Genomic DNA, 57,526 nt, shown 5'->3' on the forward strand with positions numbered 1-57,526 from the left:
GCGGCACCTGATCCGGCGGCTGCGGCCCCAGCTCGAGGAGCTCGGCGACTACGTGGAGGTGTCGGCCCTCGCCGAGACGCTGCTCGCCCGCGGCAACTCCGCCGACCGGCAGCGGGCCGCCTTCGCCGAGCGGGGCGACATCGACGAGGTCGTCAAGCTCGTGGTCGACGAGACGCACGGCCCGGCCGGAGGAATCCCGCCCGCCGTGCCCGCCCTGCGCACGTATCGCACCCGCGCGGGCGACGAGGCGGTGGGCCCCGGGTCGCGCCCGCGCCCGGCCTACGAGCAGCTGATCGCGTACTTCGAGGGCCTGAGCCCCGAGCGGGTGGGGGCGGCCCGTTCCGCGGCACGCACCTGGACGAGCGAGCACGGCCTCACCTTCACGGTCGACGGCGAGGAGCGCCCCTTCGAGGTCGACCTGGTGCCCCGCGTGATCAACGCGCACGAATGGTCGCAGATCACCGCCGGGCTGACGCAGCGCGCCCGGGCGATCGAGGCGTTCCTCCGCGACGTCTACGGCGAGCAGCGCATCGTCGACGACGGCGTCATCCCCCGCGCGGTGATCGAGAGCAGCCCGGGCTGGATGCCGTCGGCCCGCGCCCTGCCGGCCGACGTCACCCGGTCGGCCGTCTTCGGCTTCGACCTCGTGCGCAACGAGTTCGGCGGCTGGCGTGTGCTTGAGGACAACGTGCGCAACCCGAGCGGCGCCGCCTACGCGGTCGCCATCCGCCGCCTGATGGACGAGGTCGCCGACGGCGCTCCCCGCCCGGCCGCGATGCTCGACCCCGAGCGCGTCTTCGGCTCGTTGCGCCGCACCCTGCTGGCCGGCGGGCGGGTGGCCGGCGGCCTGGCCCCCGACGCCGACCGGGCACCCCGCGCCGCGCTCGTGTCGAGCGGCCCGGGCAGCGGCGCCTGGTTCGAGCACCGGATGCTCGCCCAGAGCGCAGGCCTCACCCTCCTCGAGCTGTCCGAGCTCGCCGTGCACGACGGCCTGGTGGTGGTGGCGGCCGACGACACCGAGCTGGATGCGCTCTACCTGCGACTCGACGGCGAGCTGCCCGACGCGGTGGTCGACGGCGAACCGATCGGGGCGCGCATCCTGGAGGTGGCCGCCGCCGGGCGGGTCTTCCTCGCCAACGCCCCCGGCAACGGCATCGCCGACGACAAGGCGATGTACTGCCACGTGCCCGCGCTGATCGCCTACTACCTCGACGAGCGGCCGCTGCTCGAGCAGGTGCCGACCTACCGCACGAGCGACGAGTCGGAGCGCCGCACCGTGCTCGAACGGGTCGGCGAGCTCGTCACCAAGCCCGTGGACGGTCACGGCGGCGAGGGGGTGCTGATCGGCCCGGCCTCCGGCGCCGCCGCGGTGGCCGAGCGCCGGGCGGCGATCGCCGCCGACCCCGAGGTGTGGGTGGCGCAGGAGGTCGTGCCGCTGTCGTCGCACCCGACCTTCGCCGACGCCGCCCCGGCGGCGCCCGGAGCGGAGGCCGCCGGGGTGCCGGTGGCGGCACTCGAGCCGAGACACGTCGACCTGCGGGTCTTCGTCTACGCCACCGGGGAGGGCGAGCACGGATTCGAGGTCGCGGACCTCGCACTCACCCGGGTGGCTCCCGCGGGCAGCATGGTCGTCAACTCCTCCCGCGGGGGCGGGTCGAAGGACACCTGGATCACGGCGGAACCCGGGAGGGCCTGAGATGTGCGGCCTCGCGGGTGAGCTGCGCTTCGACGGGCGGAGCGCCGACCTCGGCGTGGTCGATCGCATGACGGCCTGCCAGGTGCACCGCGGCCCCGACGGCAGCGGACTGTGGTCGAACGGCCGGGTCGCCCTCGGCCACCGGCGGCTGTCGATCATCGACCTCTCGGCCGCCGGCGGCCAGCCCATGGTCGACGCCCCGCTCGGGCTGACCGTGGTGTTCAACGGGTGCATCTACAACCACCGGCAGCTGCGCGCCGAGCTCGAGGGCAAGGGCCACCGCTTCTTCTCCACCTCCGACACCGAGGTGATCGGCAAAGCGTATGCCGAATGGGGCATGGATTGCGTCGACCACCTGCTCGGCATGTTCGCCTTCGTGATCGTCGAGCACGCGTCGGGCCGCGCGATGCTCGCCCGCGACCGCCTCGGCATCAAACCGCTCTACCTCGACGAGCGGCCCGGGCGGCTGCGCTTCGCCTCCACGCTGCCGGCGCTGCTCGAGTCGGGCGACGTGGACACCTCCATCGACCGCACCGCGCTCGAGCAGTACCTCAGCTTCCACTCGGTGGTGCCCGCGCCCCGCACCATCCTCGCCGGGGTCACCAAGCTGCCGCCGGCGACGGTGCGGATGATCGAGCCCGACGGCCGCGCATCCGAGCATCGCTACTGGGAGCCCGCCTTCGAGCGCGACCCGGCCAAGGCCGGCTGGAGCGACGAGGACTGGCAGGAGGCGCTGATCGGCGGTCTCCGCACCGCGGTGGAGCGGCGCATGGTCGCCGACGTGCCGGTCGGCGTGCTGCTGTCGGGCGGGATCGATTCCAGCCTCGTGGTCGCCCTGCTCGCCGAGGCCGGCCAGAGCGACCTGGCCACCTTCAGCATCGGCTTCGACTCCGCGGGTGGCGAGTCGGGAGACGAGTTCGAGTACTCCACGCTGGTCGCCCGGCACTTCGGCACCGATCACCACCGCATCTCGATCGACTCCTCGCGCCTGCTGCCGGGCATCGACGGAACGGTCGCGGCGATGAGCGAGCCGATGGTCAGCCATGACTGCGTCGCGTTCTACCTGCTCTCCGAGGACGTCTCGGCGTCGGTGAAGGTCGTGCAGTCGGGCCAGGGCGCCGACGAGGTGCTCGGCGGCTACGACTGGTACCCGCCGCTCGCCGGTGTGCCGCGCGACGAAGCCGTCGAGGCCTACTCGCGGGTCTTCCTCGACCGGCGGTGGCCCGAGCTGCAGCTGCTGCTCGGTCCGGCCTGGCGGGATGCGACCCGGCCCGACAGCGCGACCGCGTTCCTCGCCGAGCAGTTCTGCCGGCCCGGGGCCGAGACCTCCGTCGACGCGGCGCTCCGCAACGACACCACCGTCATGCTGGTCGACGACCCGGTGAAGCGGGTGGACAACATGACCATGGCCTGGGGCCTGGAGGCCCGGGTGCCCTTCCTCGACCACGAGTTCGTCGAGCTGGTGGCGCAGATCCCGCCCGAGCTGAAGCTCTCCGACGGCGGCAAGGGGGTGCTCAAGCGGGCGGCCCGCGGACTCGTGCCCGACGCCGTGATCGACCGCACGAAGGGCTACTTCCCGGTTCCGGCCATCCGTCAGCTCGAGGGGCCCTACCTCGAGCGCGTGCGTGCAGCCCTGCTCGACCCGGCGGCGCGGGAACGCGGGCTGTTCGATCCGGCTAGTGTCGAACGGATGCTCGCCGATCCCAACTCCGTCCGCACGACCCTCGGCTCCAACGCCCTGTGGCAGCTCGCGCTGCTCGAGATGTGGCTGCAGGAGCACGGCGTCCGATGAGGGCGGCCGCGACTGCCGCCGACGGCCGGCCGGGTGGCTCGGGCGACGCCTCCGGGCTCGCCGCGGCCCTCGTGGGCGCGTGGGGCAGCTGGGGGCCCTCCATGACGCCCGACGCCGCCCGGGTGGCGTTCATCAGCGATCGCGGTGGGGCCCCCGAGGTGTGGGTGCAGGACGTGGTGCTCGACGGCCCGCGGGGGCCGGCCACGCGCATCCGCTTCACCGACGACCCGGTGATCTCGGTCAGCTGGTCGGCCGACAGCGCGTGGCTCGCCTGCGCGGTCGCCACCGACGGAGGGGTGCGCACGCAGGTCTGGGTGGTGCGCCCCGACGGCAGCGACGCCCGGCGCATCTCGGGGTCGCCCGAGCGGCACGTCGAGCTGGGCCCCTGGACGAGGAGCGGCCACCGGGTCGTGCTCACCGTGCCCTCCACCGAGGTGGGCGAGCCGACACGCGCCTGGCTCGCCGACCCCGCGACCGGGGAGCTCGACCTGCTGGCCGTGGGCGAGCTCATCCATGTGCTCGACCTGTCGACGTTCGAGCGGATGCTCGTGCTGCGCGACGGGCAGCGGGGCCACGAGTTCTGCGTGGTCGTCGACCGCGAGACCGACACCGACCATGCCGTTCTGCCGCACCCGGCCCGGGGCGCGACCGACCGGGCGTTCATCCGCCCCTCGCCTCCCGGAGCGGCGGCACCCGCCGTGGTCTACGCCGCCACCGAGGTGGGGCTGCCCCGGTTGCAGCTCGTCGCCGCGCCGGTCGACCCCGACGACTGGAGCCGCCCCACCCGGGTGCTGGCCGCGCGCGACGACGCCGAGCTCGAGGGGCTCGACGGCGACGACGAGGGGCGACTGCTGCTGCTGGTGTGGAACGTCGCGGGCCGGAGCGAGCTGGAGCTGTTCGACACGCACACCGAGACCTCGGTTCCGGTGCCCGGGCTGCCCGGGGCCGTGGCGACGAGCCCGGTGCTCAGCCGGGACGGTTCGAGCGTGCTGCTCGCCGTCGAGGGCCCGCTGCGGCCGCGGGAGCTCTGGCACCTCGACACGGCGACGCTGGCCTGGACCAGGGTCTCCGACGTGCCGGCGCTGCCCGCCGTGCCGCTGGTGCAGCCGAGTCTCGAGCGGTTCCGCTCGCTCGACGGGCTGGAGATCACGGGCTGGCTGTACCGGGCGCCGGGAAGCGGGGCCGAGGGCCCGGCCATGCTGCACCTGCACGGCGGCCCGGAGTCGCAGGAGCGGCCGACGTTCAGCCCGCAGCATCAGGTGATGGCGGCGGCGGGCATCATCGTGTTCGCGCCGAACGTGCGCGGCTCGTCGGGCTTCGGGCGCGAGTTCGTGCACGCCGACGACGTGCACAGGCGCCAGGGCGCCTTCGACGACGTGACGGCGGCGGCGCAGCACCTGATCGGCATCCAGGCGGCCTCGGCCGGCCGGATCGCGGTCACGGGCCGCTCCTACGGCGGGTACCTGACGCTCGCCGCGCTGGCGTTCACCCCCGGGGTCTTCGCCGCGGGTGTCGACGTGTGCGGTATGTCGCACCTGCTCACCTTCTACGCCGAGACCGAGCCGTGGATCGCCGCGGCCGCCGTGACGAAGTACGGGCATCCCGACCACGACAAGAAGTTCCTCCGGTCGATCTCACCGCTGGCGAAGGCCGAGCGGATCGACGTGCCGCTGCTCGTGGTGCACGGCGAGCTCGACACGAACGTGCCGATCGGGGAGGCGCACCGGATCGTGGCCGCGCTGCGGGAGCTCGAGCGGCCCGTGGAGTACCTCGAGCTGGCGGGTGAGGGGCACGAGTACCGGCGGGCGTCGTCGCGGCTCGCGCTGATCGAGCGGATGCGCGGCTTCCTGCTGCGCGTGCTCTGAGGCGTCGGGCGCCCGGCTGCGCTCGGGGCCGCTCGGTGCGGCTCCGCGGCCCGGCTGGGCGGCCGGGCTCGGCTCAGGCGACGGATGCCCGTCGGGGCATACGCAGCGCGAACAGTGCCGCCGCCCCCATCAGGATCGCGGCCGAGGCGAAGGCCGCCTCGTAGCCGAAGGCGTCGACGAGCAGCCCGGCGGCGAGCGGTCCGACGATGGCACCGGCATCCGCCACCGCCTGGAACACGGCGACCGGTTGCCCGCCCCGGGCCCCGGCCGCGTCGCCCACCGCGGCGGCGGGTGCCGTGCCCATGAACGCCGCCGCCACCCCGTAGACCGACAGCAGCGCGATCAGCAGCCAGATCGACGACACGAGCGGGATGGCGATCATGACCAGCGCGCCCACCGCGAAGGCGCCGATGATCGCGGGCTTGCGCCCCACCGTGTCGACGAAGCGACCGGCCGGAGCGAGCGCCAGCGTCTGGGCGACCGCAGCCACGGCGAAGGCGACACCCGTGACGGCGGGCTTCTCGTGCAGCACCTCGACGACGAGCACCGGGACGAGGGCGCTGCGCACGCCCATCGCCGACCAGCCCTGCGCCAGGCTCGCGAGCAGCGCCGACTGGTAGCCGCGGTCGCGGAGCACCTGCCGGAAGGGCCGTGGCGGCTCGGGAACGGCGTCGGGATCGCGGGTGCGGCGCTTCAACAGCGCGAAGCCGACCGCGCCCGCCACCACGAGGGTCGCGGCGTAGAAGAAGAACGGCGCGTGCAGCGAGATGCCCGACAGCAGGCCGCCGACGGCCGGACCGGCCATGCCGCCGATCAGGAAGCCGCCCTGGTAGAAGCCGACCGCGCGGCCGCGCAGCGCCGGGTCGGTGGTGGCGAGCAGCAGCGTCATCGCGGCGACCGAGAACATGGCCGAGCCGATGCCGCCGGCCCCGCGCAGCAGCAGCACGGCGGGGTAGTTGTCGGCGAGCCCCACCAGGGCGCTCGACAGGGCGACGATGCCGATGCCGACCGCCAGCACGACACGTTCGCCGAGCAGGTCGATCAGCCGGCCCACGAAGGGGTTCGCCACGAGGCGCATCACGGCGAAGGCCGAGACGACGGCGCCGACCTCGAGATAGCCGACGCCGAAGCTGCGCACGTAGACGGGCAGCACGGGCACGACCACGCCGAAGCCGAGCATCACGAAGAAGGCGATCACCCCGAGCACCAGCACGTCCCGCGGCAGTCGGGCGAGACGGGGACGATCGGTGGTGCGGGTCACCTGAGAAGCGTAATCGCCATTCGCGGTGGGCCGGCCGGGGAAGGGGAGGTGGTGCGAGCGGCGGCATCGGGTCTGCCAGGGTAAAAGCCGTTCGCACCACCTCGTCGGCACCGGGGGATGCCGGGGACGGCGCCTCGGGTGAGGAGGCGGCACGTCCGGTTGGGGGGTGATGAGCACGTTACCGACCCCCCGACGCGATGTCCACAGCGCCCGACGGGGCCTCCCCGGGCATCCGGCCGGCAGTGGCTCGCTCGGCATTCGTTAGTGCTGATCTGGCATTTTCCTGCGACGCCCGGACCGCCGCGACCCCGATTCCTTGGGCGGTCCTGCGCTGTTCTTGAGCGAAAACTGATGCACTCCTCACGGTCGCGGGCGACCCCGGCCGAGGGGGCCTAGGGTTCGATCATGAGCTACGTTCAGCCCGGGGAGTTCACCCGCGACACCGCCTACATCGAGGACCGCATCACCCGGGACGGCCGAGACGGCTGGCCCGTGGAGTCCGGCCGCTACCGCCTCGTCGCCGCGCGGGCCTGCCCCTGGGCCAACCGCACGGTGATCGTGCGCCGCCTGCTCGGCCTCGAGTCGGCCATCTCGCTCGGTCTGCCCGGCCCGACCCACGACGAGCGCAGCTGGACCTTCGACCTCGACCCCGACGGGCGCGACCCGGTGCTCGGCATCGAGCGCTTGCAGGAGGCCTACTTCGCCCGCTTCCCCGACTACCCGAAAGGCATCACCGTGCCCGCGATCGTCGAGGTCTCCAGCGGGATGGTCGTGACGAACGACTACCCGCAGATCACGCTCGACTTCTCCACCGAATGGACCGAGTTCCACCGCCCCGGCGCCCCCGAGCTCTACCCCGAGCGCCTCCGCGACGAGATCGACGCCCTGAACGCGGAGATCTTCCGCGACGTCAACAACGGGGTCTACCGCGCGGGCTTCGCCGGGTCGCAGAAAGCCTACGAGCGGGCCTACGACGCCCTGTTCGAGCGCCTCGACGTGCTGAGCGAGCGACTCGGCCGCCAGCGCTACCTCGTCGGCAGCACCATCACCGAGGCCGACGTGCGCCTGTTCACCACTCTCGCCCGGTTCGACGCCGTCTACCACGGGCACTTCAAGTGCAACCGACAGAAGCTCAGCGAGCTGCCGGTGCTCTGGGCCTACGCCCGCGACCTCTTCCAGACTCCCGGCTTCGGCGACACCATCGACTTCGCGCAGATCAAGGCGCACTACTACGTGGTGCACCGCGACATCAACCCGACCGGCGTCATCCCGAAGGGGCCGGATGCGCGGGGATGGCTGACTCCGCACCACCGCGAGGAGCTCGGCGGCCGCCCCTTCGGCGACGGCACGGCCCCGGCCGACCCGCCCCCCGGCGAGCGGGTGCCCGCCCTGGGTTGATCGGACAGCTCGCCAGACGACCGACACCGCCAGAACACCGACACACAGCTGTCGCCGAGGGCGCGCATCCTGGATCGCATGACACTCAGGAACGACGCCTTCCCCACCGACAGCCCCACCGCCACCGCCCCCACCGACACTGCCCGTGACGCTCTCGATCGGTGGCTCGTCATGTGGAACTCCGACGGCGAGCTCGCACGGCAGCTCTGCGCCGACGACTTCCGCATCCGCTTCGCGGTGACCGAGACCGACGGGTCGACGCCGGCCGACGACATCCGCACCGCCGAGGAGTTCGTGCGGTACCTCGCCTGGTGGCACCGGGAGCACCCGGGTGTGGTGTTCACGCGGCTGTCCTCCGCCCTCGACGGCGAGCACGGCCGGCTGATCTGGGACATGGAGGCCGGTGACGTGCGGCTCGGCGGGGTCGACGTGTTCGACTTCGCGCCCGACGGGCGGGTCAGCCGGGTGTGGTCGGTGGGCGGCCAGCGCAGCCTGCGCACCGAGGAGGGCTGACGGGCACCGGGCGAGCCGGTGCGATGTCGGTCGTCGCTGGGAGACTGGCGCCATGAAACGAGCCGAAAGGCAGTACGCCCTCGTCGACCTGCTCCGGGCGGCCCGGCTGCCGCTGTCGGCCGCCCGGCTCGCGGCCGAGCTGCAGGTCTCGCGGCGCACCATCGAGCGCGACATCGGCGCGCTGCAATCGGCGGGCGTGCCGATCTACGCCGACCACGGCGTGCGAGGCGGGTACTCCGTGCTGCGCGAGTACTCGCTCCCGCCGCTCAACCTCACGGCGGCCGAATCCATCGCCACCCTCGCCGGGCTCGCCCTGCTCGAGACTTCGCCCTACCAGGGGGCCGCGCGCCGGGCGCGCGCCAAGATCGACGCGGTGATGAGTGACGAGCACCGGGGCTCGGTGCGGCAGATGCTGCAGACGATGCACACCATCGAGACCGCCTCGCCCTCCGACGAGACGGTGCCGTTCGGGCTGCTCTCCGACGTGATCGCGGTACGGCGTGTGGTGCACCTCGGCTACCTCGGCGAGCACCCCGACGGCAGCACCGATCACGGCAGTCGCACCGAGCGCGACGTCGAGGCGCTCGGGCTCCTGCGCGCGGGCGACGCCTGGCTGATGATCGGCTGGTGCCGGCTGCGCGGGGCGATCCGCGGCTTCCGGGTCGACCGCATCGTGGCGCTGAGCATCCTCGACGAGGTGCCGCCCGAGCGCGATCCGGCCCTGCTCGAGGCCGACCTGGCGCAGTGGCCGACGCGGCGACTCGCCTGAGCGCGCCACGGGTTTCCAGGAAGGCAGGGGCTCCTAGGAGAGCACGTCCTTCGTGGCGAAGCGGGCGTAGGCGAGGGCGCCGAAGATCGCGACGTAGGCCAGCTGCAGCCAGGCGTTGCCGGCGAACGAGCTCCAGTCGATGGGCTGGCGGAGGAGGTCGGCGAAGTCGAGCCAGTGGTAGCTCGGCAGGAACGGGTGCAGCAGCTCGGTCTGCGAGAGCTGGCCGAGCACCTGCGAGAGGATCGCCACGACGACCGTGGCGGCCATGGCGCCGACCGGGGCATCCGTCAGCGTCGAGATGAAGAGGCCGATCGCCGCCAGGCCGAGGAGACCGAGCGCCACGTAGACCGAGATGAGCAGGGCGCGCAGCAGTGCCTCGCCCACGTCGACCGTGTCGCCCGAGAGCAGAGTGACGGGGCCGATCGGGAAGAGCACTGCGCCCGCGAGGAGGCCGGCGACCGACACGGTGAGGGTGGCGGCGAGGCAGAACACCACCGCCGAGGCGAACTTCACCACGAGCAGGCGGATTCGCCCGACCGGCGAGACCAGCAGATAGCGCAGCGTCCCGGTCGAGGCCTCCCCCGACACCGAGTCGCCGGCCACGACGCCGACCGTCAGCGGAAGGAACAGCGGGATCGAGACCACGAGCGCGGTCATGCCGACGAAGAGGCCGTTCTGGCTGATCCGGTCGAGGAACGCGGGGCCGCGCCCGTCGCCGCCGGTCACACGGATGGCCACCGCGATCAGGATCGGCACGGCCGCCAGCGCGCCGAGCATGGCCTGGGTGCGACGACGGCGGAAGAGCACGCCGAGCTCGCTGAGGAAGAAGCCCCAGCCGAGGGCCCGCCGGGACGAGCGCACGGCGGTCGGGTCACTGGACGACATCGAAACCCTCCCCGGTGAGGGCGACGAAGCTGTCCTCGAGCGAGGGGCGGTCGACCGCGACGCCGCGCACACGCACGCCGGCGCCGACGAGTGCCGCCACCACGTGCTCGGGCGCGAGCCCGTCAGGGAACGGCGCGACCAGGGCGGTGTCGCCGTCGGCGGTGGGGCCGTGCGGCGCGTCCACCGCGCCGTCACGGGCGGCGGCGCCGTCAGGAGCGGGGGCGCGGTCGGGCGCCGGGGAGCGGTCGGGCGCCGTCGCCGCTGTCACCACGAGGCCGAGGGGTGCCAGCGTGCTCACGGCGAGCCGCGCATCCGGAGCCGCCACCGCGAGGTGCAGCGTCGCCTGGCCGGCCGCGCGCAGCTCGTCGATCGTGCCCTGCGCCACCAGGCGGCCGCCGCGCATGACGCCGATGTGGGTGCACATCTGCTCGATCTCGGCGAGCAGGTGGCTCGAGACGAAGACGGTCGTGCCGGTCGAGGCCAGCGAGCGGATCAGCCCCCGCACCTCGCGGGTGCCCTGCGGGTCGAGGCCGTTGGTGGGCTCGTCGAGCACGATCAACTGCCGAGGCATCAGCAGCGCGTTGGCGATGCCGAGCCGCTGCTTCATGCCGAGCGAGTAGGCGCGCACCTTCTTGCCGCCGGCCTGCGTGAGGCCGACCCGGTCGAGGGCCTCGGCCACGCGGGCGCGGCGGGTCGTGCGGGGCGCCCAGCCGTCGGCCGCGTCCAGCCGCGCGAGGTTGGCGGCGCCCGAGAGGAAGGGGTAGAAGCCCGGGCCCTCGATCAGCGCGCCGACGTCGGGGAGCACGGTGCCGAGGCGGTCGGGCATCCGCTCGCCCAGCACTGAGATCTCGCCGGCCGTCGCGCTGGCGAGCCCGAGCAGCATGCGGATCGTCGTCGTCTTGCCCGAGCCGTTCGGCCCGAGGAAGCCGAAGACCGCCCCCGCCGGAACGTCGAGGTCGACCCCGTCGACCACCGTCTGGCGGCCGAAGCGCTTGGTCAGGCCGCTCGTGCGGATGGCGGCCGGGGCCGCCGTCACTCGGCCGGGGTCGCGGGGGCGGTCGCGGCGCCGCCGGCGGGTGCCGCCGCGGCGGCCGCCTGCAGTGCGTCGGCCGGAACCGCTCCGGCGAACACGCGGCCGTCGTCGGTGAGCAGCACCGAGACGAGTGTGGTCTGCAGCACGCTGCCTCCGTCGACCTTCGTGGTCAGCTGCGAGAACAGCGGCGACGAGGTGAGCTCGGCGGTGTCGGTGCCGACCGGCAGCTCGACCACGCTGCCCCAGCCCTCGCCGGTGACGACGGGCTCCGGATGCGCGGCCGAGGCATCGGGCGCGTCGCTCTTCGTCGGCAGGGCCTTCTCGGTCACCGTCGTGCCGTCGGGGGCGCTGAAGTCGAAGAGCTCGGCCGACGGGGTGTCGAGCGAGAGCGACGAGAAGCCGACCTCGAACGCCGGGCTGGAGGCTCCGCGCGCCAGCACCTCGACCTGCAGCGGCATGCCGGTCTCGGAGTCGACCGCGATCGAGACCGAGCCGACCAGGGTGGTGTCGGTGCGCGGGGTGAGCACAAGGTCGTAGGCGTCGCGTCCGGCGACGGAGGTGTCGGCGCCGAGCGAGACGTCGGTGGACGGGTCGACGGCGGTGAGGAAGCGCTGGGCGACGTCGGCCGGGGTGGGGACGGTGCCGGGGGTGGCGGCGCCCTCGTCGCTCGAGTCGTCGCTGCGGGTCGGGAGCGTCGTGTGCACCGCCGAGTCGTCGCTGGAGTCGTAGAGCCAGACGTCGTCGCCGTTGCGCACGACGTCGCGCTCGGCCAGCTGGTCGAGCACCTGCACGCGCAGCTTGTCGGAGCCGTCGGCGTAGACCCGGGCCTCGTGGCTGCCCGTGAGCAGCTCGAGCGCGGACTCGGGCGAGAGGCCCCGGTCGGCCGCGGTGCCACTGCCGTCGGAGCTGCCGCCGGTCGAACCGCCGAAGCCCGACAGGTCGGGCAGGCCCAGCTCGGAGCTCTGCTCGACCGTTCCCGAGAACGTCTGCACGTCGGCCTGGGCCGCGAGCTCGAGCACCTGCTCGGGCGTCTTCTCGGGCAGGTCGGCCGAGGCGGAGGTGGCGAGCACCCCTCCCGCCACGACCACGGCGACGACGGCCGGGGCCGCGATCGCGACCGCCCAGCGCTTCTGGTTACGAGCCATCTGGCATCACTTCTTCCGAGGAACCGACGGCCGTCTGCTGCGCAGCCGCTCCGGTCAGCTCACGCTACGCCGCGGAACCGTGAGTTGGCTCCGATTCCCGGAGCTCTCAGGCGTCGCGTTCGGCGTCGTCGCCGAGGTCGGCCGCCAGCTCGTCGGCGCTCAGGCGATCGCCCGGGCTGGGCCGGCGGAACGGGGTCGATTCGGCGTGCATCCGCTGCTCACCGGCCGCGCGGTCGGCATCGGGATCGTCGACCGCCGCCTCGTCGTCGACGTCGGACGCGGTGTCGTCCAGCGGGTCGCCGGCGAGGTCACGCTCCCGTGCGGCCTCGTCGGCCTCGGCATCGCGCGGATCGCCGACGGGCAGGAAGGGCTCAGAGCTCGACATGAGCGGATGCTCGCACCCTCCGGTTACGAACGGGTGAACAATCTCAGATGCTCCACCCGGCGGACCCGCTGGACCGCACGTGATGGCTCACGCCTGCCGCCGCCTGGCCGTCGGTGTGGCCGCGACCGGGGACGTCACGAGGATCGAGCCGTTCGGAGTAGTCGCCCGTGCGGCGCCGGCGGAGGCCCTGCGCCGTGCCGATGCCCGCGACCAGGGCGCCGAGCGCCCCGAGGATGATGAGGAACCACATGGGGTCTCCCTTCGTCGAGGTTCCACGCTAACCGGCACTGGGCGACAGCTGACGATCTCGGAGGGCACTCAGAGGCTCGGCCTCACTCCAGCGGCGTGACCGTCGCGGTGTCGGCGTTCCAGTGGCGGAGCGCGACGATCTGGGCGGGGATGTCGGGGCCGAGCAGGGCGAGCGCGGCCGGGACCTGCTCGAGGCGGAGGCGGCGGGCGAGCGTGACGTGCGGCGTCCACTCCCCGGGGCGGGTGTGCGGAGCATCCTCACCGGGAACGGCAACAGAACCGCCGGGGTGGGCGAGGTGGGCGTGCACCGCCGCGTGCAGCGCCAGCAGGCCCGCGCTCGGCAGAACCGAGCGCACGAGCACCCGCCGGTCGCCCGCGCCGAAGAGCATCGGCGCCCCGAGCACGACCGGCAGCGGCAGCAGCGACGCCACCTCCTCGGGCAGCGCGAACGGCCCGAACCCGCCCTCGGCGGGCCGCACGGCCAGCGTCAGGTGCGGGGCGTTGCTCGCCGAGGTGTGCGCCGCGAGACTCGACATCCCGGCCGCGGCGAGCGCCGCCCACTCCTCCCGCACCGCCGCCTCCGCGGCCGCGTCGAACACGGCCTCCACGCTCACCACCGTCGCCATCCGCCCACCGTATGCCAGGCGCCGGCCGCACGGGAAAGGACGCCGTTCGGAGAGCGCGGCCGGGGGCCCTATTGTCGGAGCATGGTCACGATCGTCATCCCGTGGAGGCCGCAGCCCTCCCGCCTCGCCGCCTTCGACGCGGTGATCGCCTGGTACCGCGCGGAGCTCGGCGACGTGCCGGTGCTGATCGTGGATTCCGAGGACGAGGTGTTCAACCTGGCGCGCTGCCGCAACCTCGGGGTGGGGCGGCTCGCCGACCCCGACGAGGTCGTGGTGATCGGCGACGCCGACACCATCCCCGAGGGTGCGGCGCTGCGCGAGGCGATCGCCGCAGCGGCCACCTCGGGCCGCGTGCACCTGCCCTACACCGAGTACCGCTGGCTGGGCGCGGCCGGCACGGCGCAGCACGCTGCCGGGGTGCCGCTCGACGACTGCGACCACGAGGTCGTGCGCGGAGCGTGCTCGGGCGTGTACGTCACCACCCCCGCCACCTGGGCGAGCCACGGCGGGCAGGACGAGCGGTTCCGCGGCTGGGGATTCGAGGATGCCGCCTGGCACGTCGCCCACGAGACGCTGCTCGGCGAACCGCCACGGCGGCACGAGGGTCGCGTCTACGCGCTGCACCACGTCGCCGAGCTGCGCGAGGGCCCGAACTACGAGGCGAACGCGGCGCTGATGGCCCGCTACCGCGCCGCGGCCACCACCCCCGACGAGATGCGCCGCCTCCTGAGCGGCGAGCCCCACCCCGAGGCGCAGCCGGTCGAGTAGCGGGACCCGAGCCGCGACCGGTCGGCCTCAGGCGCTGAGGGTCTGGCGCGGGAGCTCGCCGTAGGCGGCGCGGTACTGCTGCGCGAAGCGGCCCAGATGGGCGAAGCCCCAGCGCCGTGCGACTTCGGCGACCGCCACGCTGTCGCGACTTCCGGCGGCGAGGTCGTCGTGGGCGCCCGAGAGTCGCACCGTGCGGAGGTAGCCGGTGGGGGTCGTGCCGAGGCTCCGGCGGAAGGCGGCGTTGAGGGCTCGGACGCTGATCCGGGCGGCAGCGGCGACGTCCGACGTGGTGACGGGCTCGGGAGCATGGTCCTCGATGTACCGCACGGCTCGCCGCAGGGTGGCCGACAGCACCGCGCCGCCCTGGGCGCGGTCGGTGCCCGGATCGGTCGGGAAGATCAGCGATGCCGACGCGAGCAGGGCGTCGGCCGCCGCACCGCGGATCAGGTCGCTGCGCAGCAGCGCGGGGTCGCTGAACACGCTGGTCGCGTAGTCCAGGGCGTACCGGAGGTGCAGCGCGTGGGCCGGGCTGAGCGGCTCGAGGCGCTCGGGGCGGAATCGCGCGGAGCCGGGCTCCGTGCCGGCCGAGCGGGCGAGGGCGTTCAGGTCGAGGTTCGCCAGCACGAGCTGCGACCCCTCCGGCCACGACACGGGCTCCCGCCGCCGCACGAGGAACGCCTGCGCCGACGCCGACGCCTGCGCCGACGCCGACGTTGCCGACGACGCCACCATCGCCGCGGCGGGCCGCGACTGCCCGTGCCGGAGGTGCCCGATGCTGACGACCCGGTCGAAGTCGAGCGACAGTTCCACCGGGCGCGCGGCCTGGAGCCGGGCGAGCGCCACCCGCTCGTCCGCCGTGACGTGCTGCCGGAACTCGAAGGCCGACGCGGCGACCGACGAGGACGAGTCGCCGGACAGCGACCCCGACCCCGATCCGAACCCGAACCCGACCGAGACGGGCCGGATGCGCCCCCGAGCGAACACCCGCGACAGCAGCGCCTCGGCCTCGGGCACCGACCGGGCCGTGTGCGCCTCGTCGACGATCACAGAAGCGGCTCGTCGGGCAGAGCTCCCAGCCGCGGGCCGGCGGAGTCGGTGCCGTACTCGAGCTGCCAGAGGACCTCGCTGTCGTCGCCGAGGGAGTCCCCCGGGTCGATCGGTGTGCTGCTCATCTCGGCCTCCGTCGTCGCTCCCGGTCATTCTGCTACGCAGTCGCGCCAGGGATTCGGAGCGCTGACCCGAAAAAGTTGCCGCTATCCGGAAAACGTCGGCTGGAACTCCTGCCGCACCGCGGCGCGGATGACCGAGGCCGCCGCTCCCCGCGCCCAGTCCTCGAAGCTGTGCGCCCGGGTCACCAGCACGCAGTCGGCCGCCGCTCCGAAGGCGTGCGCCGCGAAGGTCGAGCGGATGGCCCGCTCGTACAGCTCGAACTCCGCCATGCCCTCGCCCGCCACGAGCACCGTGTCGGGCCCGGTGAGGTTCGCCACGACGGCGAGCGCCGCCCCGATCGCGGTGCCCGCGCGGTCGAAGGCCGCCACGGCGCCGGGCACACCCTCCCGCGCCAGCGCGGCGGCCTCGGCGAGGGTGAGGCGGGGAGCATCCGTCACCGTGCGCACCGCCCGCAGCACCGCCCCCGACGAGGCCACCGCCTCGACGCAGCCCCGCCGCCCGCAGACGCAGACCGCGTCGAGCGACGCCAGCGGCAGGTGACCGAGCTCGCCGGCGACCCCGTGCGCGCCCGACACCACGTCGTCGTTCAGATAGAGCCCGCAGCCGATGCCCGAGCCGATGGTCACGACCGCGAACGAGCCCGAGTCGCGGCCCACACCGAACCAGTGCTCCGCGATGGTGAGCGCCCGCACGTCGTTGTCGACCCGCACGGGCACGCCGAGCCGGGCGGCGAGCGGATGCGCGAGCGGCACGCCCCGCCAGCCCAGCAGTGGCGAGTCCCGCACGATCCCGGTCGCGGCGTCCACGTCGCCCGACACGGCGACACCCAGCCCGATCAGCCGATCGACCCGGTCGCCGAGCAGCCCCCCGAGCTCCTCGGCGACCTGGGCGACCGCCTCGACGACGGCCGCCGGATCGGTCGAGCCGAGCGGTCGCCGCGCCACGTGCAGGATCGCGGCGGTCATCCCCGTGGCGACCCCGATCACCTCGTCGGGGTTCACCTTCACGCCGAGTACCAGCCGGGCCGACGGCACCACCCGCAGGGGGTGCACCGGCCGGCCCGGCGCCGCCCCGGTCAGGGCGGCACCGGCCAGGGGGCGGTCGACGGCCACGATGCCGTCCAGCAGCAGGGGCGCCACCGTCTTGGTGACGGCCGCCTGCGAGAGTCCGGTCTGCCGGCCGACGTCGACCCGGCCGATCGGCCCGTGGGTGAGGATGCGCGTGAAGATGTCGACCGAGGCCGGCGTCCTCAGCGTCAGCCGCGCATCCTCACCCGTGCCGGAGGCGATCACCCGGCCAGGATCTCTTTCGACGTCGCCGCCATCTCGGGGAAGACGTCGTCGTCGCGCTCGTGCGTGAAGAACGCCTCCATCAGCGGCTGGATCGTGGTGCCCATCTCGGAGCCGTTGGCCGAGGGGAAGGCGGGGTAGATCCAGCCGTTCTTCGCCGCGTCGACGAAGACGCCGAGGTCGACGCCCTTGCTCAGCTGGTCGGCCGCGACCGCGTCCATGGCGCCGGGGATCGACGGGAAGAACGAGCCGCTCTTCAGGGCCGCCTTGGTCTGGCAGTCCTCGGAACCCATGTAGGAGATCCACTTCCAGGCGTTGTCCTTGTTCTTCGACCCGGCCCAGAGCTCGTTGCCGTTGGAGTTCGACATCATCGAGCGGGTGGTGCCGTCGGGGCCGAGCACGGTGGGCGCGATGCCGACCTTCAGGCCCGGCAGCTGCGCGAAGGTGGTCGCCGACCACGATCCACCGGAGGCCATGGCCACCTTGCCCGAGCCGAGCTGCTCGGTGTCGCCGATCGTGAACTCGCCGAGCTTCGGGGCGATTCCGCGGTCGGAGAGGCTGCGCACCCAGTCCATCGTCTTGATGAAGTCGGGGTCGTCGTAGCGGAACTTCGTCGCCCAGGCCGCCGGCTCACCGATCTTCCAGCCGGTGGTCGAGATGATCGGGTTCCAGGTGGTCTGGCCGATGTAGTCCTCGGTGCCGAGGTTGCCGATGCCGTAGGTGGCGACCTTGGTCTTGTCGAAGCCGGGCTCGTCGCCGCGCACACCGTTCTCGTCGATGGTCAGGTGCGTGGCGATCGTGTCGAAGGTGCCGCCGTCGTCGGGGTTCCAGGTCATCGAGGCGATGTCGTCGGCCGTGTAGCCGGCCTGGGTCACCATGTCCTCGTTGAAGTAGATGGCGCTGGCCGCCCAGTCCAGGGGCAGCGCGTACTGCTTGCCGTCGGTGTACTTCCAGTTCTCGACGCCCACGTTGAACACGCCGAGGTCGTAGTCGCTCTTCGCGATGTAGTCGTCGAGGGGCTCGAGCTGCCCCTGCTTGGCGTAGGCGTCGAAGAACTGCACGCTGTTCTGGAAGGCGTCGGGCGCGTTGCCGGCCACGAAGCCCGCGGTGAGCTTGGTGAAGTAGTCGTCGACGCCGTACTGCGAGATGTTCACGGTGACGCCGGGGTTCTCCTCCTCGAAGCCGGCCAGGCACTCCTTGTACGACACGGCCTGCTTCTCGTCCCAGGTCCACCAGTTCACGGTGCCGCCGGCGGAGTCTCCCCCGCCGCCTCCCGCGGAGCAGGCGGCGAGCGGTGCGGCCAGGGCCAGCACGGCCAGGGCGGGGATCAGTCTTCTCGTTCTCATGGTTCCTCTTCGATCATGATGTGCAGGGCAGGGCAGGTCAGGCCGGGCCGACGGTCCCGGCGAGCACCCGGAGGGCACCCGCGAGATCGTCCGACCCGCCTGCGTCGTGGCCGTTGAACGGCCAGGTGACGATGTGGCGGTCGGCGGCCCACGCGTTGTGGACCGCGAACACGGTGGAGGGCGGGGTGATGTCGTCCATCAGCCCGGCCGAGAACCAGGCCGGCACCCGGGCGCGGGTGGCGAGGTTCACGGTGTCGACGTAGGCGAGCGTGTGCAGCACCGTCGCCTCGAGGTGGCGGGCCCGGGTGAGCAGCTCGGCGATCTCGCGGTAGGGGTAGCGGTCGGTGGCGCCGACGGCCCGGGGCAGGTCGGCGAGGAAGGGCGCCTGGGCGAGCACGGCGCGCACGCCCTCGGAGAGCACGCCGGCCGCGATCGCGATGCCGCCGCCCTGGCTGTTTCCCGCGACGGCCACCCGGTCGGGGTCGACCTCGTCGAGGCCGCGCACGGCGTCGACCGCCCGCACGGCGTCGGTGAAGACGCGGCGGTAGTAGTACGAGTGCGGGTCGGTGATGCCGCGGGTCAGGAAGCCCGACGGCGCGATGGGCTCGAAGCCGGGGTCGACCGTTCCGCCGTCGCCCTGTCCGCGGGTGTCCATCACGAGGTGGGCGTAGCCGGCGGTGGCGACCAGGAGGTCGTCGATCGGGGCGCCGCGCCCGGCACCGTAGCCGGTGAAGTGCACGACGGCGCCGAGCGGGCGGTCGCGCATCCGGGGCAGTCGCAGCCAGGCGCGCACGGGGTCGCCCGCGAAGCCGGGGAAGGTGAGGTCGAACACGTCGACCCCCACGAGGCCGGTGTCGACGGGCGTCCGGATGACCGTTCCGCCCGCCGCGCGGGCACCCGCCAGCGTCTCGCTCCAGAACTCGTCGAAGTCGTCGGGCACGGTCTGGCTGCTGCGGTACTCACGCAGCACCTCGAGCGGGGCGTCCACCAGCATCAGCGCACCCCCGCCGCGGTCGGCACGAGGGCGGAGAGGTCGAGCACGGTCTCGTCCGGGTCGAGCGGCACGCGCATCCGCCGGCCCCGCAGCTCGACGTCGATCACCCGCGGTGCGGCCTCGGCCAGGCGCCGCACGACGACCTCGACCGGGCGGCCCGACGACCAGCGCAGGTCGACCGCGAGGGCCCCGGGCAGGCGCGCGCCGAGCAGCTCGCCCTCGCCCCACGCCTCGGGGAGCGCGGGCAGCAGCCGCACGGTCCCCTCCGCCGTGCCGAGCACCAGCTCGCGCACCGCCGCCGCGAAGCCGAAGTTGCCGTCGAGCTGCACCGGCGGGTGGGTCGAGAACAGGTTCGGCAAGAGGCCGCCCCACTCCGAGCCGTCGACGGGAGCCAGCCGACGGTGGTCGCGCTCGAACGGGGCGCTCGCCTCGCGCAGCAGCTCGCGCGCGGTCTCACCGTCCCCGAGCCGCGCCCGCAGCGCGATCTTCCAGGCCCACGACCAGCCCATCGCCCCCGGGCCGCGCCGGTCGAGGGTCGCCACGGCGGCCCGGGCGAGCTCGGGGGTGCGCGCGGTGTCCATCAGTCCGAGGGGGTAGACCGCGATCATCTGCGACATGTGCCGGTGGTCGGGGTCGACCTCGACGAGGTCGGCGCCCCACTCGCGCAAGCGGCCGTCGGCGGTGGCGGCGAAACCCACGAGCCGGGGCAGCGCCGCCCCGATCTCGGCGAGCACCGGATGCTCGAGCCCCAGCACCCCGGCCGCCTCCGTCACCCGGCCGAACAGCGCCCGGATCAGCGCGACGTCCATCGTGGCGGACTGCGCCAGCGACTCGGCGTGCCCGTCGGGCCCGCCGAACAGGTTCTCGGGCGAGGTCGACGGCACGGTGCGGAGACCCCCGCGCCCGTCGTCGACCAGCCAGTCGAGGGCGAACTCGGCGGCGCCGACGAGCACCGGCCAGGCCCGCTCGCGCAGGAAGGTCTCGTCGAGCCCGTAGCGCCAGTGCTGCCAGAGGTGATCGGTGAGCCACAGGCCGCCCATCATCCAGATGGCCCAGGACGGGTTGCCGTGCCCGGCCCCCACCGGCAGCGAGTAGCCCCAGGGGTCGGTGTTGTGGTGGGCCACCCAGCCGCGGGTGCCGTAGAGGCGGCGCGCGGTCTCGGCGCCGGTGACGGCGAGCCGGTCGACGAGGTCGAGCAGGGGGCCGTGACAGGCGGCGAGCCCGCTCGACTCGGCTGCCCAGTAGTTCATCTCGGTGTTGATGTTGATCGTGTAGTTCGACGACCACGGCGGGCGCAGTTCGTCGTTCCAGATGCCCTGCAGGTTCGCCGGCGGCGAGCCGGCGCGCGAGGAGGCGACCAGCAGGTAGCGACCGAACTGGGTCAGCACGGTGGCCGTCAGGGCGTCGTCGTCGCCGTGCAGCAGGTCGCGGTCGACGTCGAACAGGCCGGCCCGGCGGGCGCCGAGGCGCAGTGTCGACGCCCCGAGCAGGGGGCGCACGTCGTCGAGGTGCGCGGCGAGCAGCTCGGCCGGGGCGGCGTCGGCCGCCCGCTCGGCGAGCTCGAGGGTGTCGGCGATGAGGGTGGGGCGGGCGGCCTCGGTGAGGGGCCCGTCGGCGCCCTGCCACCAGCGCCGGCCGGTGCTGTCGGTGGCGATCGCCACGAGGGCTCGGCGCACGCCGGTGAGGCGGATGCCCGTGCCGTCGGCCGTGGCGACGCCGTCGCTCCGCACCGCCACCGCGATCGCGGCGTAGGGGTCGTACTCCGCGGTGGCGGCCTCCCGCTCGTCGCGGTAGACCAGCGGTTCGGCGACCTGCTCCTCGTGCAGTGGGGCGCCGTCGACCGGCAGGCGCACGCCCAGGGCGAGCGAGGCGACGCCCGAGCGGTCGTCGGCGCCGTCATCCACCCCCGCGGCGGCACCCGCAGGCGCACCGGTGCCCCGACCCGCACCCGCACCCGCGCTCGTGCGCTCCAGCCGCAACGGCGTCGAGAGCGCGAGTTCCACGTCGGTCGGTACGTCGTAGCTGAGGTGCACAAGCAGGCAGCCCGCGGGGGCGGACGCCCACACGGTGCGGGTCGTGCGCGATCCGTCGACGCCGGTTCTCTCGCGCAGGATCGCGTCGTCGAGGTCGAGCTCGCGGGCGTACGGCGCCGGTGCGGCGGCCCGACCAGGGTCGGCGCGGTGAGCATCCGGGATCTCGGTGATCACCACGTCGCCGAGCGGCAGGAACTCCTGGCTCCACGGCCCCTCGAAGGAGTAGAGCAGGCGCTCGGCCTCGCGGTAGTCGCCGCGGTCGATGGCCTTGCGCACCTCGGCGAGGCGCTCGGGGCCCGCCCCGGCCGCGACGAGCGCATCCAGGGCCTGCGCTCCCGACGCGGGTGTGCCCGACCAGACCGAGGAGTCGTTCAGCTGCAGCCGGGTGCCGGAGCGCCCGCCGAACACCATGGCGCCGGTGCGGCCGTTGCCGACCGGGGTGGCCTCGACCCACTCGGTGGCGGGCTCGGCCCAGCCGAGCCGCAGGGCGTCGGCGCGGGGGCGCTCGATCAGGGAGAGGTCGCCGGTCACTTCAGCCCCGTGAACCCGATGGAGTTGACGATGCGCTTGCCGAAGACGAGGAACAGCAGCAGCATCGGCAGCGCGGCGACGAGCGTGGCCGCCATCAGCCCGGCCCAGTCGGGCGAGGCCTGCGGCGACGACTGCTTGAACACGGCGAGCGCCAGCGTCAGCGGCCGCACCGAGTCGTCGCTCGTCACCAGCAGCGGCCAGAAGTAGTCGTTCCACGCGGTGATGAAGCCGAGGATCGACAGCGTGATGATGGGCCCCGACGTCATCGGCAGGGTGATCCGGAACAGCACCCGCAGCCGCCCGGCGCCGTCGATCAGCGCCGCCTCCTCGATCTCCTCGCTGAGCCCCAGCATGAACTGGCGCAGGAAGAAGATGTTGAACGCCGAGAACAGGGCGGTGGGCAGGATCATGCCGGCGAAGGTGTTGAGCAGCCCCAGGTCCTTCACGAGCACGAAGTTCGGTAGCAGGGTCAGGATGCCCGGCACCATCAGCGCCGCGAGGAAGATCGAGAACATCAGGTCCCGCCCCTTCCAGCGCAGCCGGGCGAAGGCGTAGGCCGCGATGGTCGAGAAGAACACGATCGCCACGGTCTGCACGGTGGCGTAGATCACCGAGTTGAGCAGGAAGTGCAGGATCTGGATCGAGGCGCCCGAGCCGCCCTCGGCGAGGGACTGCTCCTGGCTGGCGAGGCCGAGCACCCGGGCGAAGGCGCCCCAGGTGAAGTCGACCGGCAGCAGGGAGCCCGGGTCGCGGATGAGGGAGTAGTTGTTCGAGAAGGCGGTGCGGAGCATCCAGTAGAACGGGAACACCGTCACCACCAGCACGATCACGATGTAGAGCCAGGCCACGGCTCGGCCCGGGGAGAACCGGGATCGGGTGCGGCCGCGGGGCGACCTCGGCCGCTCGGGCGTGGTCAGCAGCTCGGTGGTGACCCGGGGGGTGGGCTTCAGGATGGTGGTCATCAGTTGGTGTCCGATTCGCTCGCCCGCATGAGCCGCATCTGCAGGAAGGTGATGATGATGAGCATCGCGAAGAGCGCGAGCGACATCGTGGCGCCGTAGCCGAAGTCGAACTGGCCGAAGGCCTTGTCGTAGATGTACATCTGCAGCACGTTCGAGGCGTTGGCGGGCCCGCCCTTGGTGGTGACCGCGACGATGTCGAACACCTGGAACGAGCCGATCACGGTCAGCACGAGCACCATGGCGAGGATGGGGCGGAGAAGGGGCAGCGTGAGGCGCCGGAACATCTGGACCTCGTTCGCCCCGTCGATGCGGCCGGCCTCGTAGATGGTCGGCGGGATGGTCTGCAGCCCGGCGAAGATGATGATCGCGTTGTAGCCCATCGACTTCCAGACGCTGATCATGGCGATCGACGGGATGGCCCAGGCCCGCGATCCGAGGAACATGATCGGTTCGCCCGTGAGCTGCTCGATCAGCATGTTCACGACGCCGAGCTGGGAGTCGAGCATCCACGACCAGGTGGTCGCGGCGACGACGCCCGAGATCAGGAACGGCAGGATGATGATGCCGCGCACGACGGTGTTCGAGGTGAGGCGGTGCAGCACCACCGCGGTGACGAGCGAGACGGTCATCCCGAACACCACGCTGAGCAGCACGAAGTAGACCGTGACCCCGAGCGACGACCAGAACACCTGGTCGCCGAACAGCCGCACGAAGTTGTCGAAGCCGGTGAAGGTGGGCGGCGTCAGCACCTTGAAGTCGGTGAAGCTGAGGTAGATGCCGCGGAGCGTGGGGTACAGGAAGAACACCAGGAAGCCCACGAGCGCCGGGGCGATCAGCACCCAGGCCAACCGCCCGTCGTGCCGGTGGGCCGGGGAGTGCGAATTGATCGCTCCCCGCCCCCTGACACGGGTGCTCTTCGCGGCGCGGGTGCCGCGAGACGCTGTAATCGCCATTGATCTCGCCCATCTGATAGGTCTTGCACGAGTTGCGCAGTCAGCATAAGTAGCAATAATTGATGCTGTCAAATAATTCGACGGAGAAGGACGAGATGAGCTCTGCACCCCACCGCATCCCCCACCTGCGCGCGGCGGGGGTGTCCCTCGTCGTCGATGCGACGGGTGATGCTCCGTCGGTGCTGCACTGGGGCCGTGACCTCGGTCCGCTCTCCGACGACGAGCTGGAGGCGCTCCGGCTGACCGCGGGCACGGCCCGGCTGCACAACGCCCCCGACGTGGCGCGGCGGTTCCCGCTGCTGCCCGGAGAGCGGCACGACTGGTCGGGCGTGCCCGGGCTGAGCGGGCATCGGGCGGGCGGGGCGACGACGCCCCGGCCGGTGCTGCGGCACGTCGACGTGGTTCCCGCCGGCGCCCCGGGGGGTTCGGATGGCGGCGGCTCGATCGAGTTCGACTTCGACGACCCGGTCAGCGGCCTGGCCATCCGCCAGCGGGTCGCCCTCGAACCGAGCGGCCTCGTGAGGCTGTCGTCGACGATCACCTCGACCGCGGCGGAGGGCGAGGCGCCCTACGACCTGGCCGGGCTCGTGGAGCAGCTGCCGCTGCCCACCCGGGCCACCGAGATCCTCGACTTCACCGGCAAGTGGAGCCGCGAGCGCGAGCCGCAGCGCACCCCGGTGCGCGACGGCCTGCACGCCCGCGAGGTGCGCCGCGGCAAGCCGGGGGTCGACTCGCCCTACCTGATGGCGGTCGGCACCGCGGGCTTCGGAGCGCGGCACGGCGAGGTCTGGGCGATGCACGTCGCCTGGAGCGGCGACCAGCGCTGGTTCGTCGAGCGCCTGCCCGAGGGCGCGGGAGCGGCCTCCGCGGTGCTCGGCGGAGGCGAGCTCGTGCGGCCGGGCGAGCTCCGGCTCGCCGCCGGCGAGACGTACTCGACGCCCGACGTGCTGTTCGCCTGGTCGGGCGACGGCCTCGACGGGGTCGCCGACCGCTTCCACGAGCGGGTGCGGGCCGACCGCCGCCGCCCGGGCGCCCAGCCGCTCGTGCTGAACACCTGGGAGGCGGTCTACTTCGACCACCAGCTGCCCCGGCTGATCGACCTGGTCGACCGGGCCGCGTCGATCGGCGTCGAGCGGATCGTGCTCGACGACGGCTGGTTCCGCGGCCGCCGCGACGACCGGGCGGGGCTCGGCGACTGGCAGATCGACGAGGGCGTCTGGCCCGAGGGGCTCGACCCGTTCGTCGATCGCGTGCGGTCGCACGGGATGCAGTTCGGGCTCTGGTTCGAGCCCGAGATGATCAACCTCGACTCCGAGCTGGCGCGCGCGCATCCCGACTGGGTGCTCGGCCCGGAGGCCGGTCTCGGCACCTCGAGCCGGCACCAGTACGTGCTCGACATCGCCCACCCCGATGCGTTCGGCTACCTGCTCGAAGCCGTCTCCGACCTCGTCGAGCGCTACGCGATCGACTTCCTCAAGTGGGACCACAACCGCGACCTGATGGAGGCCACCCGGCGGACCGCCGGCGGAGCGCCCGGGGTGCACGCGCAGACCCTGGCGCTCTACGCCCTGCTCGACGCACTGCGCAGCCGCTTCCCCGCGCTCGAGATCGAGTCCTGCGCGTCGGGCGGCGGCCGGGCAGACCTCGGCGTACTGGCGCGCACCGACCGCGTCTGGACCTCGGACTGCAACGACCCGATCGAGCGGCAGCGCATCCAGCGCTGGTCGGAGCTGCTGCTGCCCCCGGAGCTGCTCGGCTCGCACGTGGGCGCGGAGCGCTCGCACACCACGCACCGCTCGACCGATCTGTCGTTCCGCCTCGCCACGGCGCTGTTCGCCTCGGCCGGCATCGAGTGGAACATCACGCGCTGCACCGACGAGGAGCTGGCCGCCCTGCGGCGCTGGGGCGGGCTCTACAAGGAGATCCGCTCGCTCGTCGCCACCGGGCGCCGGGTGCACGCCGAGCTGCCCGACGAGGAGACCCTGCTGCACGGCAGCGTGGCCGCCGACGGCTCGCGGGCGCTCTACGTCTGGGCGCGGCTCGGCACCTCGGCTCCCGGGCAGTCGGGGCGGGTGCGGATGCCCGGGCTCGACGCCTCGGCCCGGTATCGGGTGACCGTGCGCGACGAGCTCGGCGAGACGGCGCTGCACCAGGGCGAGGGGCCGGAGTGGTTCGACGCTGCGCGGGCCGGCGGGATCGAGCTGCCGGGATCGGTGCTCGTCGTGGCCGGGGTGCCGCTGCCGACCCTCGACCCGGCCCAGGCGGTCGTGTTCGACCTGGTGAGGATCGACGGCTAGCGGGTCGAGCGGCGCGGTCATCCGCGCCGCCGCCCGTCGCGGCCCCGCGACCGGCAGAATGGGGTGCACGACGGAAGGGTCGCGATGAGCAGCGTGCGGATCGGCGAGCGGGCGGGCGAGGCGCTGCGCGTGCTCGGCGCTGCGTCGCCGGCGGCCGTCGACATCTTCACGGGCATCCTGACCCACGGACCGCTCTCGCGCACCGACGTCGCCAAGGCGACCGGCCTCTCGCAGGCGGCCGTGACGAAGGCGGTCGCGCCGATGATCGCCGCGGGGCTGATCGTCGACCACGATCCGGCACCGCGCGGCGGCCCCCGCGGCCGGCCCGCCAACCCGATCAAGGTCGACCCCGCCTCGCTCGTGGTGCTCGGCATCAAGGTCAACCCGGGCGAGGTGATCGGGGTCGCCACCGACCTGGGGGCGCGGATGCTCGTGTCGGCCCATCAGCCGGTCGGCGCCTCGTTCGACGCGGTGGTCGAGGGCGTCGCCGAGATCGCGGAGCGGCTCTGCGCCCTGCTCGGCGACCGGCGCGACCGGCTGGCCGGGGTCGGGGTCTCGGTGTCGGGCGACGTCGACTCGAGGAACGGGGTCGTGCGCGAGTCGGCTCTGCTCGGCTGGACCGGGGAGCACCTCGGCGCCGCGCTGACCGAACGGCTCGGCCTGCCGGTGCTGATCGAGAACGACGTGCGGGCGCTCACCGTGGCCGAGCACTGGTTCGGCGAGGGGGTCGGCACCAGCTCGTTCGCCATCATCACGATCGGCAGCGGCATCGGCTGCGGGCTGCACGTGAACGGCGAGGTCGTCGAGGGCGCCTTCGGGGTGGCGGGTGAGATCGGGCACCTGCCGCTGACGTCCGAGCGCTTCGTCTGCACCTGCGGTCGGCGCGGCTGCGTCGAGGCGGTGGCGTCGACCGGCGCGATCGTGCGCGCGGTGGCCGAGGCGGGCGGGGTGCGGGACGGGCATCCGGTCGCCACGATCGACGAGGCGGTGGCGCTCGCGCACGAGGGCGACCCCTCGGCCGTGGAGGTCTTCGACCGCGCGGGCACCGTCATCGGCACCGCGATCGCGACGGTCGCGAACCTCACGGGGCCCGAGATCGTGCTGATCACGGGCGAGGCCGTGTCGGACTACGACCTCTACGACCAGCGGCTGCGGGCCGCGTTCGAGGCGCACGCCTTCGGCGCCGCCGGTCGCTGCCGCATCGTGCTGCGGCCGCACGCGTTCGAGGACTGGGCGCGCGGGGCCGCGGCGGCGGTGCTGCAGGGCATCGTGCAGCAGCGGCACCCGGCGCGGTAGCGGCCCCGGCGGCGCTGGCGGCGTCGGCAGCGGCCGGCGCGGTGGCGCCCCGGACGGCGCCGCCCCTAGCGGCGGCCGGGCTCCGTGCGCTCGGCGCGCCCGCCGGCAACCGTGTCGAGCACCCGGCCGAGCGAGCGGTCGAGGTGCTCCCGCATCGTCTCCGCGGCCCGCTCCGGGTCGGCGTCGCGGATCGCCCGGACGATCTCCACGTGCTCGTCGAGGGTTCCGTGCCCGTAGCTGCCCGCGTAGGAGAGCCGGAAGATGTGCAGGTGGCAGTGGGTGCGCGCGTAGGTGCGGCTGATCAGCCGGTTGCCCGCGGTGTCGAAGACCAGGCCGTGCAACCGCTCGTCGTGCGCCGACAGGGCCCCCGCCGGCAGGGCGGCCGGATGCCCGCTGAGCGTCTCCAGCTCCCGGTCGAACGCGGCGAGATCGCCCTCCTCGCGACGCCGGGCCGCCGAGGCCGCGGCCGCCGGCTCGAGCAGCATGCGCAGCTCGTAGAGCTCGATCAGCTCGTCGCGGGTGAGCAGCTCGGTGGTGCGGTAGCCCCGCAGCGGCACCTTCACCACGAGACCCTCCGACTCGAGCCCGGCGAGCGCCTCGCGCACCGGCGTCGGTGAGACGGAGAGCTGTCGAGCGGCGTCGTCGATGTTGATGCGACGACCGGGCGGGATCGCGCCGGACATGATCAGCCCGCGCAGATGCTGGTGCACCTCGGTGGGCCGCGGGGCCCCGGCCGCAGCGCCGAGCGAGTCGAGATACTGCCCCTCGAGCATCCGTCGCTCCCCTCTGCTTGACAGGACCCAATCTATCGTGGAGCATGGCCAGAATCCTATAGGAAAATCAAATAGGATCACCCGTACCGATGGAGGGCTCAACGATGAGACGCACCACACTTCCCCTCGCCGTCACGGCGATCACGGCCGCGGCGCTGCTGCTGTCCGGCTGCACCCCGCAGGCGTCCTCCGGCGGAGGAGCCGAGGCCACCGGCCTCGACACGGTCAAGGTCGCCCTGGTGCCGGGTGGTCCGCACCCGTACTTCCAGCCATGGATCGCCGCCGCCGACCAGGCGAAGACCGACTTCGGGCTGGGCGACGCGACCTTCAACGAGACCGCCGGCTGGGACCAGACGAAGGAGAACGACGTCATCAACTCCCTCGTCGCCAACGGCTACAACGCCTTCGGCGTGTTCGGCGTCTCGCCCACCGACATCAACTCGACCTTCCAGAACCTCAAGCAGAACGGCATCGCGTCGGCCGCGCTCGGCTCCTGCCCGGCCGGAGACGTCAACGACGCCGACTTCTGTCTGTCGACCGACACCGAGGCGGCGGCCTACAAGGCGGCCCAGGCCACCATCCAGGCCATGGGCGGGAAGGGCGTGCTCGCCCACCTCACGGGCGTCAACGTCGACTCGAACACCCAACGCCGCATCGCGGGCGTGAAGAAGGCGGTCGAGGAGACGAACGGCGCGGTCACCCTGCTGCCCGACGTGACCGACATCGACACCGACATCACCACCGCCCAGAAGGCCGTGGCCGACCTGCTCGCCTCGAAGGGCAGCGAGATCACCGGCATCGTGTCGACCGCGTACAACCCCGCGGTGGCCGCCGCCACCGCGGTGAAGGAATCGGGCCTGCCGATCTCCCTCGTCGCGATCGACGACGACGAGACCATCCTCGCGGCGATCGAGGACGGCTCGGTCTACGCCACCATCGCGCAGAACCCCACCGGGCAGGCCTACGTGGGCAGTTACGCGCTGGCGAAGCTGGCCAGCAAGGAGTGCACGATGGCCGACCCCGGCGCGATCATCGACTCCGGCTCGTTCGTGGTGACGAAGGAGAACGTGGCCACCTACGACGACGAGCGCACCGCCGCGAGCGAGCAGCTGATGAAGGACTTCGACGCCGACCACCTCGTCTGCTCCTGACCCGCCGCACCCACCATCCGGCCGCCCAGGCGGCCGCCGTTCCGGAGGCACCGATGCCGACCATCACCACCGCCCGCGCCCGCCTCGTCGACCTCGAGGTCGAGACCGTGCGCACCGACGCAGTGCAGAGCTTCGTCAAGCAGGAGACGATCTTCGTCGAGATCGACACCGACGACGGCCTGACGGGCACCGGGTACTCGTACACGATCGGCACCGGCGGGCGGGCGGTGCTGTCGATGCTGCGCGACCACCTGCTCGAGCTGCTGCCGGGTCAGGACGCGGCGAACGTCGAGGCGATCTGGCACCGCCTCTTCGCTTCCACACGCGCGACCACGACGGGGGCGATCACCTCGCTCGCCCTCGCCGCGGTCGACACCGCCCTGTGGGACCTGAAGGCGCTGCGGGCCGCCGAGCCGCTCTGGCAGGCCGCCGGCGGGTTCCGCCGCGACGTGCCGCTCTACGACACCGAGGGCGGCTGGCTGCACCTGTCCACCGACGAGCTCGTCGAGGGGGCGCTCCGATCGCGTGCGGCCGGCTGGGCGGGCCTGAAGATCAAGGTGGGCATGCCCCACGTGGCCGACGACGTCGAGCGGCTGCGTGCCGTGCGCGAGGCGATCGGCGACCGGATGGACCTGATGGTCGACGCGAACCAGTCGATGACCGGGGCCGAGGCCGTGCGCCGGGCGCGGGCCTTCGAGCCGCTCGACCTGTTCTGGCTCGAGGAGCCGCTGCCGGCCGACGACATCGCGGGGCACGCGCGCCTCGCGCGCTCCACGAGCATCCCGATCGCCGTGGGCGAGTCGATGTACTCGGTCGCGCAGTTCCGCGAGTACCTCGAGCGCGGGGCCGCCGGGGTGGTGCAGGTCGACGTCGCCCGGATCGGCGGCATCACGCCCTGGCTCAAGGTCGCGCACCTGGCCGAGGCGTTCAACGTCGCGGTCTGCCCGCACTTCCTGATGGAGCTGCACGTGAGCCTGGTCGGCGCGGTGCCGAACGGCCGCTATGTCGAGCACATCCCGCAGCTGCGCGCGATCACCCACGGGGAGCTCGAGATCGTGGACGGGCGGGCGCTCGCCCCGCAACAGCCCGGTCTCGGCATCCGCTGGAACCCGGACGCGATCGACGACCGGACCGTCGCGTGAGCGACCGCCCCGCCGTGGTGCGCTGGCTGGCGACCCCGCGCTTCGTGCTGATCGCCATCATCGTCGTGCTGGTGGCCGTGCTGACCGCCGTGAAACCCTCGTTCCTGAACGGGGCGTTCGTGCTGGCGCCGTTGATCACCTCGATCACCGTCTTCACCGTCGTCGGGCTCGCGCAGATGATGGTGCTCTCGATCGGGCACATGAACATCGCCGTCGGACAGATGGCCGCGTTCGGCGCGATGGCCTCCGGCATCTCGTTCGACCTGTTCGCCCTCCCGCTCGCCGCCGGACTGCTGCTGGGCCTGGTGGCCGGGGCGGCGATCGGCGCCCTGACGGGGTGGATAATCGCCCGCACCGGCGTGAACTCCTTCATCGTCACCCTCGCCATGAGCTTCGCGCTGCTCGGTCTCGTGCCCACCGTCTACTCCGCGCTCAGTACGGGCTCCGCGTTCGTGGTGAAGCCCGAGGGCTTCGACCTGCTCGGCCGCAGCTCCTTCTCCTCGGTGTGCCTCGCGGGGTGGTGCGGCCCCGCCGCCATCCCGCTGATGGTCGTGCCGGTGCTCGTCGTGATGGCGCTCGTCGGGCTGCTCTACCAGCGCACCCGCTGGGGCCGGGAGCTGCTGCTGACCGGCAGCAACGTCACCGCGGCCGAGCTGTCGGGCATCCCCACCGCGCGGCGAATCGTGATGGCGCACACGCTCTCGGGCACGCTCGCGGCGCTGGCGGGCATCCTGCTGGCCACCAGCATCGGCTCGTTCACGCCGTCGATCGGCGACGAGTTCATGCTGCAGTCCTTCGTCGGGCCGATCCTCGGCGGCACCCTGCTCGCGGGCGGCTACGTCTCGGTAGTCGGCACCTTCCTCGGCATCACGCTCACGCTCGTCATCCGCAAGGGGCTCGAATTGTTCGGGGTCGGCATCGAGACGCTGAACGTGCTGCTCGGGGTCATCCTGCTCGTCGCCCTCTCGGCCGACCGCGTGCGGGAGATCCGGCTGCGGCGGGGACGCGCCCCCGGGAGCGCCCCCGGCCGCCCCTCCGGGAGCACGCCCGATCGCACTCCCGACGCCGAGGAGGTGCCGGCATGACCCGCGCACGACTCGGGTCGCAGAGCATCACCCTGATCGCCATCGTCGTGGCCGGCACGGTGCTGCTCGGCATCGCCTCGGGCGGCGACCTCTTCTCCCCCGTCGGCATCCGCACCTTCTTCCAGTTCCTGGCCGTGCCCATCCTGATCGGCCTCGCGCAGATGATCACGGTCGCCGTCGGCCAGCTGAACCTGGCGGTCGGCGCCATCGGCGGCGTCGCGGCGGCCCTCGCGGCCGTGCTGATGGCCGACCTCGGCGTGCCGCCGCTGATCGGCGCGCTGGTGCCGCTCGCGGTCGGGGCGCTCGCGGGGCTCGCCAACGGCTGGCTCGTGGTGCTCACCCGCATCAACGGCTTCATCGTGACGCTGGCGACGATGACCATCCTGCTGGGCGCCCAGTACGCCCTCGTCGGCACGCGCACCGTTTCGGCCGACAACTGGCAGCCGCTCGCCGCCGTCGGCCGGGCGACCGTGCTCGGCGTTCCGCTGATCTTCCTCGCGGCCGTCGCGGCGGCCGTCGTGGTCGCCCTGGCCTCCCGGTACACCCGCTCGGGCCGCCGCCTGCTCGCGAGCGGAGACAACCCCGAGGCGGCGCGGCTGCTCGGCATCTCCAACGACCGCAGCGTCGTGCTCGCCCACACCGCCTCGGGCCTGCTCTGCGGAGTCGCCGCCCTCGTGAGCCTCGCCGCGCTGCCGGGCGTGAACCAGAGCGTCGGCGGCGACTGGCTGCTGCCGAGCTTCGCCGCCCCGATCATCGGCGGCGTCTCGCTCACCGGCGGCACCGTCGCCGTGCTCGGCACCGTGCTCGCCGCCACCGTCGTGCGCCTCGTCGACACGGCGCGGGCCGAGTTCCAGCTCGCACCCGCCTGGGTGAACTTCGTGATCGGGGCCGTGGTGCTCGGCACCGTCGCGCTCGACCGCGTGCGGCAGGTGCGCGCCGAGCGGCGTCGCGGGGCCGCACGGGCTCAGGATGCTCCCGCCGTCGACACCCTGGAGGCCGCCCGATGACCGTCCCCGCCCTCGAGGCCCGCACGATCTCGAAGTCCTTCCCCGGGGTGAAGGCACTCGACGCGGTGTCGCTGACCATGCTCCCGGGATCGGTGCACGCCCTGCTCGGCGAGAACGGCGCCGGCAAGTCCACGCTGATCAAGGCGCTCACCGGGGTGCACCGCCCCGACGGCGGATGCATCCTGCTGCCGGGCGCCGACGGCCGGCCCGCCGAGGTGCAGCTGACCGATCCGGCCGCCGCCCGCGACGCCGGCATCGGGGTGGTGCACCAGGAGCGGAACGTGATCCGCGGCTTCACGGTGGCCGAGAACATCGTGCTCGGCCGCATGCCGCGGCGGGCCGGGCGCATCGACTGGGCCCGCGCCCGAGACGAGGCGGCCGCCTGTCTCGCCCAGCTCGAGGTCGACCTCGATCCGTCGACCCCGATCGCCGAGCTGTCGTCGGCGCAGATGCAGCTCGTCGAGATCGCCCGGGCCCTGTTCACCGAGACCCGGGTGCTGCTCCTCGACGAGCCGACCGCGTCGATCAGCGCGGCCGAGAGCGACCGGCTGTTCCGGGTGGTCGACCGGCTGCGCGACGAGGGGGCGAGCATCCTGTTCGTCAGTCACAAGCTCGAGGAGGTCTACGCGCACTGCGACACCGTGACGGTGCTGCGCGACGGCCGCTCGGTACTGGAGTCGCAGCCGCTGTCGGCGCACTCGCACGATGAGATCGTCGACACGATGGTGGGGCGTGCGCTCGGTTCGCTCACGGTGCCCGACCGCCCGGCGCCGCGGAGCTCGGCTCCCGCGCTGGAGCTGACGGCGGTCACGACGACCGCCGGGCACCACGGGGTGTCGCTCAGCGTGCGTCCCGGCGAGATCGTCGGGCTGTACGGGCTCGTGGGCGCCGGCCGCACCGAGCTGGCCCGCGCGATCGTCGGCCTCGAGCGGATCACCGCGGGAGAGCTCCGGGTCGAGGGGGTGCCGACGCGCATCCGCTCGGTTCGTCAGGCGCTGCACCGCCACGGCATCGGCTACGTGACCGAGAACCGCAAGGAGGAGGGGGTCTTCCTCGAGCAGAGCATCACTCGGAACGTCGCCGTGACGGTGTGGCCCGAGCTGCAGCGCGGGCCGGGGCTGATCAGCGCCAGGCGCGAGCGCGAGCTGGTGGCGCGGTTCGTCGACGAGCTCGACATCCGCATCTCGTCGCAGAACCAGCTGGCCGGGCGGCTCTCGGGCGGCAACCAGCAGAAGGTGTCGCTGGCGAAGTGGCTGGCGGCCTCGCCGCGCATCCTGATCATCGACGAGCCCACGATCGGCATCGACCTGCGCACGAAGCGGTCGTTCTACGAGCTGATCTGGCGGCTCGCCGACGAGGGCATGGCCATCCTGCTGATCTCGAGCGACCTGGCCGAGATGATCACCCTGGCCGACCGGATCGCCGTGATGGACCGCTTCGCCATCGCCGGTGAGCGCACGAACAGCCACGAGTACGACAGCATGAGCCAGGAGATCATCCGGCTCATCCACTCGCACGCCGGCTCGCACGCCGAGGCCGGTGCCGTCGGAACGGAGGAGGGCATCGATGTCGCGGGCTGAGGGATCGACCGGGGGTGTGAACCGGCGCGTGGCCGCCGCCGCGCTCGTGGGGTCGGCGCTGGAATGGTACGACTTCTACCTCTACGGCACGGCCGCCGCGCTGGTGTTCAACCGCATCATCTTCACCGACGCCGACCCGACCGTGGCGACGCTCGCGGCCTTCGCGACGCTCGCAGTGGGCTACTTCATCCGGCCGCTCGGCGGACTGATCTTCGGCCGGCTGGGCGACACGGTGGGGCGCAGGAACGTGCTCGTCATCACGCTGCTCGTGATGGGCGTCTCGACGGTCGCGATGGCCTTCGTGCCGACGTACGAGCAGGTGGGCCTGTGGGCGCCGGTCATCCTGGTGGTGCTGCGGGCGATCCAGGGCATCGGGGCGGGCGCCGAGTTCGGCGGCGCCGCGATCCTCTCGGTCGAGAGCGCCCCGGCCCGCTCGCGCGGGCTGCAGGGGGCGTGGCCGGCGGTCGGCGTGTACCTCGGGCTGCTGCTCGCCTCGGGGGCGTTCGCGCTGGTGACCCAGCTGCCCGAGGAGGACTTCCTGGCGTGGGGCTGGCGCGTCCCGTTCGCGGCGAGCGTGGTCGTCATCGCGGTGGCGCTGTTCATCCGGCTGCGGCTCGCCGAGAGCCCGGCGTTCCTCGAAGCCCAGGCGCGCGCGGCCGCCCAGCCCGCGGTCGAGGCGGCCCCGATCCGCTCGGTCTTCCGCTTCAAGAAGAAGGCGGCGCTCGTGCTGATCGGGGCGCAGACCCCGCAGAACGTGCTCGCCTACGTGAACCTCACCTTCCTCACGGCCTACCTCGTGGGCACCCTGAAGCTGGCGAACTCGGTCGGCCCGATCGCCGTGACCGCGGCCACCTTCGCGACGATGATCACCCTGCCGCTGTTCGGAGCGCTCTCCGACCGGGTCGGGCGGAAGCCCGTGGTGCTGTTCGGCATCGCCTTCTCGGCGCTGTTCGTGTTCCCGTACTTCGCGATCATCGACGGCACCCGCTCACCGCTCGGCATCACGATCGCCGTCGTGGTGAGCCTCGGCGTGGGTGTCGGTGCCATGTTCGGGCCGCAGGGCGCCTACTTCTCAGAGCTCTTCACGGCCCGCGCCCGCTTCACGGGGCTGGCCTTCAGCCGCGAGGTCGCCGGCGCGCTGTCGGGTGGCCTGACCCCGCTGATCGCGGTCGCCCTCGTGGCGGCGGCTTCCGGGGCGTCGTGGCTGGTGGCGCTGTTCGTCATCGCGGCTTGCGCGATCGGCTTCGTGGCCGCTGCACTGGGGCCCGAGACCCGCGGCCGCTCGCTCGACGCGCTCACGCCGGCCGAGCTGGCGGCGTCCACGGCCCCGCCGGGGCCGCTGCCGCGCTGACCCGGCCGCTGCGCGTGCGTCTACGGCGTCGGCATCGCCCCGTTCACGTTGAGCGTCTCGCCCGAGACGTAGCTCGACTCGGCCGAGGCGAGGAACACGTAGGCGGGCGCGAGCTCGGCCGGCTGACCGGCGCGCTGGTAGGTGCTCTCGTCGTCGAAGGCCGCCATCTGCTCGTCGCTCACCCCGCCCGACACCTGCAGCGCCGTCCAGGTCGGCCCCGGCGCGACGACGTTCACGCGGATGCCACGCGGCGCCAACTGCTGCGCCAGCCCCTTCGAGAGGTTGTTGATCGCCGCCTTCGTGGCCGCGTAGTCGATGCGCTCGGGCGAGGGCTGGTAGGCCTCGAGCGAGGCCGTGTTGATGACGGATGCCCCGGCCGGCAGGTGCGGCAGGGCCGCCTTGGTGATCCAGAAGTTGGCGAACACGTTGGTGCGGAAGGTCTGCTCGAACTGCTCGTCGGAGAGATCCTCGAGGCGGTCGACCGCGATCTGCTTGCCCGCGTTGTTGACCAGGATGTCGAGGCCGCCGAGCTGCTCCACGGCGTCGGCGACGAGCTGCCGGCAGTGGGCGGCGTCGGTGATGTCGCCCGGCAGGCCGACACCGCGGCGCCCGGCGGCCTCGATGAGATCGAGCACGTGGCGGGCATCCGCCTCTTCGTCGGGGAGGTAGGAGATGGCGACGTCGGCGCCCTCGCGCGCGAACGCGATAGCCACGGCGCCGCCGATGCCCGAGTCGCCGCCCGTGATCAGCGCCTTGCGCCCCACGAGCCGGCCGAGCCCGCGGTAGCTGTGCTCACCGAGGTCGGGCACCGGCCGCATCGGCCCCTGCACGCCGGGCTCGGGCTGGTGCTGCACCGGCGGCTCCACCCGCCCGTAGCGCGTGACGGGGTTGTCGAAGCTGTACTGGTCGCGGGCGTCGTCGCTGCTGGTCGGGCTCATGCGGCTCACCGTACGCCGGAGTGCACCCGATAGGGGGACTGTGCGGGGAGCGGACAGCCAGGCACCATGGGGAGGCACCGTCGAACGATCCGCCTGCGCACGACCGCCGTCGCCGTCACCGCGGTCATCGCGGGCGGCGCCGTCGTCGTCGAGCAGCCCCGGCCGGCCCAGGCGGCGTCGTGGTCGAGTGCCGGAACGGCGACGACCTGGATCAGCGGGATGAACTCGGCGCTCGGCAACGTGGGCAAGCTGCTCGGCCGCGAGTTCACCGGGGCGTCACTCTTCCTCGACATCCTCGGACCGACGATCTCCACCATCTTCGGCGGCGACACCGGTCCCGGCATCCAGGACGTGCTCGACCGTCTGCAGCAGCTCGACGACATCGAGCGCAAGCTCGATCAGCTGCAGGTGCAACTCGCCGACGTCAAGCAGAACGTGCTCGAGCTCGAGGACACGGTCGTGCTCGGCCAGTGCGTCACCCAGTCGAGCGACCTGCCCCACTTCATCACCTCGGTCGAGACCTCGCAGGCCATGTACACGCAGGTGATCGAAAAGCTGCAGCGCGTTCAGGACAACCGGCTCACGAACACGACCCGGTTGCAGGGGTACATGGACGACTTCGTCGACGTGACCCTCGGCACGAACCCGAAGCGGGACGTCGTCAACGTCGAGACGAGCCCGATGGCCCACGACATCCGGGAGGCCCATCAGTACATGGTCACCCACGGCAGCACCCCCGGCGTCATCCAGACCTGTGGGCGCGCCCACCTCACCGACTGGAAGCTGAACGCCGCCGGGGCCGCCGCCCGGCAGTCAGCGGGCCAGAACGACGTGGGGGTGTGGCTCGACGACCGCCAGTACTACGCGCCGGTGCAGGACATCGTGACCTACTGGCAGACCGTGCAGGCCCAGGGCATGTACCTGCTGCAGCAGGCGTCGCTGATGCAGGCATCGAAGCTCTACACGACGAAGGACCACGGGTCGGTGCCGGCCGACGCCGCCGGCTCGGTCTGCGCCCTGGCGGCCCAGAGCGCTCCCGACGGACAGGCGGCCACGGTGTGCGAAAGCGCGCTCACCTTCTACGCCGGCATCGTCGCCGAGTGGACCGAGGTCGGCCTGCCGATCTCGAACGATGACGTGGTGATGAGCCTGGGCACCGATATCACCGGCGTCACGAACGCCGGTGTCACGATGGATTCCCCGTGTGGGCCCGGAAGCCCAGCGGCTTCCCCGAGTCCTGGGCGACGAGCGGCACCTGGACCGACTCCCCCGCGGCGGTCACCTACTCGGGTGTCCCGGGCTTCAAGCCGGCGAACTCGACGCAGTGGAACACCCTCCTCTCGGGCTACACCACCTCGCACACGGCGATCGCGGCGTCCCTGCGCATCCCGCGGCAGCTCGCCGAGCACGGCTACCTGCCCTACGACCTCGCTCGGGTGCAGCCGTACCGGCCGTACGACCTGCTGAACCTGATGGGTGAGAACCGACTGCCGGATCCCGCTCCCGGAACCGACCCGCGGAGCTTCGACACGACCGGCGTGAAGATGGTCTGGATCCCGAACGAGACGGCCACCCGGGACATGCCCGCCTGGCAGTTCTACTCGCAGTACCGGGGCAAGACCTTCGGCGTCACCAAGAACCTCGCATTCCCTCCGACGACCATGCTCGAACAGCGGAGCAACCCGAGCTGGGTCGTGGAGAACGGCCTCACCGTCAAGTGCATGGTGGCACCGGTCGACGGCCTGCTGTGCGGGAGCGAGACGATCGCGTCGTGGTTCGTCGCGCAGCAGACATCCGACTGGTCGGGGCGGGACAAGAAGTTCTCGGTGACCCCCGGTTGGAGTTCCGTCGATCGCTTCGAGGGCCAGGCCCGGAACCCGGTGCACTGCGAGGAGTACGTGATCCGGGACGACCACTTCCAGGGCTGCGAATGGCAGTTCGACGTCGGCGTGACCGCCGTGCCGACGTGGCTCGCGCTGTTCGAGCAGAATGACGGGGGAGCCTTCATCGGGCGCTCCGACCCGCAGACCCTCTGGCCGGTCACCGCGAAGCCGACCGACTGCGTGAAGACGAACTGGGGGGCCGACACCCGCTGCGGAGCGTCGCTCGCGGCCTGGCTGAAGCAGAACATCCCGAACCCCGACCTGCCGGGGCCGCTGCCGGCCGACGAGCCGGTCATCCGCGCCGGCTCCTCGGGAGGCACCGTCGTTTGCCCGACGCCCGCGTGGCGGGCGAACGCGACCGAGGCAGGGGTCACCGTCTCCACGAGCGACGTGACCTGGTCAGGCACGCGTCCCGACGGCGCGAAGGCCACGACGACCACGGCGAAGGACGCCGAGCTCTCACTGGTGGACTTCGTGAAGAAGGCGTCGTGGTGGACGGACGATGCGGCCGGACGGCCCGCGTCGTTCACTCTGCACTGCAGCTTCGGCGCGCGCTACGCCGACCTGGCGACGACCTCGACCGTCTCGACAGCCGCCGTCACGGTCACCCGCGAGGGCGACTCGTACGTGCTCGCGCCGACGCCGACGCCGACACCCACTCCGACGCCCACGCCCGCTCCGTCCGCTCCTTCGCCCGGGACACCGGGCGACGGGTCGACGACACCCCCGGGGGCTGGCGCGGCACCGGGCGCGGGCGACCCGGCGACCTCCGACACCGCGGGCAGCGGCTCTGGCTCGCTCGCGGCCACCGGTGCATCCGACGCCACGGGCGGCTGGTTCGCCGCGGCGGTGCTGGTGCTGCTCGGCGGACTCGTGGTGGCCCTGCGCGCCCGCCGCCGCCGCGCCGGCTGAGGCGGCAGGGCGCACGCGTCAGGCTGAGCCGGCGCGGCGCGGCGCGGCGCGGCGCGCGCGCGAGGCCGAGGCAACACGGTGCGGCGCGGGCACGCGTCGGGCGGCTACAGCGCGAGGGGCGGGGCGACGGAGGCGGCCGCAAGGGCCCGCGCCGGGCCCGGCGTCGCGCGCAGCGACGCCGACAGCGCGGCCAGGCGCGCGGCCGGCTCGGGGGCGAGCGGCAGCAGCGCGGCGAGCGCCGCCGCGATCGCGGACGGCGTCGCCGCGTTCGGGTCGAGCGCCTGCGCGAACCCCGCGTCGACGAGGGCGGCGGCCCCCGCGAACTGGTCGGTCGAGAACGGCATCACAAGCAGCGGCACCCCCGCGGTCATCGCCTCGGTGACGCTGTTGTTCCCGCCGTGCGTGACGGCGACCGCCGCCGCGCCGAGCAGCGCGACCTGCGGCAGGAACTCCCGCACCAGCCACGACGACGGCAGCTCCCCGAGCACCGACCGGTCGGCCGAGCCGACGGCGAGCGCCACGCGCAGCGGAGAATCGGCCGACAGCGCCTTCAGCGCCTCCACCACCCGCGCCAGCACGTCGTCGCGCACCGAGAGGAAGCTCCCGAAGCTCACGTACACCACGGGCTCGGACGACGAAGCGATCCACTCCGACACCGCGGCGACCTCGGTCGCGTCCTCCGAGCGCACCGCCGAACCGATGAACGACGACGCCGGGTAGACCGCGCGCCGGCCGGCATCCGCCAACTCGACCGGATAGTTGAACAGCAGGGTGTCGCCGTGCTCCTCGAAGGCGCTCGACGCCGAGGTCGCCGACGGCTCCAGAGCGAGCAGCGCGGCGTTCCACTCGGCCGTGAAGTTCGCGTCGACCCGCTCGCAGAGCGCCCGCAGCCCCGCCAGCTCGGCGTCGTCGAGCGACGACGAGAACACCGCGGGCCACGCCGGCGGGTACCCGTAGACCTCGCCCGACCCGGGCACCGGCAGGGCCGACGGATGCCCGAGCACCACGTCCACGTGCGGGATCCCCGCGGCCACCAGCGCCAGCCGGGCGCTGAACGCGAGGTGGTCGACCAGGATGCGGTCGGGCGCCACGGCCGCGACGACCTCCTGCACCTGCCGCGCGGTGCGCACCGGCTCCCACATCAGGTCGGACAGCCGCGCCGACGCCTGGAACGACAGCGCCGCCACCATCCCGCGGCGGGTCGCCTCGAAGAAGCCGCGCAGCGCGTCGTCCTCCCCCTTCGGCTGCTCCTCGGCCCGGATCACGCCGGGGTTCGAGCCCTTGCCGAGCTGCAGCTCGACGCGCTCGAAGCCGAAGGAGCGCACGATCGAGTCGGTCGCTGGCCCGGTCGCGACGACCACCCGCTCCCCGACCTCCTGCCACGCGGTGCCGAGGGTGGCGAGCGGCAGCAGGTGCGAGGCGTAGTCGGGGCTGATGATCAGCAGGGTCATGCGACGCCCGCCGCGGAGTATTCGGTGTGCACGCCGTCGTAGACCCCGACCAGCGAGTCGGCCATCGCCTCGACCGTGAAGCTCCGCTCGACCGTCGCCCGCGAGGCCTCGGCCTGCCCGGGGTTCGTGCCCGACTGGGCGAGCGCGAACGCGTCCCACATCGCGAGGGCCAGCGACGAGACGTTCCAGGTCTGGGTCAGGATGCCCGTGACACCGCGATCCACGTAGGTCGCCGGGCCACCGCCGTCGGGCGCCACGACGAGCAGCCCCGAGGCCATCGCCTCCAGCAGCGCGATGCCGAACTCCTCCTTCACGCTGCCGCAGACGTAGACCCCGCGCGGGGCGGCGAGCCCCGGAACGCCGAAGCGGGCGGCGGCGACCCAACGGGCGACCGTGTCGTTCGGCCGGTGACCGGGAAGCAGCAGCCCCCGTTCGAGCCGCAGCGCGGTCGGCACCAGCTCGTCCATCAGGGCGAGCTGCTCCTGCTCGTCGACGGAGGGGTGCTCGAGGTCGCCGCCGATCAGCAGCAGGTTCGCCTGGTCGCGGAGGGGGCCGGTGGCCCACGCCTCGACGATCGAGGCCATGCCCTTGACCCGGTGGAACCGCCCCACGCTCACCAGCAGGGGCAGGCCCCGCCGCGCATCCGGAAGCCCCTCGAGCAGCGCCCCGAGCTCGGCCAGCGCGGGAGAGGCCGGCAGACCCGACGCGAGCGCGGCGGCCTCGGCGACACCGCGGTCGACCACACCGAGGTCGATGCCCTCGGGCACCACCGTGTGGCGCTCGGGGTGGGAGGTGACGTCGATGCCGACGAGCTCGCGCATGTCCTTCTCGAGCTGCGGGCGCGGGAAGAGCACGCTGTGCGCGGCGTTCGACGCGAGCCGCTGCACCAGGCGGGTGCGGAACCAGAAGTGCTCGTTCTCGTCGACCTCGCCGAAGTTGGCGCGCGTCAGCTGCCCCGCGAGATCCATCGAGCGGATGACCGCGTGCGGGTCGGGCGCGACGGTGAACACCACCGGCACGTCGAGCTCGCGCGCCACGTCGGCGGCGGCCAGCGACCCGACGTCGGCCATGCGCAGGTGCAGCAGGTCGACCCCGCCGGCGGCGCGCAGCATGCGACGGATGCCCCGCCGGGCCGCCACCCGCAGCGGCCACGCCGAGGCGCTGTTCACCGGCGCGCTGAGCAGCGGGATGCGCCCGTAGACGTGCCCCGCGGTGGTCGCGCGGATGGACTCCACGCTCTCGACCGCCCCCTGCACCGAGCCGCGCGACATCGTGATGACCCGCTGCACGCGGGCCGGCGAGGCCGGATCGACGAGGGCGTCGCCGAGGCGCACCAGCAGCGTCGCGATGCCGCCGTTGTCGCCCGAGCCGGCGTGGCTCAGGTCGGCGTCGATGTCGGCGTGCAGGAAGAGCTGAGCGACCGTGAGGTCGTCGTGCGGCTCCTCACGCACCGCGGTGCCGCCCGCGAGGTCGACGAGGGCGAGCCGGGCCACGTCGGCGAGGTAGCCGCCGCCCGCGGTCAGGCCGTCGAGGAAGGTGCGGATCTCGGCCGTCGCGGCCTCGTCGCGCCGCTGCCCGAGCGCGGACACGGCGGCGACGCGCACCTGCTCGTCCTCGCTCTCGTCGGCCGCGATGGCGAGGAGGGGCTGGGTGGCGATGCGTCCGCGCACGAGCCCGAGGGTCTCGACGAGGCGGTACCGCTCCTCGACCCCCCGCACGCCGAGCAGGGCGCCCTCGAGACCGATCGCGATGTGCTCGGGCGTGGGGAACGCCCACTGCTCGAGGGTGCGCTGGGCGAGCATCCCCCCGAAGCCGCCCTCGACGACCATGGCGATCAGTCGGCCGATGGCGTCGAGCCGGGGGATGCGCGAGCCGATCGCCCACGCGGCGTGCTCGCGGAGGAACGGGCGGTCGCTCGAGAGCAGCTGCGACAGGGCCCGGTCGGCCTGCTCGTCGAAGACCTGCGCCAGGGCGTGGGTGGCGGCGATGGCGACGAGCTGGTCGTCGTCGCGCAGGGCCGCCGAGAGGATGCGGATGGTGCGCACCCCGGGGTCGCGGTTCGCCTCGAAGGCGAGGTCGTCGGCCAGTCGCAGGGCGTCGACGATGCGCTCGGCGTCGCGCACGGCGTCCAGTGAAGTCTGGATTCCCATGGGGGCCTCCCTCGGTCGGGCGGCCCGGGCAGGATCCGCGTGACACGGCGGTGGACCACCCTTGATCCTAGGCCGCGGCGGCTGGGAGGGCGTCGCGATTCCGCTAGCGTGAACCCGGCGTTCCCGCGCCGTTCACCGGCGCCCTCACCGCGTCTGGTCGGTACCCTCACCGACCCGCTCACCGACCCCCTCACCGACCCCCTGGAGACCTCGATGCGACTCGTCCTGATCGGAGACGTCGGCGTCGTCGACGACATGATCCACATCGGCGACGAGGCGATGTTCGACGAGGCGCTGCACCAGCTGCGGCAGCGCGGCGCCACGTCCGTCACGGCCGTCTCGTCGCACCCCTCCGAGACCGCGGCGCGCTACGACGTCGACGCAGTCTCGCGCATCGGCTTCAGCGCGGGTGCCTCGCTCGACCGGGCCGCCGACGGCGAGCGGATGCGCCGGGTCGTCGACACGGCCCGCGGTGAGAGCGGCCTGCTGCCCGAGGGCGACCCCGCCCTCGCCGTGGTCGAGGCGGTGCGCGCGAGCGACGGCGTGCTCGTCTGCGGCGGCGGCAACATGGCCTCGACCTGGCCGCTGCACATCTTCGAACGGGCGACGCTCGGTGCCGTGGCGCACGCGCTCGGCCGGCCGCTCGTGGTGAGCGGGCAGACGATCGGGCCCGAGCTGACGGCGTCCGACGGGTCGCTCGTGGCGGGACTGCTGTCGTCGACGGTGCTGACGGGCCTCCGGGAGCCGTCGTCGTACGCCCTCTGCCGTGAGCTCGGGGTGCCCGAGCAGCTGCTGCGGGCGACCGTCGACGACGCGAGCTTCGTGGGCGACCGGGCATCCGTCACCTCGCCCGCCGCCCCCTACTGCGCCGTGACCTTCTCGACCCACCTGAACGGCGCCGACCGCGACGCCTTCGCCGAGGCAGCCGCGCGCCTGCTCGACGGCATAGCCCTCTCGACCGGCCTGGCGATCGTCTTCGTCGCCCACTTCGGCAGCCTGCGCGACGACGAGGTTCGAGGCGACTCGGTGCTGCACCGGGCGGTGGCCGAGCGGATGCGCGTGCCCACCTCGGCCGTCGTACCCCCCACCTCGGTGGCCGCCGCGGGCCTCGCGCGGCAGGCGTCGCTCGTCGTGACGAGCCGCTACCACCCGGCCGTATTCGCGGTCTCGGGCGGGGTGCCGACGGTCGGCATCGCCGTCGACGACTACACGACGGTGAAGCTCACGGGGGCGCTCGGCAACCTGGGGCAGCACGCCGTGCTGCAGCTCGACGAGGTGCTCGACGGCACGGGCGCCGCCGCGGCGCGGGTGGCCGCGGTGTGGGAGGACCGGGCGGGCATCCGCTCGTGCGGGCTCGCCCGGGCCGCGACGGCGCGCGCGGAGTCGGCGGCGTGGTGGGACGGCATCGCGGCGGTCTTCAAGGGCTGAGCCGCGCGGTCGAACTCGGCCGGCGCCAGCGGGTGGGAACGACGGGCATCAGCGGGTGGGGAACGACGGGAACGAGCCGGAGCCCGAGCCCGGGACCGTCGTCGTCGAGGTCCCGCCGCCCAGGCCGGTGAGCCCGCCGCCGGAGCCGTCGACGCTGTCGCCGTCATCGGTGGGGATCGCCGCGCCCACGTCGGCGAGGATGACGGCGTCGCCCTCGTCGAGCCCCGAGGCGATCTCGGTGCGCTCGGAACCGATCGCGCCGACCTCCACCGGGGTCGACTGCGCCTGTCCGTCGACCTCGACGTCGACCGTGTAGGCCGAGCCGTCCCGGTGCACCGCGGAGGTCGGCACGGTGAGAACGTCACCCTGCGACGCCACGGTCACGACGGCCTGCGCCGAGATTCCGTCCCGCAGCTGCGCGTCGGCGGGGTCGAGCGCGACGGTCACCGCGTAGCTCGGCGTCGTGGAGTCCTCGGAGACGTTCTGCACCCCGATCGAGCCGACCGTGCCGGTCGCGGTCGCGCCGGACGCGGACAGGGTCACGGCCACGTCCTGCCCAGCCGACAGCTCGCGCGCCTTCGCCAGGCTCACCGTCGACTCGACGACGTACCCGTCGTCGCCGACGATCGAGATGACGGCGGTGGTGGACGACGCCGTGACGGTGTCGCCGACCGCCAGAGCGACGGCGCCGACCGTGCCGGCGATCGGGCTGGTGAGGTTCGCGAGGGCGAGCTTCTGCTGGGCGAGCGCGAGCTCGGCGTTCGCCTGGTCGATCGTGGCCTGGTCGGCGAGGATCGCCTCGGCGGTGATCGTGCCGGTGCTGGAGCCGGTGCCGGAGCTGGCGCCGGCGCCCGAGCCCGTGCTCGGGGTGGGGTCGGCGGTGACGGCCGAGGCGAGGGAGATCGTCGCGGCCGAGCCCGTCGCGGCGGTGCTGGACGCGGTGTCCGCGTCGGTGTCGGTGTCGGCGTCGGAGTCCGGGTCGGTGTCGGTACCCGTGTCCACCTCCGGCGTGGTCGTGCCGGTGACGGCCGCCCGGAGCGCGGCGACGGCGGTGTCGAGGTCGTCGACGAGCGGGGTGAGGGCGGATTGGGCGTCGTCCACGGTCCCTTGTTGCGTCTGCACCTCGGTGATCGCCGACTGGCACGCGGCCAGCTCGGCCTTGACCGCGTCGAGGTCGGCCCGCGTGGAGGTGTCGCCGGTGTCGGTGTCGGTGCTGCCGCCGTCGCCGGTCTCGGCCGACTCGTCGAGGACGGCCTCGAGGAAGGGGCGGCAGGTCTCGTCCGACGAGGCGATGGTCTCCTGCGCGGTGGCCAGCGCTTCGGAGGCCACCGAGTACTGCGCCAGGAGCGCCGACTGCGCCGCCGTGACGGCGTCGATCGCCGACTGCACGTCCTGGTCGGGCTGATCCGTTCCCCCGTCGGGGCCGGGCGTCGGTGTGGGTGTCGGTGTCGGTGTCGGTGTCGGTGTCGGTGTCGGTGTCGGTGTGGGTGTCGGCGTCGGCGCGGGTGTCGGCTGGCCACCCTGGTCGGGCTGGGTGCCCTGGTCGGGCTGTGTGCCGGAGGTCGTTCCGCCACCACCGCCCGAGCCCTGCGCAGCGTCACCGGTGCCTGTACCGACGTCGGTCGCCGAGGACGAGGAGGACGACGACGATCCGGACACCTGCGTTTCGAGGTCCCGGGCGAGCTGCTTTTCGGCGGTCGTGACCCCGTCCTCGGCGGTCTCCACCGCGTCGGACAGGTCACCGCTGTCGAGAGCGGCGAGCTGCTGACCGGCGGCGACCGTGTCCCCGACGGTCACCGAGACCGCCGCGACCGTGCCTCCCACCTGGAACGCCGAGTCGCGAAGGGTCGCCGACGCGACCGTGCCGCTGAGCGAGACGCGCTGGTCCACCGATCCGACCTCGGCCGTCGCGGTGCGGAACTCGGTGCCCGAACCCTGCGAGAGCGCGAAGGCGGCACCGCCGCCGGCCGCGCAGAGCACGGCGGTCGCGATGCCCACGGCCAGCACCCGCCTCGAGCGCTTCGCCATCAGTTGCCCCCGTCGCTGCCGGGCCCACGACCGAAGAGCGCGGTCGAGCATCCGTCGTCGCCCGCCTCGGACACCGAGAGGCTGGTCGCCGCGACCGCCCCCTTGTCGTCGGCCTCGCCCGTCGCGGTGACGCAGCTGCCGACCGTGAGGGCGGAGGCGTCGGCCGAGCGCACCACGCTGAACGTCGTGGACCCGTCGACGGCTACCGTCTCCGAGCTCTCGGTTCCGTCGGGGGACGTGACGGCGACGTCGAAGCCGCTCGCCGTGACGGCGGTGACAAGGCCGCTCACGAAGCCGCCGAAGCCGCCGCCCGCACCACCCGAGCCGTCACCGGGCGCACCGGTCGGGGCGCCGGCGCCGTCGGGCAGGTCGGTGGGCATCACGCCGTCGGGCGCCGCGCCGTCCGGCATTCCGGTCGGCATCACCCCCTCCGGCGCCGCACCGCCGGGCATCCCCCCGCCCCCGCCACCCGAGGCGCCCGGCGCCTCGCACTCGCCGTCGACCGCCGCGCTGACCACCACCGAGGTGGCGGCGGCGTCGCCGGACCCACCGGCGGCCCCGGACATCACCACGACGCACGACCCGACGGTGACGTCGGCCGACGAGCCCGCGACGGTCGCGGTGATCGTCGTGTCGGCTCCCACGGTGACCGCGGTCTGCGCGTCGTCGCCCTGCACCTGGAGGGTGCTCCCCGACACGGCGGCGATCTCCCCGGTGACACCACGGCCGGCGGGGGAGGAGCCGCCCGCGGAGGCCGCGGAACCGGCCGAGGAGGCCGCCGGGGACGGAGTCGAGCCGGCGCTGGTCGCCGACGCGCAGGCCGACAGGGCGAGCATCCCGGCGACACCGAGGGCACCCAGTGCCACGGAGAGACGTGCGGGACGGGATGACGGGGAGAGGGTTCTCATGGTTCGTGCTTTCTGGGTGGAGGGCGGGTCTATTCGCTGCGCAGAGCGTCGATCGGCGCGAGCCGGGCGGCCCGCGTGGCGGGGTAGACCCCGAAGAGCAGGCCGATGCCGACGGCCACGACGATGGACAGCACCACGGCGGCCGGGGACACCTCGATGGAGGAGCCGATCACGCCGGGCAGGGCGAAGGCGGAGGCGATGCCGAGCACCGCCCCGAGCAGCCCGCCGGACAGCCCGAGGATCGCCGCCTCGACGAGGAACTGTCGGCGGATCGCCCAGGGCGGGGCCCCGAGCGCCTTGCGGAGCCCGATCTCCCGCGTGCGCTCGGAGACCGAGACCAGCATGATGTTCATCACTCCGATCCCGCCGACGAGCAGCGACAGCGCGGCGATGCCGGTGAGCAGCACGGTGAGCGTCCGGTAGATCGACGTGGCGGTGTCGACCAGGGCGTCCTGGCTCGCGATGGTGAAGTCGGCGTCGGCCGCGGCCGAGATGCCGTGCAGGTTGAGCAGCACCGACGTGGCCTCCTGGTAGGCGGCCGAGAGCTGGCCGTCCCCGGCCGCCTTCAGGTAGATCGTCGACACCGACGAGGCGCTGGACGCCCCGACGAGCTGGCTCGACGAGGTCGACAGCGGCACCACGGCGAGGTCGTCGAGGTTCGACGACGAGTCCGATCCCGCCGACGCGAGCACCCCGATCACTTCGAGACCTCGGCCGTCGATCGTCACCGTGCGCCCGACGACGTTCGTGGTGCCGAAGAGCTCGGTGGCCGTCTCCGTGCCGAGCACGACGACCGACGCGGCCGTGTCCTGATCCTCCTCGTCGATGAACTCGCCCGACAGCATCTCGCGGGAGCGCACGTCGAGCCACGAGGGGGTCGTGCCGGTGACCGTGGTGGTCCAGTTGCCGTCGCCGGCCTCCAGCGAGAGCGAACTCGACTTCTCGGCCGCGACCGCGGCGATGTCGGGCGCGTTGACCGAGGAGGAGAGCGCCTCGGCGTCGGAGGCGGTGAGGCTCGAACCGGTGCCGAAACCGCCGCGCAGGCCCGAGCTGTCGGTGCTCGATCCCGGCGAGACGATCAGCAGGTCGCTGCCGAGCGAGCTGATCTGCGAGCTCACGTCCTTCTGCGTGCCGAGGCCGAGGCCGACCGTGAGGATCACCGCGGCGATGCCGATCAGGATGCCGAGGACGGTCAGCACCGACCGCAGCGCGTGCGACCTGACGGCCGACCAGCTGGTGTCGAGGGTCTCACGCCAGTTCATGCGCGCACCTCCTCGCCGTGGAGCAGCCCGTCCCGCACACGGACCGTGCGCCGGGCGCGGTCGGCCACCTCCTGCTCGTGGGTGATCAGCACGATCGTGCGCCCGAGACCGTGGAGCTCGTCGAACAGCCCGAGCACGTCCTCCGTCGAGACGGAGTCGAGGTTGCCCGTCGGCTCGTCGGCCAGGATGAGCGTCGGCTCGCCGACGAGGGCCCGGGCCACGGCGACCCGCTGCTGCTGTCCGCCGGAGAGCTCACCGGGTCGGTTGCCGTACCGGTCGCCGAGCCCGACCCGGTCGAGCGCCTCCTCCGCCCGGCGGCGCCGATCGGCGGCGGGCACCCGGGCGTACAGCAACGGCAGCTCGACGTTGCGCCAGGCCTCGAGCGAGGGCAGCAGGTTGAACTGCTGGAAGACGAAACCGATCCGCTGGTTCCGGATGCGCGCCAGCTCGACCTCGTCGAAGTCGTCGACGTCGGCCCCCGCCAGGCGGTAGCTTCCGGAGCTCAGGGTGTCGAGGCAGCCCAGGATGTTCATCAGGGTCGACTTGCCCGAGCCCGAGGGGCCCATGACGGCGACGTACTCTCCCTCGCCGATCTCGAGATCGACCCCGCGCAAGGCCTCGAACTCGATCGATCCCGAGCGGTAGACCTTCTTCGCCTCGGTGAGACGGATGACCGGCTCGACGATCCCGTCCGACGACGCGCGCTCAACCACCGTTCACCGCCCCTCCGGGAGCCTGCCCGCCGAACCGGCCGGGGTCGAAGCCCTCGGGGAGCTCCCCGCCGAACTGGCTCGGATCCAGGCCGTCGGGAAGCTGCGTCGTGCCGGAACCGGAGCCGGAGCCCGGCGTGAACACGGTCACCTGCACCGTCTCGCCTTCGACGAGACCCTCGACGATCTCCGTGAGGTCGCCCGCGGTCTCACCGACGGTCACCGTCCGGGTGGATTCCCCACCGTCGGCGTCGACCACGGTCACGGTCGAGGTGCCGTCGTCGGCGGTGGTCACCGCGCCGCTCGGCACGGTCAGCACGTCGGTGCGCCGCTCGTAGACGATCGAGGCCGTGACGGCGATGCCGTCGTGCAGACCGTCGGGCGAGCCGGTCACCGCCACCGTGACGGGGTAGGCGGCGGCCCCCGACGAGGTGGAGGGCAGGAGCCCGACCTCGCTGACGGTGCCGAAGAAGGAGTCCCCGTCGTCGGTGGAGAACTCGACCTGATCGCCGACGGCGACGTTCGTGACGTCCCGTTCGCCGACGGTGAGCGCCGCCTCCCAGGAGTCGGTGCCGACGATCGTGAACTGCGCGGCGGACGTGCCGGAGTCGGTCCCGGTCGACGGGGTGGAGCCGGTCGACGAGGACTGTCCGCCCACGACGTCGCCGACGGCGAGGCCGACGGCGGTCACGAGGCCCGAGACGGGAGCGGTGAGCGTGGTCTTGCCGACGGCGGCCGACGCCGTGTCGACGCTCTTCGCCGCGACGTCGACGGCGGCCGAGGCGGCCGCGATCGTCGCGGTGTCGGCATCGCTGCCGTCGTCGTCGGACTCGGCCGACGCGAGGGCGGCCCTGGCCGAGGCCAGGTTCGCCTCGGCCTCGAGCAGATCGGCCTGCACGCTCAGCGTGTCGACCGTCGCGAGCACGTCTCCCGCCGTCACCGTCGATCCGGCGACCACATTCACCGCGGTGACGGTTCCGGCGACCTCGAAGGCCACGTCCTCGTCGACGCTCGGGGCGAGCGTGCCCGTGGCGGCGACGGTCTTGTCCAGGGTCTCCAGGGAGGCCGCGACGGTCCGGCTGACCGGACCGTCAGCCGACGCCGACGCCGACGCCGCGCCCGACGTCAGCTGCACCACCACGGCGGAGGCGCAGCCGGCCACGACCAGCACGGTCGCGGCGGCGATGATGATCTTCGTACGGCGTCGGAGGCGACTCGGGCGTCGCAGGGGCCTGATGCTCTTCATGGTCTCCCTCGGTGCCGGCCGCTGGGCCGGGGGCGGGTATCGGATGCGACCGACCCTAGGGACGCCGGATATCAGCCGCCTTGCCCCGACCTTTCGGTCACCTATGACCCGCGCTCACGCCCGGAGACCCGCTCACGCCGGAGACCCGCTCACGCCCGAGACCCGCGGTCACCGACCCGGCTGCACCGCCCGGTGCAGCTCCGCGATCGTTCCGCCGCGGCGGATCCCGGCCGCCAGCGCCCACTCCACCTCGACACCGCGAGGGCACTGCACGGCCACGACCGGCCGGCCGTCGTCGTCGCGCCTCCAGCCGACGGTGATCCGCCCCCGCGGCGAGTCGAAGACCGTCACCGCAGCCGTCACGTCGGGCAGCGGATGCGGATCCACCCTGATGCGCCGCCAGCCCACGGAGTCGTCACTCTGCCGCAGTCCCGCCACGTCGCCCGTGAGCCAGTCGTCGATCACCCCCAGCATGAAGTGGTTCTGGGACACCACGCCGGTGTTCCCGTGGGCCCCCTGCCACGATTCCGTCAGCGCGGTGGCCCCGGCGGCGATCTGGTACCCGTACCCCGGCGCGTCCGTTCGGCGGATGAGGGCGTCGAGCAGGTCGTCGTGACCCGACCCGGCCAGCGCCTGGATCAGAGACGGAAGGGAGTTCTCGCCGACCGTGAACGCGACGCCGTCGGCGTGCACGGCGGCGACCAGTCCGGCCACGGCACGGCGCTCCGCCTCGACGTCGCCGGATGCCCGGGCAGCACTCCAGCCGAGCGCCCAGCTGGCCTGGCTGCCCGAACCCCAGGTGCCGCTCCTCTCGTCGGAGAACCGGTGCCGCACGGCCGCCCAGACCTCGGCCGCTTCGTTCCTCAGCCGCCGGGCCTCCTGCTCGTCCCCGAGCAGCTCGGCGGAGCGCGCGGCCGTGTCGAGGGCGGTCGCCCAGCCGTGACTCGCCACCAGTGCCCGGGGGGTCCCGTCGTCGATCTCGATCCAGTCGCCCAAGCCGAAATCGAGCAGGCCGTCGACCGCGCGGGAGCGGAGGTAGCCGAGGTAGCGCAGAGCGGCCGGGAAGGACTCGGCGATGATCCGGTCGTCGCCGTAGTGGCGGTAGAGCTGCCAGGGCAGTTCGATCACGGCACGCCCCCAGTTCGGGTCGCTGCGGAAGGCGTCGATGTCGCCCTTGACGGCCCACTCGTTGAACACGACGAGCTCCGGAGCGATGTTCGGCACCAGCCCGTCCTCGGTCTGCGCCTCCATCATGTGCCGCACCATGTCCTCGAGATGGGCCTGCACGTCGTAGCCCCGGGCGAGCACGGAGAAGCAGTAGTGGAGCTGCTCGATCCACCCGAGCTTCTCCCGATGCGGGCAGTCGGTGAAGACACCGGCCATGTTGCTCTGCACCGCCCGGTCGATGATGCCGTGCAGACGAGTGAGGAACGGATCGCTGGTGGCGAAGACGCCGACCGGCTCGCTCACCGCTCGCATCACCTCGAACGACACCACGTCAGGGCCTTCCGCCGGATCGAGACCGGTCACCTCGAGGTACCGGGCACCGTGGTAGACCCCGTCGGGCGCCCAGTCCACACGCGGGCCGGCCGGGGTGAGGCCGTCCCAGATCGGCGCACCGGTCGTCGACTGGTCGACCCGCCCGTCGGCCAGGAGTTCCGAGGGCCGCAGGACGATCGGGACCCCGGCGCGGGCGTGCTCGAGCTGCAGCCGGAACCGCCCGGCGGCGTTGGTGCCGAGATCGAACACGCGGCGACCGTCCGCGTGCCGGTCCCGCTCGACCGCGCGGACGGTGTCCACCACCTGCACGGGCGGCGCACTCCGCCAGCGCGGCCTGCTGCCGACCTCGACCTCCACGGGCGGCTCCCAGGCGGTTGAGGTGCCCTCGACCCGGCTCTCGCCGCCGTACCAGTGCGACTCGACGATCGGCCCGAGCCGCGCCTCCCAGTCGGAACCGGTGGCCACGGTCATCCGCTCGCCCTGTTCGGTCTCGAGCTCGAGCTGCACGGATGCCCAGACGGGCTCACCCGCGCGTTCGAACTTCGTGTACCGGCCGCCGCGGGGCAGGTAGGCGATGCCGCTCATCAGCCGCAGCAGGAGGGTGTTCTCGCCGGCGCGGAGCCGGTCGGTCACGTCCCAGGCGCTGGCGAGCGTGGTGGTGCGCAGCTCGGATGGACCGGGCTCCAGCTCGCCGGCGACGGCGCGGACGTCGTTGATCTCGGGCACGACGACCCCGGCGCCGGTGAGGTAGAGGCGGGCGGAGGTGACGACCCCGGGTGACCGGAAGCGGACGCGCAGCTCGGGGAGAGCAGCCGGAGGCGCGATGGGGGCGGCCCAGGCACGGTGGGTGATCGGACGGGCGATCCAGTCCTCGCTCCCGAGCGGCGCCTCGACGAACGCGGGCTCCGACCACTGCTCGGTGCCGTCGGAGCCGATCACGGCGACGGCCCACCAGACGCGCTCACGCGGCCGCAGCGCCTCGCCCGGCCAGCGCAGCCAGGGCTCGGTGACCACCTGGTCGAACAGCTCGCCGTCGCGACGGACCACGGCCGAGCGCGTACGGGCGCCGAGCACGCGGAAGCGGTTGGTAACGGCACCGAGGCCGACGCCCCCGCTGTCGCCGCCGCCGCCGTCGCCGTCGCCGTCGCCGTCGCCGTCGAGCTTCCACGACAGCCGGGGTGTCGGGCCGGCGCCCCCGATCGGGTCGACCACACCGTCGGCGCGCAGCCCGCGCGGCTCGGGGCCGCTCACTTCTCGTCCGCCTCGCGCCAGGCGCCCCGGCGCAGCACCACGATCTCGTCGACCTCGCAGAGCGGATGCTCGACAGCGCGACGACGTCGGGCGGCGCCGTCGGGCAGCCCCACCCTCGCCTCCGGGTGCAGCGGCAGCACCTCGAGCGTGAGCTCCGAGTCGGGCCCGACTCCCAGTCGGGCCGTGTCGACGAGCAGGGGCACACCCGACCAGAACTGGTCGTGCACGATGACGCCGTCGACCAGCAGCCGGGCGACGTCTCCGGCCCAGTGCACCTCGAGCTCGCCGCCCTCGAGCGCCCACGGCGGCAGCTCCAGCCGCAAGACCCGGGCGGACCGCCGGAAGGCGTCGTCGTCGGGGGCCGAGGCCCGGCCCTCCGACTCGCCGTAGCCGGCGGGAGGTGCGCCCTCGGTCGTGACGAGCTGGGCCGCCACCGGCGTCGGAGGCACCGACGGATCGACGACGAGCCCTCGGACCTCGCTCAGGCGCCGCCGCGCCGGATCGTAGCGGGCCACCTCCGGCCGGTCGCCGGAGAAGCGACCCGCGAGCGAGCCGGCGTCGTGCCAGAGGGGTTCGGCCGACAGCACCAGCCGGCGGTCGGCGCCACCGCCCACCACCCAGACCCGATCGGCGCGGGCCGCGGGGACGACGAGGACGTCGAGCCGCCGTGAGCCCTCGACCACCGGGATCACGACCGGCTCGGCGCTGTCGACCACCACGGTGTCGCCGTCGAGGCCCGTACCGGGCACCGGCTCGACGACGGCGGACGGCGCAAAGGCCAGGCGCGGCTCGATCCCGGGTTCCGCCGTGAGCACGAGGGTGGGCACGTCGCCGGGCAGCACCGTCAGCGCACTGGCCGTCGCCCACCGGACGGTCACCCCGCCGACCGGGAGGCCGACCGGCCAGCGCGCGAGGGTGCCCGACGGAATGCTCACCGGGACGTCGGGGAACTCGACCGTGCTCGATCCGAGATCGATCGAGAAGCGCGCGTCGGGATGGTCGGGCAGCGGCACGATCGGCTGGTGCCGGCTGACGAAGACGAACGCCGTCGTGCCGTCGCTGCGGATCGCCCAGCGGAGGGTCTCGACGTCGTCGATCCCGGCGGGGAGCAGACCGGGCAGGGTCGAGGGCATCGGCGCCAGCACCGAGCCGAAGGCGTCGAGGAAGGCGTGCTGCCGGCGGAGGTGGGAATGCGACTCGGCCGGACGCCCGGTGGCGCCGACGGGCGCTCCGAAGTCGTAGTCGAAGCGCGGCAGGTCGTTCGGATAGCCGGTCGCGTGCGACTCCTGCAGGCCGAGCCGGCCGGCCGGGTTGGTCCCGCCGGTGTACATGTAGTAGCCCTGCCACGCCGATCCGTTGCCGATCTTGCTCTGGGCCACGGCCGCGACGTCGAGACCCGTCAGCTTCGGGCGACGCTGATACGCCGTCGCCATGCCGCCGCCCAGCTCGCAGGTGGCGGCCGGGAACAGCGGAGACGGGGTGCGCGGCTCGGCGACGTCCGCCGTCACCCCCGCGATGCCGGGATGCTCCCGCAGATCGGCTCCGATTCCGGGATCGTCCCAGACGTGCGAGTAGAAGAAGTGCTCCCGGAAGGTGGCGTCCCAGGGGGCGTCCCACGGCACCCAGAACCCGTCCCCGTACCCTCCGAAGAGGGGCATGACGTCGGCCTCGGGCAGCTGGGCGCCGCCCCAGCCGGTAGCAGTCCAGATCGGCGCCCGCATCCCCGCGTCGCGCGCCAGTCGCTTCAGCGTGCTGATGTGCTCGGGCTGGTCGTACAGCTCGTTCTCGATCTGTATGGCGATGATCGGGCCGTCCTCGCCGAACAGCCCGGCGAGCTCGTCTCCGAGCCGCTGAAACCACGGTCGCACCAGCGCCAGGTACCCGGGGTCGTCGGTCCGCACCGCGACCGGTGCCTGCTGCACCCAGTCGGGGAAGCCGCCGTTGCGCGCCTCGCCGTGGCACCAGGGCCCGAGGCGCAGCACGAAGTCGAGCTCGACCTCGGCGCAGAGCTCGACGAAGGCGCGGAGGTCGCGGTTGCCGTCGAAGCGCACCTCGCCGCGGGTCTCCTCGTGGTGGATCCAGAACACGTAGCTCGCGACCGCGGTGACCCCGCCCGACTTCATCAGCCTCAGCCGTTCGAGCCAGTCGGCCCGATCGACCCGGCTGTAGTGCATCTCCCCGGTGACCGGGATCACCGGCACACCGTCCCGTTCGAGATAGCGGCTGGTCAGCCGCACCCGGTCGTGTCGATCGACGTGATTGCTCATCGCAGGACGGGCGAGGGGCTCCGCCCAGGGCTCGTGCCGTGCGGCGAGCACGGTCGCGGCGTCGCGCGGCGCAGTGGTCATCAGTTCTGCTTCGAAAGCTGTCACCCCTCAACGCTATCTGAGATCGTTCACAGCCGTCCAGACCGCAAAGTATCAAAAATGAATCGGTTTACAGATGGATGCTCGTCTGCAACACTGAGATCGATCACAGCCTTCCTCAACGGAGACGGAACGATGAACTTCTCAACCCCGGCGCACGCCGCCGCCCCGGAGCCGGTCGCATGACCGAGGTCCTGAACAACCCCGCCACGGCCGAGGCTGCCGAACGTCGGCCGTCGCGTCCGCGCCCCGCCAAACCGGGCCCCTCACACGGACCGCGCACGCCGACCTGGTTCGTCGTGCCGGCGATCGTGGTCTACGCCCTGATCGTGCTCTGGCCGAACATCCAGGGCCTGTTCTATTCGTTCACCGACTGGGACGGTCTCGGCACCTCGTGGTCGTTCGTGGGGATCGACAACTTCTTCGACGTGCTGGGCGACCCGAACACCCTGCGGGCCATCGGCAACACCTTCCTGATCACGATCGTGGTGACGGTGTTCCAGAACCTGATCGGTCTGCTCCTGGCGCTCGGCCTCAACACGAGCGTCAAATCGCGCTACGTGCTGCGCCTGGTCTTCTTCCTCCCGGTCGTGCTCACCCCGATCGTGGCCGGGTTCCTCTGGAAGTACCTGCTGAGCCCGACGGGCACGGTCAACGAGTTCCTGGGCTCCGTGGGCCTCGGCTGGGCCCAGCAGGACTGGCTCGGCAATCCCGATCTCGTCGTCTACTCCATCTGCGCCGCGATCGTCTGGCAGGGCGCGGGCTACTCGATGGTGATCTTCCTGGCCGGCCTGCAGGGCGTGCCCGACGACGTGCTCGAGGCCGCGGCCATCGACGGGGCGGGGTCGTTCCGGCGCACGGTCAGCATCGTGCTGCCCCTGATCAACGGCGCGATCGTGATCAACGTGCTGTTGACGCTGATCTCGACGCTGAAGCAGTTCGACACCGTGTTCGCCATGACGAAGGGCGGCCCGTCCGGCGCCTCCGAGACGATGGCCACCATCGTCTACAAGACGGCCTTCACCTACCTGCAGTACCCGACCGCCCTCGCCCAGGGCGTGGTGCTGACGATCATCGTCGGCGTCATCGCCTTCGGCCAGTTCCGGCTGACCCAGCGACGTGGAGAGCTCTCGTGAACCGCTACACCTACCGCACGGCGATCCTCGAGGTCGTGCTGATCCTCGCCGCCGTCGTGTTCATCTCCCCCCTCGTGGTGCTGCTGTCGGTGGCCCTGCGCGACGGCAGCGGCGACGTCGGCTTCCTCGGCTTCACCTGGCCGCTGAACTTCGGCAACTTCGCGACGGCGTGGACCGAGTCGGCCATGGGCGCCAGCCTGATCAACAGCGCCGTCATCACGATCTCCTCCGTCGCGCTGATCGTGCTGCTGGCCTCGACCGCCGCGTACACGCTCGCCCGCAAGACCCGCCGCTGGTCGCGGGGCGTCTTCTACCTGTTCCTCGCCGGGTTCCTGTTCCCCGGCCAGCTGGCGATGCTGCCGCTCTACCTCTGGTTCGCGAGCCTGGGGCTCGTCGGCAGCCCCGTGGCGGTGATCGCCATCAACGTCGGCGGCTTCCTCCCGTTCGCGATCTTCCTCTACGCGACGTTCCTGCGCGACCTGCCCCGCGACTACGAGGAGGCGGCGACGATCGACGGCGCCTCGCCGGGCCGCACCTTCGTGGCGATCGTGTTCCCGCTGCTGCGGCCGATCACCGGCACAATCGTGATCCTCGCTGGTCTGGCCATCTGGAACGACTTCTTCACGCCCCTGCTCTACCTCTCCGGCAGCAACTCGTCGACGGCACCGCTGTCGGTCTACAGCTTCGTCAGCCTGTACGGCGCGAACTGGCCCCTCGTCTTCTCCGCCCTGATCATCTCGGTGATCCCCATCCTGATCGCCTACTTCCTGATGCAGCGGTTCATCATCCGGGGCTTCGCCTCGGGGCTCAAGGGCTGAGCACACCCGACCACCACCACTCCTGCACACCATTCGAAAGGAACACCGATGTCACTGAAGACACAGCACACCAGGGCCCTCGCGGCGCTGGTCACCGTCGGCGCCGTGGGCGCCGCCCTCACCGGCTGCTCGACCGCCACCGGAGGAGGTTCGGGCGACGGGAACACCCTCACCGTCGGGACGAACGGCGGCAC

46 protein-coding genes (2 of these 46 cut by a window edge) are annotated in these 57,526 nt (G+C 72.8%); 20 read left to right on the top strand and 26 right to left on the bottom strand.

Going from position 1 to position 57,526, the window contains the following annotated elements; all coding sequences use genetic code 11:
• The 3 genes in view from NVV95_RS05840 to NVV95_RS05850 are tightly spaced (at most 1 nt apart) and all read left to right on the top strand, a layout consistent with a single transcriptional unit that may run on beyond the window.
• Window positions 1-1,696, top strand: the 3' portion of a protein-coding gene (locus NVV95_RS05840; RefSeq protein ID WP_259485600.1) for a carboxylate--amine ligase/circularly permuted type 2 ATP-grasp protein. 908 nt of this gene lie to the left of the window's left edge; 1,696 of the gene's 2,604 nt are visible here — the last part of the coding sequence; the start codon falls outside the window, past its left edge; its stop codon occupies window positions 1,694-1,696.
• A gap of 1 nt (window position 1,697) precedes the next feature.
• Complete coding sequence (locus tag NVV95_RS05845) at window positions 1,698-3,488, top strand: N-acetylglutaminylglutamine amidotransferase (protein WP_259485601.1); 1,791 nt, start codon at window positions 1,698-1,700, stop codon at window positions 3,486-3,488.
• Window positions 3,485-5,353 (top strand): S9 family peptidase, encoded by a 1,869-nt coding sequence (locus tag NVV95_RS05850; RefSeq protein ID WP_259485602.1) that lies wholly within the window; start codon window positions 3,485-3,487, stop codon window positions 5,351-5,353. The genes NVV95_RS05845 and NVV95_RS05850 overlap by 4 nt, the downstream gene beginning before the upstream one ends.
• A 73-nt stretch (window positions 5,354-5,426) precedes the next feature.
• Here the strand turns inward: NVV95_RS05850 and NVV95_RS05855 are convergent, their stop codons facing one another.
• A complete protein-coding gene (locus NVV95_RS05855) occupies window positions 5,427-6,614 on the bottom strand; it encodes an MFS transporter (RefSeq protein WP_259485603.1) in 1,188 nt (395 codons plus the stop codon).
• A gap of 405 nt (window positions 6,615-7,019) precedes the next feature.
• On the opposite strand from NVV95_RS05855, the gene NVV95_RS05860 reads away from it, so the two are divergent.
• The 3 genes from NVV95_RS05860 to NVV95_RS05870 all read left to right on the top strand — a co-directional run bounded on the left by NVV95_RS05860 (window position 7,020) and on the right by NVV95_RS05870 (window position 9,294).
• Entirely contained in the window at window positions 7,020-8,012 is a 993-nt protein-coding gene (locus NVV95_RS05860; protein ID WP_259485604.1) for a glutathione S-transferase family protein, read from the top strand.
• Window positions 8,013-8,090: 78 nt separating this feature from the next.
• The gene (locus NVV95_RS05865) at window positions 8,091-8,525 is read left to right on the top strand and encodes a nuclear transport factor 2 family protein (protein ID WP_259485605.1); all 435 of its coding nucleotides are present in this window, start codon (window positions 8,091-8,093) and stop codon (window positions 8,523-8,525) included.
• Window positions 8,526-8,577: 52 nt separating this feature from the next.
• Window positions 8,578-9,294, top strand: a complete 717-nt coding sequence (locus NVV95_RS05870) for a helix-turn-helix transcriptional regulator (protein WP_259485606.1) — start codon at window positions 8,578-8,580, stop codon at window positions 9,292-9,294.
• A 33-nt stretch (window positions 9,295-9,327) separates the two neighbouring features.
• Here the strand turns inward: NVV95_RS05870 and NVV95_RS05875 are convergent, their stop codons facing one another.
• From NVV95_RS05875 to NVV95_RS05900, 6 genes are all read right to left on the bottom strand, one after another.
• A complete protein-coding gene (locus tag NVV95_RS05875; RefSeq protein WP_259485607.1) occupies window positions 9,328-10,179 on the bottom strand; it encodes an ABC transporter permease in 852 nt (283 codons plus the stop codon).
• Entirely contained in the window at window positions 10,166-11,215 is a 1,050-nt protein-coding gene (locus NVV95_RS05880) for an ABC transporter ATP-binding protein (RefSeq protein WP_259485608.1), read from the bottom strand. The genes NVV95_RS05875 and NVV95_RS05880 overlap by 14 nt, the downstream gene beginning before the upstream one ends.
• Window positions 11,212-12,357, bottom strand: a complete 1,146-nt coding sequence (locus tag NVV95_RS05885) for a LolA family protein (protein WP_259485609.1) — start codon at window positions 12,355-12,357, stop codon at window positions 11,212-11,214. Before NVV95_RS05885 ends, NVV95_RS05880 begins: the two co-directional genes overlap by 4 nt.
• 106 nt (window positions 12,358-12,463) lie before the next feature.
• Window positions 12,464-12,742, bottom strand: a complete 279-nt coding sequence (locus NVV95_RS05890) for a hypothetical protein (RefSeq protein WP_259485610.1) — start codon at window positions 12,740-12,742, stop codon at window positions 12,464-12,466.
• 43 nt (window positions 12,743-12,785) lie between these two features.
• Entirely contained in the window at window positions 12,786-12,992 is a 207-nt protein-coding gene (locus NVV95_RS05895) for a hypothetical protein (protein ID WP_179546643.1), read from the bottom strand.
• A gap of 82 nt (window positions 12,993-13,074) precedes the next feature.
• Window positions 13,075-13,617 carry a 2'-5' RNA ligase family protein gene (locus tag NVV95_RS05900; protein WP_259485611.1) on the bottom strand — a complete coding sequence of 181 codons (543 nt, stop codon included), beginning with the start codon at window positions 13,615-13,617 and terminating at the stop codon, window positions 13,075-13,077.
• 81 nt (window positions 13,618-13,698) lie between these two features.
• Between NVV95_RS05900 and NVV95_RS05905 the strand changes: the two genes are divergently transcribed.
• Window positions 13,699-14,385: a calponin homology domain-containing protein gene (locus tag NVV95_RS05905; protein ID WP_259485612.1), complete on the top strand. Its 687-nt coding sequence runs from the start codon at window positions 13,699-13,701 to the stop codon at window positions 14,383-14,385.
• A gap of 27 nt (window positions 14,386-14,412) precedes the next feature.
• On the opposite strand, the gene NVV95_RS05910 is transcribed toward NVV95_RS05905, so the two are convergent.
• The 8 genes from NVV95_RS05910 to NVV95_RS05945 form a co-directional block, all read right to left on the bottom strand.
• A complete protein-coding gene (locus tag NVV95_RS05910) occupies window positions 14,413-15,432 on the bottom strand; it encodes a helix-turn-helix transcriptional regulator (protein WP_259485613.1) in 1,020 nt (339 codons plus the stop codon).
• A complete protein-coding gene (locus NVV95_RS05915; RefSeq protein ID WP_259485614.1) occupies window positions 15,429-15,557 on the bottom strand; it encodes a hypothetical protein in 129 nt (42 codons plus the stop codon). Before NVV95_RS05915 ends, NVV95_RS05910 begins: the two co-directional genes overlap by 4 nt.
• An 81-nt stretch (window positions 15,558-15,638) precedes the next feature.
• Entirely contained in the window at window positions 15,639-16,847 is a 1,209-nt protein-coding gene (locus tag NVV95_RS05920; RefSeq protein WP_259485615.1) for an ROK family protein, read from the bottom strand.
• Complete coding sequence (locus NVV95_RS05925) at window positions 16,844-18,190, bottom strand: ABC transporter substrate-binding protein (protein WP_259485616.1); 1,347 nt, start codon at window positions 18,188-18,190, stop codon at window positions 16,844-16,846. Before NVV95_RS05925 ends, NVV95_RS05920 begins: the two co-directional genes overlap by 4 nt.
• A gap of 37 nt (window positions 18,191-18,227) precedes the next feature.
• On the bottom strand, window positions 18,228-19,184 hold the full coding sequence (locus NVV95_RS05930) for an acetylxylan esterase (RefSeq protein ID WP_259485617.1): 957 nt from the start codon (window positions 19,182-19,184) through the stop codon (window positions 18,228-18,230).
• Window positions 19,184-21,748 (bottom strand): glycosyl hydrolase family 95 catalytic domain-containing protein, encoded by a 2,565-nt coding sequence (locus NVV95_RS05935; protein WP_259485618.1) that lies wholly within the window; start codon window positions 21,746-21,748, stop codon window positions 19,184-19,186. Before NVV95_RS05935 ends, NVV95_RS05930 begins: the two co-directional genes overlap by 1 nt.
• Entirely contained in the window at window positions 21,745-22,710 is a 966-nt protein-coding gene (locus tag NVV95_RS05940; RefSeq protein WP_259485619.1) for a carbohydrate ABC transporter permease, read from the bottom strand. The genes NVV95_RS05935 and NVV95_RS05940 overlap by 4 nt, the downstream gene beginning before the upstream one ends.
• On the bottom strand, window positions 22,710-23,549 hold the full coding sequence (locus NVV95_RS05945) for a carbohydrate ABC transporter permease (protein WP_310796055.1): 840 nt from the start codon (window positions 23,547-23,549) through the stop codon (window positions 22,710-22,712). Before NVV95_RS05945 ends, NVV95_RS05940 begins: the two co-directional genes overlap by 1 nt.
• A gap of 209 nt (window positions 23,550-23,758) precedes the next feature.
• Between NVV95_RS05945 and NVV95_RS05950 the strand changes: the two genes are divergently transcribed.
• Both NVV95_RS05950 and NVV95_RS05955 read left to right on the top strand, forming a co-directional pair.
• Window positions 23,759-25,960: an alpha-galactosidase gene (locus NVV95_RS05950; protein WP_259485621.1), complete on the top strand. Its 2,202-nt coding sequence runs from the start codon at window positions 23,759-23,761 to the stop codon at window positions 25,958-25,960.
• Window positions 25,961-26,044: 84 nt separating this feature from the next.
• Window positions 26,045-27,256: an ROK family transcriptional regulator gene (locus NVV95_RS05955; RefSeq protein WP_259485622.1), complete on the top strand. Its 1,212-nt coding sequence runs from the start codon at window positions 26,045-26,047 to the stop codon at window positions 27,254-27,256.
• A 65-nt stretch (window positions 27,257-27,321) separates the two neighbouring features.
• Here the strand turns inward: NVV95_RS05955 and NVV95_RS05960 are convergent, their stop codons facing one another.
• On the bottom strand, window positions 27,322-28,029 hold the full coding sequence (locus NVV95_RS05960) for a GntR family transcriptional regulator (RefSeq protein ID WP_259485623.1): 708 nt from the start codon (window positions 28,027-28,029) through the stop codon (window positions 27,322-27,324).
• A 104-nt stretch (window positions 28,030-28,133) separates the two neighbouring features.
• Here NVV95_RS05960 and NVV95_RS05965 point away from each other — a divergent pair, with 104 nt between their 5' ends.
• Genes NVV95_RS05965 through NVV95_RS05990 form a run of 6 tightly spaced genes read left to right on the top strand, consistent with a single transcriptional unit; the run spans window position 28,134 to window position 35,345 of the window.
• Window positions 28,134-29,180, top strand: coding sequence for a sugar ABC transporter substrate-binding protein (locus NVV95_RS05965; RefSeq protein ID WP_259485624.1), 1,047 nt, complete (start codon window positions 28,134-28,136; stop codon window positions 29,178-29,180).
• A gap of 53 nt (window positions 29,181-29,233) precedes the next feature.
• Entirely contained in the window at window positions 29,234-30,322 is a 1,089-nt protein-coding gene (locus tag NVV95_RS05970; RefSeq protein WP_259485625.1) for a mandelate racemase/muconate lactonizing enzyme family protein, read from the top strand.
• Window positions 30,319-31,407 (top strand): ABC transporter permease, encoded by a 1,089-nt coding sequence (locus tag NVV95_RS05975; protein ID WP_259485626.1) that lies wholly within the window; start codon window positions 30,319-30,321, stop codon window positions 31,405-31,407. Before NVV95_RS05970 ends, NVV95_RS05975 begins: the two co-directional genes overlap by 4 nt.
• Window positions 31,404-32,414 carry an ABC transporter permease gene (locus NVV95_RS05980; protein ID WP_259485627.1) on the top strand — a complete coding sequence of 337 codons (1,011 nt, stop codon included), beginning with the start codon at window positions 31,404-31,406 and terminating at the stop codon, window positions 32,412-32,414. Before NVV95_RS05975 ends, NVV95_RS05980 begins: the two co-directional genes overlap by 4 nt.
• A complete protein-coding gene (locus tag NVV95_RS05985; RefSeq protein WP_259485628.1) occupies window positions 32,411-33,994 on the top strand; it encodes a sugar ABC transporter ATP-binding protein in 1,584 nt (527 codons plus the stop codon). Before NVV95_RS05980 ends, NVV95_RS05985 begins: the two co-directional genes overlap by 4 nt.
• Window positions 33,981-35,345 carry an MFS transporter gene (locus tag NVV95_RS05990; protein ID WP_259485629.1) on the top strand — a complete coding sequence of 455 codons (1,365 nt, stop codon included), beginning with the start codon at window positions 33,981-33,983 and terminating at the stop codon, window positions 35,343-35,345. Before NVV95_RS05985 ends, NVV95_RS05990 begins: the two co-directional genes overlap by 14 nt.
• Window positions 35,346-35,365: 20 nt before the next feature.
• Here the strand turns inward: NVV95_RS05990 and NVV95_RS05995 are convergent, their stop codons facing one another.
• Window positions 35,366-36,283 carry an SDR family oxidoreductase gene (locus NVV95_RS05995; protein WP_259485630.1) on the bottom strand — a complete coding sequence of 306 codons (918 nt, stop codon included), beginning with the start codon at window positions 36,281-36,283 and terminating at the stop codon, window positions 35,366-35,368.
• A gap of 1,202 nt (window positions 36,284-37,485) precedes the next feature.
• Between NVV95_RS05995 and NVV95_RS06000 the strand changes: the two genes are divergently transcribed.
• Complete coding sequence (locus tag NVV95_RS06000) at window positions 37,486-39,078, top strand: hypothetical protein (protein WP_259485631.1); 1,593 nt, start codon at window positions 37,486-37,488, stop codon at window positions 39,076-39,078.
• A gap of 104 nt (window positions 39,079-39,182) precedes the next feature.
• Here NVV95_RS06000 and NVV95_RS06005 read toward each other — a convergent pair whose 3' ends face one another.
• The gene (locus NVV95_RS06005; protein ID WP_259485632.1) at window positions 39,183-40,529 is read right to left on the bottom strand and encodes a glycosyltransferase; all 1,347 of its coding nucleotides are present in this window, start codon (window positions 40,527-40,529) and stop codon (window positions 39,183-39,185) included.
• Window positions 40,526-42,679, bottom strand: coding sequence for a glycosyltransferase (locus NVV95_RS06010; RefSeq protein WP_259485633.1), 2,154 nt, complete (start codon window positions 42,677-42,679; stop codon window positions 40,526-40,528). The genes NVV95_RS06005 and NVV95_RS06010 overlap by 4 nt, the downstream gene beginning before the upstream one ends.
• A 213-nt stretch (window positions 42,680-42,892) precedes the next feature.
• On the opposite strand from NVV95_RS06010, the gene NVV95_RS06015 reads away from it, so the two are divergent.
• Complete coding sequence (locus NVV95_RS06015) at window positions 42,893-44,107, top strand: polysaccharide pyruvyl transferase family protein (protein ID WP_259485634.1); 1,215 nt, start codon at window positions 42,893-42,895, stop codon at window positions 44,105-44,107.
• A gap of 48 nt (window positions 44,108-44,155) precedes the next feature.
• Here the strand turns inward: NVV95_RS06015 and NVV95_RS06020 are convergent, their stop codons facing one another.
• The 7 genes from NVV95_RS06020 to NVV95_RS06050 form a co-directional block, all read right to left on the bottom strand.
• Window positions 44,156-46,135: an efflux RND transporter periplasmic adaptor subunit gene (locus NVV95_RS06020; protein WP_259485635.1), complete on the bottom strand. Its 1,980-nt coding sequence runs from the start codon at window positions 46,133-46,135 to the stop codon at window positions 44,156-44,158.
• Complete coding sequence (locus NVV95_RS06025) at window positions 46,135-47,001, bottom strand: hypothetical protein (RefSeq protein ID WP_259485636.1); 867 nt, start codon at window positions 46,999-47,001, stop codon at window positions 46,135-46,137. The genes NVV95_RS06020 and NVV95_RS06025 overlap by 1 nt, the downstream gene beginning before the upstream one ends.
• 71 nt (window positions 47,002-47,072) lie before the next feature.
• Entirely contained in the window at window positions 47,073-48,305 is a 1,233-nt protein-coding gene (locus tag NVV95_RS06030; protein WP_259485637.1) for an ABC transporter permease, read from the bottom strand.
• Window positions 48,302-49,018, bottom strand: a complete 717-nt coding sequence (locus tag NVV95_RS06035; RefSeq protein ID WP_259485638.1) for an ABC transporter ATP-binding protein — start codon at window positions 49,016-49,018, stop codon at window positions 48,302-48,304. The genes NVV95_RS06030 and NVV95_RS06035 overlap by 4 nt, the downstream gene beginning before the upstream one ends.
• Window positions 49,011-50,261, bottom strand: a complete 1,251-nt coding sequence (locus tag NVV95_RS06040) for an efflux RND transporter periplasmic adaptor subunit (RefSeq protein ID WP_259485639.1) — start codon at window positions 50,259-50,261, stop codon at window positions 49,011-49,013. Before NVV95_RS06040 ends, NVV95_RS06035 begins: the two co-directional genes overlap by 8 nt.
• A 168-nt stretch (window positions 50,262-50,429) precedes the next feature.
• Window positions 50,430-53,012: a family 78 glycoside hydrolase catalytic domain gene (locus NVV95_RS06045; protein ID WP_259485640.1), complete on the bottom strand. Its 2,583-nt coding sequence runs from the start codon at window positions 53,010-53,012 to the stop codon at window positions 50,430-50,432.
• Window positions 53,009-55,360 carry a beta-galactosidase gene (locus tag NVV95_RS06050; protein ID WP_259485641.1) on the bottom strand — a complete coding sequence of 784 codons (2,352 nt, stop codon included), beginning with the start codon at window positions 55,358-55,360 and terminating at the stop codon, window positions 53,009-53,011. The genes NVV95_RS06045 and NVV95_RS06050 overlap by 4 nt, the downstream gene beginning before the upstream one ends.
• A 200-nt stretch (window positions 55,361-55,560) precedes the next feature.
• Between NVV95_RS06050 and NVV95_RS06055 the strand changes: the two genes are divergently transcribed.
• The 3 genes in view from NVV95_RS06055 to NVV95_RS06065 are tightly spaced (at most 48 nt apart) and all read left to right on the top strand, a layout consistent with a single transcriptional unit that may run on beyond the window.
• The gene (locus NVV95_RS06055) at window positions 55,561-56,514 is read left to right on the top strand and encodes a carbohydrate ABC transporter permease (RefSeq protein WP_259485642.1); all 954 of its coding nucleotides are present in this window, start codon (window positions 55,561-55,563) and stop codon (window positions 56,512-56,514) included.
• Window positions 56,511-57,332: a carbohydrate ABC transporter permease gene (locus NVV95_RS06060; RefSeq protein WP_259485643.1), complete on the top strand. Its 822-nt coding sequence runs from the start codon at window positions 56,511-56,513 to the stop codon at window positions 57,330-57,332. The genes NVV95_RS06055 and NVV95_RS06060 overlap by 4 nt, the downstream gene beginning before the upstream one ends.
• Window positions 57,333-57,380: 48 nt before the next feature.
• Window positions 57,381-57,526 carry the 5' portion of an ABC transporter substrate-binding protein gene (locus NVV95_RS06065; protein ID WP_259485644.1) on the top strand. 1,135 nt of this gene lie beyond the right edge of the window, so the window shows 146 of its 1,281 coding nt (coding positions 1-146); its start codon is at window positions 57,381-57,383; its stop codon lies off the right edge, out of view.

Origin of the sequence: Herbiconiux gentiana (genome assembly GCF_024978135.1) — a bacterium.
Taxonomy (GTDB): domain Bacteria; phylum Actinomycetota; class Actinomycetes; order Actinomycetales; family Microbacteriaceae; genus Herbiconiux; species Herbiconiux gentiana.

What these genes read in the sequence shown, in the direction of transcription:
- NVV95_RS05845 (WP_259485601.1), top strand. Translation starts at nt 1,698, where the DNA reads ATGTGCGGCCTCGCGGGTGAGCTGCGCTTCGACGGGCGGAGCGCCGAC.
- NVV95_RS05850 (WP_259485602.1), top strand. Translation starts at nt 3,485, where the DNA reads ATGAGGGCGGCCGCGACTGCCGCCGACGGCCGGCCGGGTGGCTCGGGC.
- NVV95_RS05860 (WP_259485604.1), top strand. Translation starts at nt 7,020, where the DNA reads ATGAGCTACGTTCAGCCCGGGGAGTTCACCCGCGACACCGCCTACATC.
- NVV95_RS05865 (WP_259485605.1), top strand. Translation starts at nt 8,091, where the DNA reads ATGACACTCAGGAACGACGCCTTCCCCACCGACAGCCCCACCGCCACC.
- NVV95_RS05870 (WP_259485606.1), top strand. Translation starts at nt 8,578, where the DNA reads ATGAAACGAGCCGAAAGGCAGTACGCCCTCGTCGACCTGCTCCGGGCG.
- NVV95_RS05875 (WP_259485607.1), bottom strand. Translation starts at nt 10,179, where the DNA reads ATGTCGTCCAGTGACCCGACCGCCGTGCGCTCGTCCCGGCGGGCCCTC.
- NVV95_RS05885 (WP_259485609.1), bottom strand. Translation starts at nt 12,357, where the DNA reads ATGGCTCGTAACCAGAAGCGCTGGGCGGTCGCGATCGCGGCCCCGGCC.
- NVV95_RS05890 (WP_259485610.1), bottom strand. Translation starts at nt 12,742, where the DNA reads ATGTCGAGCTCTGAGCCCTTCCTGCCCGTCGGCGATCCGCGCGATGCC.
- NVV95_RS05895 (WP_179546643.1), bottom strand. Translation starts at nt 12,992, where the DNA reads ATGTGGTTCCTCATCATCCTCGGGGCGCTCGGCGCCCTGGTCGCGGGC.
- NVV95_RS05900 (WP_259485611.1), bottom strand. Translation starts at nt 13,617, where the DNA reads ATGGCGACGGTGGTGAGCGTGGAGGCCGTGTTCGACGCGGCCGCGGAG.
- NVV95_RS05905 (WP_259485612.1), top strand. Translation starts at nt 13,699, where the DNA reads ATGGTCACGATCGTCATCCCGTGGAGGCCGCAGCCCTCCCGCCTCGCC.
- NVV95_RS05915 (WP_259485614.1), bottom strand. Translation starts at nt 15,557, where the DNA reads ATGAGCAGCACACCGATCGACCCGGGGGACTCCCTCGGCGACGACAGC.
- NVV95_RS05925 (WP_259485616.1), bottom strand. Translation starts at nt 18,190, where the DNA reads ATGAGAACGAGAAGACTGATCCCCGCCCTGGCCGTGCTGGCCCTGGCC.
- NVV95_RS05930 (WP_259485617.1), bottom strand. Translation starts at nt 19,184, where the DNA reads ATGCTGGTGGACGCCCCGCTCGAGGTGCTGCGTGAGTACCGCAGCAGC.
- NVV95_RS05940 (WP_259485619.1), bottom strand. Translation starts at nt 22,710, where the DNA reads ATGACCACCATCCTGAAGCCCACCCCCCGGGTCACCACCGAGCTGCTG.
- NVV95_RS05950 (WP_259485621.1), top strand. Translation starts at nt 23,759, where the DNA reads ATGAGCTCTGCACCCCACCGCATCCCCCACCTGCGCGCGGCGGGGGTG.
- NVV95_RS05955 (WP_259485622.1), top strand. Translation starts at nt 26,045, where the DNA reads ATGAGCAGCGTGCGGATCGGCGAGCGGGCGGGCGAGGCGCTGCGCGTG.
- NVV95_RS05960 (WP_259485623.1), bottom strand. Translation starts at nt 28,029, where the DNA reads ATGCTCGAGGGGCAGTATCTCGACTCGCTCGGCGCTGCGGCCGGGGCC.
- NVV95_RS05965 (WP_259485624.1), top strand. Translation starts at nt 28,134, where the DNA reads ATGAGACGCACCACACTTCCCCTCGCCGTCACGGCGATCACGGCCGCG.
- NVV95_RS05970 (WP_259485625.1), top strand. Translation starts at nt 29,234, where the DNA reads ATGCCGACCATCACCACCGCCCGCGCCCGCCTCGTCGACCTCGAGGTC.
- NVV95_RS05980 (WP_259485627.1), top strand. Translation starts at nt 31,404, where the DNA reads ATGACCCGCGCACGACTCGGGTCGCAGAGCATCACCCTGATCGCCATC.
- NVV95_RS05985 (WP_259485628.1), top strand. Translation starts at nt 32,411, where the DNA reads ATGACCGTCCCCGCCCTCGAGGCCCGCACGATCTCGAAGTCCTTCCCC.
- NVV95_RS05990 (WP_259485629.1), top strand. Translation starts at nt 33,981, where the DNA reads ATGTCGCGGGCTGAGGGATCGACCGGGGGTGTGAACCGGCGCGTGGCC.
- NVV95_RS05995 (WP_259485630.1), bottom strand. Translation starts at nt 36,283, where the DNA reads ATGAGCCCGACCAGCAGCGACGACGCCCGCGACCAGTACAGCTTCGAC.
- NVV95_RS06005 (WP_259485632.1), bottom strand. Translation starts at nt 40,529, where the DNA reads ATGACCCTGCTGATCATCAGCCCCGACTACGCCTCGCACCTGCTGCCG.
- NVV95_RS06010 (WP_259485633.1), bottom strand. Translation starts at nt 42,679, where the DNA reads ATGGGAATCCAGACTTCACTGGACGCCGTGCGCGACGCCGAGCGCATC.
- NVV95_RS06015 (WP_259485634.1), top strand. Translation starts at nt 42,893, where the DNA reads ATGCGACTCGTCCTGATCGGAGACGTCGGCGTCGTCGACGACATGATC.
- NVV95_RS06020 (WP_259485635.1), bottom strand. Translation starts at nt 46,135, where the DNA reads ATGGCGAAGCGCTCGAGGCGGGTGCTGGCCGTGGGCATCGCGACCGCC.
- NVV95_RS06030 (WP_259485637.1), bottom strand. Translation starts at nt 48,305, where the DNA reads ATGAACTGGCGTGAGACCCTCGACACCAGCTGGTCGGCCGTCAGGTCG.
- NVV95_RS06040 (WP_259485639.1), bottom strand. Translation starts at nt 50,261, where the DNA reads ATGAAGAGCATCAGGCCCCTGCGACGCCCGAGTCGCCTCCGACGCCGT.
- NVV95_RS06050 (WP_259485641.1), bottom strand. Translation starts at nt 55,360, where the DNA reads ATGACCACTGCGCCGCGCGACGCCGCGACCGTGCTCGCCGCACGGCAC.
- NVV95_RS06055 (WP_259485642.1), top strand. Translation starts at nt 55,561, where the DNA reads ATGACCGAGGTCCTGAACAACCCCGCCACGGCCGAGGCTGCCGAACGT.